Genomic DNA, 56,010 nt, shown 5'->3' with positions numbered 1-56,010 from the left:
CGGGCAGGGGGCAGGTGGTCGATGCCGCGATGGTGGACGGGACCGCACTCCTGAGCCAGATGGCCATGGCGCTTCGCGGCATGGGAGTGTGGCGTGACCGGCGGGAGAGCAATCTGCTCGACGGCGGTGCCCCGTTCTACGACACCTACGAGTGCGCGGACCGGCGGTACGTGGTGGTGGGAGCTCTGGAACCCCAGTTCTTCTCGGCGCTGCTGGACGGGCTGGGCATCGACGCGAACGACCTCATACGTCGAGGTGGACGGGATGGTTCAGGCGGCGCCCGCGCCGAGGTTCTCCAGAACTCCCAACGCGCGACCCGAACCGGTCGACGGCCGGGCGCTGACCGCGGCGGAGGCTCTCGCGCGGTGGGCGTAGCCGGTGCGCCGAACCCCCCGCCGGGTGTCAGCCGGGTGGCGTGGCGGCGTCCTCGATCCGCTCGGTCAGCAGTTCGGCGAGCACGGCGACCCGTTCGACGGCTTCGACCGCGTTGGCCGCCGGAACCGAGATGCTCAGCCGGGTCGCGCCGGCCGCGACGTACTCCGCCAGCCAGGCGGCGATCCGGTGGTCCTCCCCCACGCCGCACAGGTGGAGCAGGCGAGGGGCCGCGGGGCCGAACCAACGGCCGAGGCTCGACTCCAGCTCCTGCCCGGACTGGCCGGCGGACGCGCACCAGGCATTGAGCCCGAACCAGTCCGGAGCAGGACGGCCCAGGGCCGCCGTACGCCGGACGATCTCCTGACGGGTCTCGCGATACCGGCGAGGCGTGCACAACAGTCCCAGCCAGCCGGATCCATAGGTGGCCGCGCGCTCGACAGCCGCCTCCCCCGCCCCGGCGATCACCAGGGGCGGAGCGGGCCCCGTCGTCGCGATCGACGCCTGCTCCAGGTCGAAATGCACGCCATGGTGATCGACCACCTCGCCGCGCATGAGCCGGCTCAGCACGTCGAGACTCTCGTTGAGACGCTTTCCGCGGCTTCGGGGGTCGACACCGCAGTTGGCGGCCTCCCTGGGGTCGTCACCGCCTGCCCCCACGGCAAGGACGAGACGTCCAGGTGCGAACGAGGTCACGGTGGCGAGCTGACGGGCGGCGATCAGCGGGTGCCGGAGCGCCAGCTGGAAGGCGCCGACGACCACGCGGAGTTCGGGCCCGGCCGCCAGGAGCGCCGCCGCCGCGAGGAGGCCGTCGATGCCCTGACCTCCCCGGTAGCTGACGTGGTCACCTACCGACACATGGTCGAGGCCGGCGTCGCGGACCGCCCGGGCGAACCGGGCGAGATCGGTGGCGGGCGCGGTGAGCAGGTCCGGCTGGATCGCGATCCCCACCGCGCAGGTCCTGCGCGGCGCGGTCGTCCCCACGGCCGTCACCGGTCGGCCTGAAGCGGATCGAGGCCATAGAGCTCGTTGTGCTCGCCCAGCGCCGGGACATCGGGGCACGCCGTGATGGCCTGTCCGTCGAAGAGCAGCGGTTGCCGTACGGACCGGTGGCCTGACGGGAGGTCGAGCAGCAGCCGGCGCGCCTTGACCTGCGGATCGTCGAACACCTCCGGGACACGGCGAACGTGGCCGCAGCTGACACCCCGTCGTTCCAACCGGCCGATGACATCATCGGACCGCCGCGCGGCGAGCGCGCGGGACAGGAGTGTTCGCAACTGGTCGGCGCGACTCTCCCGTTCGCCGGTGGAGAGGCCGCCCAGGTCGCCCAGCCCCAGCTCGTCGCAGAGCGCGGCCCACTGCCGGTCCTCCCCGGCGATCGCGAGCGTCACCGCACCACCGTCCCCGCACCGGAACATCCCGTACGCCGGTTCCCGTGGCGGATAACCCGTGGTCTCCTCGCTCGCCAGGTGTCCCCCCATCCGTACCGCCTGCCAGGCCACCAGGCAGTCGAGCATGGAGACATCGACGTGCGCCCCACCGCGAGCCTGACGTGCGAGCAGGCCGCTCAGTACCCCGATGACGGCGAAGGCTCCCGCCACGAGGTCGGCGGCCGGAACCACGCCGACGCCGTCCCGCGCCCCGTCCAGCAACCCGGCCCGCCCCTGCACGGTGAGGTCGTGGCTGCCGAGTTCACGATCCGGCCCGCTCTGGCCGTAGCTCGACACCGACACGACCACCAGGTCAGGGAAATCCAGCCGAAGCCGCTCCGGGGAGAGACCCAGTCGTTCCAGAACGCCGGGCCGGAAGCCCTCGATCAGGACGTCGGCGTCGGCCAGCATGGACCGGAGGGCCGCCTGCCCCGGCGCCGTCTTGAGATCGAGCGCGACGGACCGCTTGTTGCGGTTCAACGCGCGGAAGAGGGCCGGATGACGCCGGGTGGGGTCCCCGGTCGGCCGCTCGACCATGGTCACCCGCGCGCCGAGGTCGGCCAGCACCATGGTGGCGAAGGGCCCGGGGTACTGCTCGGCAAGGCTGACGACGACGATCCCCGCCAGAGGTCCGGAGCTCATCCGACAGTCCACCGGGGCTCACGGCGCTCGGCGAACGCGCGGGGGCCCTCGACGAAGTCCGGATGCGACCAGTGGGACCGCACCAGCGACCAGCCGTACTCGGCGGACTGCGAATAGGGCATCTCGGTCGACGCCCACACGGCCTGCTGGGAGAGGGACACGGCCTGCGGCGAGTTGGCGGCGATGTCCCTGGCGATCTGCAGCGCCGTCTCCATGAGCTGGTCGGGCGCGGTCAGCTCTTCGACCAGGCCGAGCTGGTACGCCCGTGCCGCGGGCAGCCGGAAGTTGCGGCCCTGGAGTGTCATGCGGAGGGCGGTGCCGAGCGGAAGCCGCCTGGCCAGGCCGGTGTTCTCGATGCCGCCCACCTGCCCCACGTTCACGTGGCTGTCGAGGAACTGCGCGTGCTCGACGGCGACCACGATGTCGCTGTCCACGACGAAGTGGAGGCCGGCGCCGGCCACCAGCCCGTTGACCGCGCAGATGACGGGCTTCCACACACGGTTCTGACGGGAGGTGAAGTGCAGTTCGTCGGTGATGTTGCCGCTGCCCATGGCGACCTGCCCGCTCTCCGCGACGGAGTCGACGTCGACCCCGGTGCAAAAGTGCCTGCCGCCCGCGCCCGTGATGATCACGCAACGGATGTCGTTGTTCATCCGCACCTCCTCCCAGACGGCGCGGAAGCTCGGGAACATCGACACGGTGATCGAGTTGCCCCGGGCGGGACGGTTCAGGATGATGCGCGCGATGCCGTCGGCGACATCGAACAGCAGATCGGCGTCGACCCCCTCGGGCAGGTCACCGAACGGCACAGGCATGGGGAACTCCTGGGACTCTCTGGGGTGATTCTGGGTGGCACGGACCGGTCACCGGCCACCGGCCGCCCTGGAGTGCGTCAGGGGCGTGACCGGAAAGTCCCGCCCCTCCTCCAGGACGTGGTGGTGCAACGCAAGGGAGTGGGCGCGCATCAGCGTCGTCGCCTGGTGCCGGTCGCCCGCCGCGATGGCCGCGATGATCATGCGGTGCGTCTGGAGCACGCGACGCTGCTGCTCCAGCGCGGGATAACCGGAGGTGATGGCGACGACGTCGGCCCACTCCAGTTCCTGGGTCGACCAGAGGCCCGCCAGGGCTCCGGCCGTCAACGTGAGCGTCGCGTTGCCGCACAGCTGGACGAGCGTCTCGTGGAACTCCCGGCCCACGAGGGTGAACTGGTGGGCGACGCCGAGCGCGCGTTCCTGCTTGTCCACCAGGTCGTTGAGCTGCGGGACGACCTCGTGATGCCGGTCGGGGCGGGACGCCGCGACCCCGGCACAGAGTGGCTCGATCTCACTGATGGCGTCGGCCAGGTCGCCGACGGTGACCTGGTTGAAGCGGAGCAGGAGTCCCAGGCTGTAGGTGGTGCCGATCTGGGAGGGCGCGTGGACCACCGCCCCGCCCTGGTTCCCGCGGCGCACCGACACGAGCCCTTCGGCCTCCAGGATGCGCAGCGCCTCCCGATAGGACGGCCGGCTCACGTTGAGCTCGCGCATCATCTCCTCCTGCCTCGGCAGGAGCGAGCCCTCCGGCAGTTCCCCGCTGATGATCCTGTTCCGGATCGCGTCCGCCACCATCTCCGCGATGGCGGGCTGTGCCATCTGCGGAAGGGTTCCGGCAGTCTGCCGGACTAGATCGGAGTCGCTGCTCACGCAGCCTCCTTCGGCTTTCCTCAGTCTTCCACCGTCACGGAAACTTACTGTACAAAGATAACACAGATTGCTGTTCGGGGCTGATCGGTTAGGAGACGATGATGACGACTGAAGGTTGCACTCCGATGACCTTCGCGCACGCGTTCTGGCAACGCTCCCGCGAGCGCCCCGACCAGCCGGCACTCGCCACCTCCGAGATAGAGCTCTCCTACCGAGAGCTCTACCACCGCGCCGAGGTGGTGGGCCGGGCGTTTCGCGAACTCGGGGTCGAACGCGGCGATCGGGTGGCGGTGCTCGCGCCGAACCGGCTCGAGGTGGCGCTGCTCATGGTGGCCGCCGGCACGGCCGGCGTCGCCGTCGCGCCGGTGAACTGGCGGCTCTCCGCCGAGGCGGCCACGGCGGTGGTGGCGGATCTCGCACCGAAGGCGGTCTTCGCGACCGGCGCGTTCGCCGAGGTGGCGCGGGCCGCCACGGACGTGCCGGTGGTGGACCTGGACGACGGGGATCCCCGGTGGCTGGGGCTCGGGCCCACCGGAGGGATCGCCCCCCACGCGGTCCGCGGCGCCGATCTGATCGCCATCATGTCCACCAGCGGATCGACCGGGCGGCCCAAGGGCGTGGCGATCTCCCAGCACGCGATGGTGTCCCGCGCGCTGGTGCTCCACGCCGAACTGGGCGTCCAGCCCTCCGACGCCTTCATCGGCTGGGCACCGCTCTTCCACATCTCCTCGTCCGACTACCTGTACGCCACCCTCGTCCTGGGCGGCACTTTCGTACTCCTGGAACGCTTCGACGCGCAAGTCATCGCGAATGAGCTGGTCGACCGCGAGGTGGGCTGGCTCTTCCTGATTCCCGGCGTGATCGACGAGGTGCTCGGCGCGCTGGGGGACCGGCGTCCCCGCTCGCTCAGATGCGCGGGCGCGATGGCGGACCTGGTCCCCGCCGAACAGCTCCGCGAAGCCGAGCGCCGGTTGGGCGCGCCCTACCTGAACACCTTCGGAAGCACCGAGGCGGGCCTGGTCCCCGGCGCTTCGGCGGTCACCTGGGCCGGGGACCGGCCACTGCTCGACAAGCGCCCGACGCCGTTCTGCCAGCACCGGGTGGTGGACGCCGACGGCAGGGACGTCGACCCCGGCTCGGCCGGTGAGCTGTGGCTGCGCGGCCCGACGCTGTTCAGCGGTTACTGGTCGGCCGGCGGCCTGTCCAGGGCGGAGTTCACCGACAGCTGGTTCAGGACCGGCGACCTGGTCCGGAGCGGGGACGGCGGCACGCTCGCCTTCGTGGAACGGCGCGGGCGCATGTTCAAGTGCGGCGGCGAGAACGTGTACCCCGCCACGATCGAGCGGGCCCTGCTGGGCCATGCCGCCGTTGTCGAGGCGACCGTGGTGCCGGCCTCCCACCCGCGGTTCGGGCAGGTGCCCGCGGCTTACCTGGCATTGGCGTATCCGGCCGACGCACGCGAGGTGGTGGAGGCCGCGACGGCGACGCTGGCCCGTTTCGAGCGCCCTCAGGCGGTGCACGTGCTGACGGCGGAGGAGTTCCCCAGAGGCGTGACCGGCAAGGTGGAGCGCGACCTGCTCGGTTCCGCGCACCCGGTCTGCGGGCCCGGGTGCTTCGCCGCCAGCCGTTGACTATCTTCTAAAAGATAGCTTAGATAACCGTCACCAACCTCACAAGCCAGAGGAGCCACATCGTGATATCCAGGCCCTCGTCGACCTTCGTCCACGTCGAGGTGGCGGATCGTGTCGCGTGGCTGACGCTCGACCGCCCGCGGGCGAAGAACGCCCTCAACCGCGAGATGTACGCGGCGGTGCGCGACGTGGCGCGTGCCGTACGCACCGACACCTCGATCGACGCCCTCGTCGTCCAGGGCTCCGCGGGGGCCTTCGCCGTGGGCGGCGACCTCAAGGAGATGCTGGCGCTGCTCTCGTCCGCGGACCCGGCGGCGATCCTGTCGTACGAGGACGATCTGCCGTTCGAGGCGCTGCGGCAGGTGCCCAAGCCGACCGTCGCGGTCATCGACGGCCTGTGCATGGGCGGCGGTCTCACCCTGGCCATGATGTGCGACCTGCGCCTGGCGACCGCGACGTCCACCTTCGCCATCCCGGAGGCCCGGGTGGGGATCGTGGACGGACACCTGCCGCGCCTGCTCCGGGGGCGGGTTCCGGACGCCGTGCTGCGGCGCTGGATGTACACGGGCGCGCCGTTCACGGCCGAGGAGGCCATGCGCGCCGGACTGCTCTCCGAGGTCGCCACGGACGCCGGCGACCTGGAGGGCAGGGTGCGCACCCTCCTCGGCCAGCTCAAGGAGTCCTCGGGGACGGCCGTCGCGAAGCTGAAGTCGATCTTCAACGAGGCGATGCCCCTGCCGTCCATGAGTGATGCCTACGACTCGCTCCTGAGCGAGGAAGCACGACTTCATCTCCAAAGGTTCGGGGCGAGAGTGAAGCCGGATGTCCCAGAAGTTCCACAAGGTGATGAAGGGATCGACCAGTGATTCACAAGAAGACGAGGACCGCCGCCGCGGTGGTGGGCGGCCTCGTGGCGACGATGGTTCTGGCGGGCTGCGGCGGCGGCGCGGCCGAATCCTCGTCCGGTGACTACCCCATCGGGATGTCCATGGACCTGTCCGGCGCGATCTCCTTCAACGGTAAGCCGGCGGCGGCCGGATTCCAGGCCTACGTCGCCGACCTCAACAGCCGGGGCGGGGTGAACGGTAAGAAGATCGACCTCAAGGTCCTCGACGACGGCTCCGACGTCGCCAAGGGCCGGGCCAACGTCCAGCAGTTCGTGTCCGAGAAGCGGCTGGCCACGTTCGGCTTCATCCTCTCCAACCTAAGCCTGGCCACCCTGCCCGTGGCCACCCAGGGCAAGATGCCGATCGTCGGGCTGGGCGGGCCGGCCAGCCTCTTCGACCCGGTCCAGTCCTACTACTTCTCCTACGAACTCAGGGCGGAGCGCCTGGAGTCGGCCATTCTGAACTACCTCGCCACGCGCGCGCAGGAGGACGGGATCGAGAAGCCGCGTATCGCCGTCTTCTCCGTCGACACACCTTCCAACCGCGACATGGTGAAGCTCGCCACCCAGGACGTCACCGACCGGGGCTGGACGGTCTCGACGGTCCAGTACATGCCCGTCGCCCCCACCGACGTGACCGCGCAGGCCTCCGAGATCAAGGGAAGCAAGCCCGACTACGTCCTGATGAGCCACAACGACGCCGGGTCGCTCGTGGCGGTGCGCGGCCTGCGCGCCCAGGGCGTGGACGTGCCCGTGGTGAACCAGTGGGCGGGCTCCTCCGACGCCACCCTCAAGCAGCTCGGCGACAGGTACGCGGCGTTCCGCACCTACGCGAGCCCGACCGAGACCGGCAACGCCGCCGTCGACGCGATGAAGGCGGCGGCGACCAAGGCCGGCGAGGCGAAGAACATGACCAACCCCTACTTCACCCAGGGCTGGGTCGCCGGTTCCCTGCTGGAGAAGACCCTCCAGGCCTGTGGCGCGGAGTGTTCGACCGGGCAGAGCTTCCGGGACGCCCTGGAGAAGCTCGGCGAGATCGACACGAACGGCCTTTCCGGGCCGCTCCAGGTGAGCGCCGAGAGCCACGAGCTGGTGAAGACCGTGCGCTTCTTCAGCTGGGACCAGAGCACCGACCAGGCCAAGCCGCTGACGGACTGGGTCAAGGCCGTCTCGTGATCGCTCTCCTCCCGCCGCGGAGGGTCCGCCGATGCTGACCCTCCTGCTCGGCGCGCTGACGCTCTCCGCCGTCTACGCCCTGGTGGGCTTCGCCTGGGTGCTGCTCCGGCGCACCAACGGGATTCTCAACCTGGCCACCGGCGCCCAGCTGGCGCTCGGCGCGTTCATCTTCAACCAGTACGCCACCAGCTGGGAGTTGCCGTGGCCGGTGGTGGTGCTCGGCACCCTGGCCACCGTCGCCGCCCTCGGCGCCGTGACGCACTGGGTGGTGTTCAGGAAGCTGTCCGGACAGCCCGAGTTCGCGCTGGTGGTGGCCACACTGGGCCTGGCGAGCGCGCTCAAGGGCGTCAGCTCGCTCATCTGGGGCACCGAGGCGCGCGTCATGCGGGAACCGGTGCCGAGCCAGGTCATCGCCTTCGGCGATGACATGTCGACCACGCTCTACGGCCTGTGCGGGCTCGGGGCCGCCGTCCTGGTGTTCGCCGCGGCGCACACCTTCTTCAAGTTCTCCTCCGTCGGGATCCGCATGCGGGCCGCGGCCGAGAACCCCGTGCTGTCCGCACAGGGCGGCATCGCCGTCGACTGGGTCTACGTCCTGGGCTGGGCGATGGCGCTCACCGCGGCGGCCGTCGCGGGGATCATGTACGCCTACCAGACCGCGCTGAGTTTCCACGGCGTGGAGGCGCTCGGCATGCGCGGTCTCGCCCCGGCGCTGATCGGCGGCCTCACCAGCATCAGGGGGGTGATTCCCGGCGCCCTGATCGTGGGCCTGGCCGAGACGTTCGGCACCAAGTTCTTCGGCGGACCGGTGCAGGACGTGGCCGCCTGGATCGTCATCCTCGTGGTGCTGCTGATCCGGCCCCAGGGACTGTTCGGAGACAAGCAGGTGCAGCGGGTATGACGACGGTACGGACCCTCTTCGACGCCGCCGCGACCACGAGCGAAGGACGGGGCCTCGCGCTGCGGCGCGTCGCGATCCTGGCCCTGGTCTGCGTCCTGCCGGTCGCCCTGCGCGACTACCAGCTCTCCCTGGTGACCACCGCCCTGATCGCGGCACTCGGCGCGCTCGCCCTGACGCTGGTCACCGGGTTCGTCGGCCTGGTGACCGCGGGCAACAGCGCGCTACTGGCGCTCGGCGCGTACGGGGCGGCGATCGGAGCGGTGCAACTGGAACTGCCCTTCCTGGTCGTGCTCGTCGGCTCGGTGCTGGTCGGCGCCGCGGTCGGGCTCCTCGCGGGCCTGCCGGCGCTCCGGGTGTCGGGGATCTACCTGGCCATCGCCACCCTCGCCCTGCACTTCATCCTCATCTTCGTGTTCAACGAGTACCAGACCCGGGCGGTGGGGTCGGCGGGATTCTTCCTCCCGGCGGCCTCGATCGGCGGGCTGACCATCGACACGGCCATCGAGTGGTACGTCGTGCTCGTCGTGGTGGTGCTCGCCACCTGGCGGCTGGTCGAGAACCTGAAGAAGAGCAGGTTCGGCCGGGCCTGGATGCTGATCAGGGACACGCCGCTGGCGGCGGCCAGCCAGGGGATCTCGCTGCCGGCCTACAAGCTGGCGGCCTTCGTGGTCTCCTCCGCGATCATCTCGATGTCGGGAACGTTCCTGGCCTACTTCCAGCAGGCGGTCTACATCGAGAACTTCACGCTGGAGCTGGCGATCCAGTACATCGCGATGATCATCATCGGCGGGATGGGATCGAGTGGCGGGGCCATCGCGGGCGCGTGCTTCGTCGTCCTGCTGCCGCCCATGTTGTCCCGGGCCATCGCGCTGCTGCCCTCCGACGCCGTGGTGGCGGGGTTCCTCCAGCAGAACCTGGGCGACTTCCAGCTGATCATCTACGGCACCCTGGTCGTCGTCTTCCTGATCTGGCGCCCGGACGGGCTGGCCGGTCTCGGCCAGAGGCTGGCGGCCCTGCGGGTGCGGTCTGGAAAGGGGGCGCGATGAGCAGCCCGTTGCTGGAGGTCCAGTCCCTCACCGTCTCCTACGGCGGCGACAGCGTCGCGGTGGACGGGGTCAACCTGGTCGTACGCGAGGGGGAGGTCTGTCTCGTGCTGGGCGCCAACGGAGCGGGCAAGACCTCGCTGCTCCGGGGCATCGGCGGATTCGCCTCCAGTGAGTCGGGACGGGTGCGCGGCGGACGGGTGAGGTTCGGCGGCGCCGACGTCACCGGCCTGTCGCCGCGCGCCATGGCCAAGCGCGGGCTGGTGCTCGTCCCTGAGGAGGCCAAGGTCTTCGCGAGCCTCACGGTGGACGAGAACCTCCGGGCCGTTCCCATGGCCGGTGGCAGGGCGGCGCGCAAGGCGCTGGTGCACGAGGTCACCTCGATGTTCCCGTTCATCGCCGAGCGCATGGGACTGATCGCCGGTCAGCTCAGCGGCGGGGAGCGACAGCTACTGGGCATCGCACGGTCGCTGCTGCTGAAGCCCCGGCTGCTGATGGTCGACGAGGCCTCGCTGGGCCTGTCGCCGATCGCCGTCGAGATGGTCTTCGACATGCTGCGCTCGGTGGTGGCGTCCTGGGGGACGACCCTGCTGGTGGTCGAGCAGAACGTCCGCGCCGCGCAGGGCATCTCGGACAACGCGTACGTGATGGAGACCGGGTCGGTGGTGCTCAGCGGTCCCGCTCACGAGGTGCTCGGCAGCGAGCGGGTACGGCAGACCTACCTCGGCCTGGAGATGTGAGAACGATGTCGGCGGAATCGAAGAACATGTCCGGCTCCTCGGCGGTGCGGACCGAGGCCCTGAACGTCTGGCTGGGCGGCACGCACGCCGTGCGCGACGTCACCGTGGCGTTCGCGGCAGGCGCGACCTCGGGCCTGGTCGGCCCCAACGGCGCGGGCAAGAGCACCCTGCTCAACTGCATCAGCGGCCTGGTCCCGGCCGGCTCGGGCGAGGTCTACCTGTACGGAGACAGGACGACCGGGATCAAACCACACCAGCTCGCGATCCTGCGGATCGGCCGGTCCTACCAGGGCGCCCAGCTCGTCGCCGAGCTCCCGGCGGTGGACAACGTGATGGTGGGCGACCATGTGGGCCTGCGCACCGGCCTGGTCTCGGCCGCTCTCGGCCTGCCCGGTGCCCGCAGAGCCGAACGCGCCGCCCGAGACCGCGCGTTGCACGCGCTCGAACGGGTCGGTCTGTCGCAGTACGCCCAGCGGCCGGTCAAGGAGCTTCCGTACGGCGTCCAGAAGCGGGTGGACCTGGCCAGGGCGCTGGTCAGCGACCCGCGGTGCATCCTGCTGGACGAGCCGATGGCCGGGCTCTCGCGCGCGGAGAAGGAGGAGGTGGTGGAGGTGCTCGCCGGTCTCCGGGTGGACGGCGGGCCGACCCTGGTCGTCGTGGAGCACGACATGCGGGTGATCAACCAGCTCTGTTCGGACGTGGTGGTGCTGGCCGCGGGGGCCGTGCTCGCGGCCGGGCCGCCGGAGACCGTCCTGAACTCGCCGGAGGTCGTCGCGGCCTATATCGGACGTGGCGACAGCCGCTCGGAAGAACAGGCGGGCAGCGAGTGAATCCCATTCCGCGGCTTCTGGACACCTGGCTGGGCGGTGGTGCCGCACTCCGGGTGGACGGCGCCGACGTGCCGGAGGCGTCGCTGCTGCACAGGGTGTGCGCGGTCGGCGAGCAGTTGCGTTCGCTCGGGATCGACAGCTCGTCCCGGGTCGCGACCCTCATGGACAACAGCGAGGAGGCGATCGCCGTCTGGTTCGCCTCGGCGTTGCTCGGGTGCCTGGAGATACCGCTCAACACCAACTACCGCGGCGAACTCCTCACCTACCTGCTGCGCGACTCGAAAGCGGAGGTCGTCTGCTGCGACGCCCAGCACCTGGCCACCGTGCTGGCGTGCGTGGCGGGCACCGATGTCCGCCACGTCCTGGTGTCCGGCGGCGCGGCCGAAGACGTCCCGGGGAGGGCGACGGTCCACGCGCTGGCTCCCCCGTCAGGTGCGATGGACTTCGGGAGGCTCGTTTCGGCCACGGCGTCGGGTGTGGTCCTCTACACCTCCGGCACCACCGGGCCGTCCAAGGGCGTACATCACTCGCAGGAGTCGTGCGTCGAGCTGGCCCGCGCCGTCGCGCGGCTCAACGGCTACGGTCCCGGCGACACCCTGCTCAACTTCTTCCCGCTGTACCACCAGAACGCCCGGTACACGGGCGTCGCCGCCGCGCTCGTCGCCGGGTGCGGCTTCCAGCTCGACCGCACGTTCAGCAGCTCGCGGTTCTGGGAGATCTGCCGCGCGGGCGAGATCACCGCGTTCAACTACCTGGGCTCGGTGCTGGGGATGATCCTCAAGTCGTCGCAGGAGCTCGGTGACGCGCAGGCGCGTGACCACCCGGTCCGGCTCGCCTGGGGCGCGGGCGCGCAGCGCGAGGTCTGGGCCCGGTTCGAGGCCCGCTTCGGCGTGGCCATCACCGAGGTGTACGGGCTGAGCGAAGCGCCGATGGCGACGATCAACCGCTCCTCCGACCCCTCCCCCGTCGGGTCCGTCGGCCGCGAGGGGGACCTCTTCGAGGTGCGGGTGATGCGGCCGGACGGCCGGCAGGCGGACCCGGGCGAGGTCGGCGAGATCTGCCTCCGCCCCAAGCGGCCCGACATCTTCATGCGGGGGTACCTGGGCAGGGACGGGGACACCGTGACGGCCACCCGGGACCTGTGGTTCTGGTCGGGCGACTCGGGCTGGCTCAATCCGGACGGGGATCTGTTCTTCAGCGACCGCATCAAGGACGCGATCCGGCGCAAGGGGGAGAACATCTCGGCCTGGGAGGTCGAGACCGTGCTGCTCGCGCAGCCCGGCGTCATGGACTGCACCGTGTACGCCACCCGCCCGGACGCCTCCGGCGAGTCCGGCGAAAACGACGTCGCCGAGGAGGAGGTCATGGTGGCCCTGGTGCTGGCGTCCGGTGCCGACCTGGACGAGGTGATCGCGCGTGCCGCCGAGGACATGCCCCGCTACGCGCTCCCCCGGTACTGGCGGGTGCTGCCCACGCTCCCCCGGACGCCGACCCACAAGGTGGAGAAGGCGCGCCTGCGGGCGGAGGGACTGACCTCCGGCGTGGTGGACCGCCTGACAAGCAACGATTCAACGGACAGGTGAGTGAACCAAGTGGACTTGGACATCAAGGGCCGGGTGGCGATCGTCACCGGCGGTAGCAAGGGCATCGGCCTGGCCGCCGCCGAGGAGCTCGGCCGGGCCGGCGTCAGGCTGCTTCTGTCGGCTCGGGGGGAATCCGAACTGACGGCCGCGGTGGACCGGCTGCGGAACGCCGGGATCGACGCCGTCGCGCACGTCGCCGACGCCGCCCGGCCCGGTGCCGTCGACGGCGTGTACGAGGCCGCGGTCGCCGCGTACGGCCAGGTGGACATCGCGGTGTGCGTGGCCGGCGGCGGGCACGGCCCGCTGCGCACCTTCAGCTGGGAGGAGTGGATCCGGCTGTACGAGCTCAACGTGCTCAGCGCGGTGGCTCTGGCGATGAAGTGCGTACCGGCCATGCGTGAACGGAAATGGGGCCGCGTCCTCTTCGTGGGGTCGACCGCCGCGCGGGAGGCCGACCCGCGCTGGGCGGCGTACGGCGCGGCGAAGGCCGCGCTCCTGCACACGGCGAAGTCGCTGGCCCTCGCCTACGCCAAGGACGGGGTCCTCACCAATTGCGTGCATCCAGGCCTGACCAGGACCGAGGGCATCGTGGCGGGCTACCAGGCACAGGCGGAACGCCTCGGCTCGACCCCCGAGGAGGTCGAGCGCCGCATGCTCGAACTCCAGCCCATCCCGGCGGGACGGGTCGGCGAGGCCCGCGAGATCGCGGACGCCATCGCCTTCCTCTGCTCGGAACGGGCGTCGTGGATCGCGGGCGCGTCGCTCCAGGTGGACGGGGGGACGATTCGTGTCACTCCCTGAGCAGGGTACGGATCTGGCCGGCGAGGTGCGGGACTGGTGCCGGTCCCAGGACGCCGCCGACTGGCGCGACCGCATGAGCGCGGCGGATCCGGCGGAGCGGGCCCGGTTGCAGCGGGCGTGGTTGCTCCTGCTGGCCGCACAGGGGTACGCCGTCCCGCACTGGCCCGCGGCCTGGGGTGGCGGCCGGTCGCGAGCCGATCAGCTCACCATCGCCCGCGAGCTCATCCGGGCCGGCGCCCCCCGGCTGGACATGCACTTCGTCGCGCTCCACCACGCCGCGGCCACCCTCGTCATCGCCGGCTCGGACGAGCAGCGGGAGGCGTACCTGCCGGCGATCCGCGACGGGCAGCGGTGGTGCCAGGGGTTCTCGGAGCCCGGCGCGGGCTCCGACCTGGCGAGCCTGCGCACCCGCGCCGAGCGGCGCGGCGACCACTACGTCGTCAACGGCCACAAGACGTGGTCCAGCAGCGCGGAGTTCGCGGAGATGTGCCTGCTGCTCGCCCGCACGGGCGGTCCGGGGCGGTCCGGAATCTCCTACTTCCTGCTCGACCTGTCCTCGCCCGGCGTGTCCGTCCGGCCGATCCGGAACGCGAGCGGGCAGGACGAGTTCTGCGACCTCTTCCTCACCGACGTCGAAGTTCCCGTGACGGCCCTGGTCGGCGCGGAGAACGAGGGCTGGCGGATCGCGAACGCCACCCTCGGCGAGGAGCGCGGGCTCACCATGCTGGAGCGTTCCGAGGAGATGGTCGCCGGCCTGCGGTACCTGACGCTGGCGGTGGCCGCGCTGCCACCCGGGGAGCGGGGTGCCGCCCTTGAGGCGCTTGGGGCCTATGCCGAGCGGGTGGAGTCCTTCCGGCTGCTGGTCGCCCGCGTCCTGGACGCCTCGGTCGACGGCACGGACACCGCCGCGGCCTCCATCCTCAAGCTCGTCTACAGCGAGCTGCTGCAGGACATGAGCAGGGAGGGACTGGCCGTGGCGGGACTCGCCGGGCACGAAGGACGGCACGGCTGGTCGGGCACGTGGCAGACCGGGGACTGGTTCGACGACTACCTGCGGTCCTGGGAGTGGACCATCGGCGGCGGCACCAACGACATCCTCCGCAACGTCGTCGGCGAGCGCATCCTGGGCCTGCCGCGAGGAGGCTCCCGATGACCGACGAGCGTTCGAGTTTCCGGCAGGTCGTGCAGCGGGTGCTGGCCGACTCGTGGCCCCCGCTGGCCGAGTACGCCTCCGGTGCGCTCCCGCCGAACGCGGAGCGGCTGCGTAAGGTGTCGGACGAGCTGGGCTGGTGGGAGCTGGAGGACGAGGACGGCGGGTTCGAGTTCGCCTCGATCGCCGTCCAGGCACTGGGCGGCGCCCTCGGCCCGGGCGAGCTGCTGCAGGGCCTGTGCGTCAATCCGGTGATCGCGGGGTTGGCGGATCCCCGGCGGGTGGCGTGCTCGTGGAGCAACTCCGGTCCGCTGCGAGGCGGTTTGGCGGGTGAGGTCTCCTGGTGCCTGGCCGCGGGGGACGACGTGGAGCACGTGCTCGTCTTCGCGGAACAGGCGGGCGAGCCCGTGGCCGCCCTGGTCAGGCCGCGCGGAGAAGGCGCCCGGCTGGAGCCGATGACCGGCTCCGACCCGACGCGCGGGTTCTGGCGCCTCGTCATGGACGGCGTTCGGCCCGGCGAGCCGGAGATCCTCGCCCGAGGCGACGAGGCGACCGTGCTGATGCGCGCGGTCGAGCGGCGTATCTCGGTGGGCCTCGCGCTCGACAGCCTCGGGATCGCCAGGAGCGCACTCGCGCTCACCGTGGCGTACGCGAAGCTCAGGGAGCAGTTCGGGGCGCCCATCGGTTCCTTCCAGGCGGTCAAGCACCGCTGCGTGGACATGTTCGTCCTGGTCGAGACCGCCGACGTCCTGGTGGAGGCGGCGGTGACGGCGGTGGCCTCCGGCGAGCCGCTCGGCCCGTCCGGCGCCGCGTCGGTCGCCATGGCCAAGGCGGCGAGCTGTGACGCGGCGGCCGAGGTCACGCGGCTGGCCCTGCAGACCCACGGCGGCATCGGTTACACCTGGGAGCACCCCTGCCACCTGCTCGTACGGCGGGCCAAGCTCAACCAGGCCCTCGGCGGAAGCACCCGGTCGCTGCGGCGCGCCGTGGCCGACGGTCTGCTCCTGAACATCCCATCGCATGGTGAGAGGAGATGACTGCCGTGCTCGACTTCACCACGGGAGAGTCCGCCGCCGGGCTTCGCGGCAGGTTGCGGCGGATGGTGGCCGAGTTCTTCCCGCCGGACTTCCTGGGGGCCTTCACCGACGATCCGGCCGACCTGGCGATGACACAGCGCTTCTCGCGTCTGCTCGCCGACGAGGGACTGCTGACGGTGGCCTGGCCCCGCGAGTTCGGCGGCTCCGACGGATCGGTCTGGGAACAGACGGTGGTCCGCGAGGAGATGTGGGCACACCACGAGCCGCGGGGGGCCCAGTACATGGGCCTGAACTGGGTCGGGCCCGCGATCATGGCGTACGGAACGGCGGAGCAGAAGGCCCGGCACCTGCCCCCCATCGCGACCGGTGAGACGATCTGGTGCCAGGGTTTCAGCGAACCCGAAGCCGGATCGGACCTCGCCTCCCTCCAGACGCGCGCGGTGCGGGTCGGCGACCACTGGGAGATCACCGGGCAGAAGATCTGGACCTCCTACGCCGGCATGGCCGGCTGGTGCGTGCTCGCCGCCCGTACGGGGGCCAAGGACAGCGGCCGGCGGGGCATCTCGCTCTTCCTGATCCCGATGGACCGCGAGGGCATCACGGTCCGGCCGCTGCGCGCCATGCTCGGCCCGCACCACCTCAACGAGTGCTTCTTCGACTCCGTCGTCGCGACCGACGGCGAGCTGCTGGGCGAGCCCGGCGCGGGCTGGAGCGTCATGAAGACGGCTCTCGCCCATGAGCGCGTCGGTATCGCCAGGTACGCGCGTTGCGAACGGCTGCTCTGGTCGTTGCGGGACGTACTCCGCCACGAGTGGGGAGAGCTCGACGAAGGGGTCAGGAACGACTGGGCCGGTGCCCTCGTCCAGGTCCGGGTGGCGCGCCTGCTGGCCTACCGCGTCGTCGAGCGCCAGGAAGGGAACAACGTGGTCGACCTGGAGGCCAGTCAGGCACGGATCGCGTCCACCGCCTGCGACCAGCTGGTGGCCGAGGTGATGTCACAGCTGCTCGGGCCGCGTTCGCTCCTCGGCCCGGCGGCCGGCGCACCGTCGTACGGGGCGTTCGAAGACCACTGGCGGTACGCCCAGGCCGCGACGGTCGCCTCGGGAACCACTGAGATCCAGCGCGAGATCGTGTCGCGTGAGCTGCTCGGCCGCCAGGCGGTGGGTTGATGCGGATCGAACTTCCGGAAGCCGCGCTGGACTTCGGCCGTGTCGCCGACGGCGCGCTGCGCGACCTGGGAGGCGTGGATCTGGCGCGGAGCGCGGAGTCGGACCGGGGCGCCGCGACCAGGGCGCGGGAGTGCCTGGCGAGCATCGGGCTGTACGACATCGACCCACGCGGCGGCCTCGACGACGCCGTGGCCGCCGCCGAGCTCTGCCGGGTGGGTGGGAGCCACGCCGTACCGTTCCCCCTGGCCGGGGTCCTGCTCCGGACGTCCGCCGAGACGCCTTTCTCGCTCGTCGACGCCCGCCATCCCATCATCGACCACGCCCGGGCCGCCGAGACCTGGACGGCCGCCACCATCGAGGGGGACCTGTTCGACGCGGAGCCCGTCGCCGCCGTGGAGTCGAAGGTCGCGCCGTTCGCGATGACGGTCCGGCTGCGGCCCGTGGCGGGCGGCGCGGCCTCCGTGCTCGACCGGCGACTCGGCCTGGTGCTCGGGGCCTACCATCTGCTCGGGATCGGGCAACGGGCGCTCAGGGTGGCGATCGAGCACACCAAGGTCCGCAAACAGTTCGGTCAGCCGCTCAGCGACTTCCAGGTGATCCGGCACAGCCTGGCCGATCTGTCCGTCGGGCTGGAGGGGCTGGACCTGCTGTGCCGCTTCAGCCTGTGGAGCACGTTCACGGACACCTCCCCGTCGCTGGTGGACGCCCTGAGCGTGCGCCTGGAGGCGCAGCGGGTCGTCAAGCACACGCTCCGCACGGCGCAGCAGTTTCACGGCGCGTCCGGTTTCGCCGACGAGTACGACATCTCGGTTCTGGTACGCCACGCCCAGCCCGGGCTGCGGCTCCCCACCGACCGCGGGGCGACGATCGCGCTGTTGCGTACCGCGATCGAGGAATTCGGATTCGCCGGGCCTTTCTCCCCGGCGGAAGAGCAGACCGCGCGCTGAGCCGGTCCGCACCCGGGTGGCGTGTCCTCGCAGGCTCCTGCGCGGGGTTCTCCTGCCGCCCGGGATCTCAGCTCAGTTCGTTGTGGTTCACTGAGGAAAGGTCGACAACGGTGAATTCGTTCCATGCGGAACTCGCTCGGGTGTGCGCCGAGCTGGGGACGCCGCTCTTCGGAGTGACGGGTGACAGCAACCTGTTCTTTGTCGACTCGTTCGTGCGTCGAGGGGGACGGTATGTCGCCGTGACCCACGAGGGCGCCGCGGTGCTGATGGCGGCGGGGTATGCCAGCGTCTCGGACCGGGTGGGCCTGGCCACCGTCACGCAGGGGGCCATCACCAACGCCGCCACGGCGCTCGCCGACGCGACGCGGTCCCGCCTGCCGCTCGTGCTGTTCGCCGGGGAGACGCCGTCCTGGGACGACGACAACGTGCAGCGCGTCCCCACGGACGCGATCGTGCGCTCGTCCGGGGCGGAGTATCTGCGGCTCGAACACCTGGCGGACGCCGACGACGTCCTCTCTCTCGCCTTCCGCCGCGCCCGCCGCTCCGCGCGGCCCGTCGTCGTGGGCATCCCCACGGACCACACGCACGAGCCCTGCTCCCTGTCCGGGGCACTCTCCGGGTCCCTGTCCGGGTCACTGTCCGGGCTCGCGCAGGAGGTGGTGCCCACCCGAGACGCGGTCCGGGCCGCGGTGGAGGTGCTCCTGCGGACGCGTCGCCCGCTCATCCTGGCCGGGCGCGGAGCGATCGCCGAGGCGGACCGTACCGCGACGCTCGCCCTCGCCCGCCGTCTGGGCGCCCGGGTGGCGACGACCCTCCGGGCGAAGGAGCTGTTCCGCGGCGAACCCGCCGACCTCGGAATCTTCGGGGGTCTCCGGTCCGGCCGGTCGGCCGTGTACTTCGACGCGGCCGACGTGATCGTGGCCGTCGGGGCAGGTCTGAACTCCTACACCACCCACCAGGGGACCGCGACGCACGGCAGGCATGTCGTCCACATCGACGTCGACGCGGCGAAGGCCCGCTCCACTCCCTTCGTTCACGGCAGTGCGGCGGCGACCGCGCGCGCCCTGCTGGAGGAGCTGGCGGCGCAAGGCGTCGATTCCGACCGGCCGCTCTGGGATGTCGCCGGCTCCGCCGAGCCGGAACCGGCACGCGCGGAGGTCTCCGCCGAACCGTCCGGTGATCGGCGTCCCGGCACAGTCGAGTACATCGAGAGCCTGGAGCTCCTGGAGTCGCTGTTGCCCCCGGATCGCCTGCTGACCGTCGACGGCGGCCGGATCTTCTTCGAATCGGTGCGGCGCATCTCGGTCGCGTCGCCGAGGGACTACGTGCACACGATGAGCATGGGATCCATCGGGCTCGGTCTCAGCCTGGCGATGGGGGCAGCCGTCGCCGCCCCGACCCGGCTCTCGGTCGCGGTCAGCGGTGACGGGGGCTTCATGCTCGGAGGTCTGTCGGAGTTCACGACGGCTGTCCGCCGGCGACTCAAGCTGCTCGTCGTCGTGTTGAACGACGGCTGTTACGGCGCCGAGCACCACCATTTCGTCAAGCGAGGTCACGACCCCGCCACGACCTACTTCGACTGGCCGGACTTCGCCCCGGTCGCGCGCAGCCTCGGCGGACACGGGGTGGAGGTCCGCCGGCCCGCCGACTTCCAGCATGTCGCGGACGCGATCGCCGCCGGATCCTGGCCGCTTCTGGTCGACGTCAAACTCGATCCGAACCGGATCCCGATGGATTTCCACCGGGTCCCTCCCGCCGCGCGCGCAGGAGGACACCCGTGAGAATCGGCATGCCCATCAACTACGCACGCGACTTCCACGAGACGGTCGAGGCCCTACGGGAGTACGAGGCGGCCGGCCTGGACGTCGTCTTCCTACCCGAGGCGTACACCTTCGACGCGGTGAGCCAACTGGGTTACATCGCTGCGAAAACCTCGACCCTGCAACTCTGCTCCTCGATCCTCAACATCTACTCCCGCACCCCCACGCTGCTGGCCATGACCGCCGCCGGAATCGACTACGTCTCAGGCGGGCGCTTCACGATGGGCGTCGGCGCGTCCGGCCCCCAAGTGATCGAGGGCTTCCACGGGCTACGACACGACGCCCCGCTGGCACGAACCCGCGAGGTCGTGGAGATCTGCCACCGGGTGTGGCGGCGCGAGCCGGTCGAATTCCACGGCAGGCACCACGACATCCCCCTCTCCCCCGAAAAGGGCGGCTCGGGTCTCGGAAAGCCGCTGAAGCTCATCAACCACCCGCTGCGTGACCGGATCCCCCTCGTGCTGGCCGCCCTCGGCCCGAAGAACGTCGAGTTGGCCGCCGAACTGTTCGACGGCTGGGAACCGCTCTTCTACCTCCCGGAGCGGGCGAAGGACACGTTCGCCGACGCGCTGCGAGCAGGGCGATCGAAGCGATCCACGAAATTGCCGCCGCTGGACGTCATCGTCGACACCAAGGTGCTCATCAGCGAGGACGAGGCCGAACTGGCCGCGGCCCGGCAGCAGGTGCGCGAGCACCTGGCCCTCTACATCGGCGGCATGGGCGCAAAGGGAAAGAACTTCTACAACGACCTCGCCGTACGCTTCGGCTTCCCCGAGACCGCCTCCAGAGTCCAGGATCTCTTCCTGTCCGGCCGCAGGAAGGAGGCAGCGGCCGCGATCCCCCGGCGACTCATCGACGGCGTCGCCCTCGTCGGCCCTCCCGGCTGGGTATCCGAACGCCTGGCCGCATTCGCCGAGTCCGGCGTGACCACCCTCAACGCCACCCCACTCGCCACCACCCACCGGCACCGCGTCAAGGACATCACCGCCCTGCGAAGATCCGCAGGATGAGGCGGGCCTCCCCATCGGACGGACCTCCTCAAGTGCCAGGTTGACCAAGTCCGCGGGGTCGTCACAACGATCAGCCTGAACGATTCTCACCCCGCGCGGGCCGCGGTGACGAAATCCCTGATGAGCCCGGAGTCCTTCTCCCCGGGCGCGACCTCCACGCCGCTCGACACGTCGACCCCCCAGGGCCGGGCCGCGGTGATCGCCTCGGCCACGTTCGACGGGGTCAGGCCCCCGGCCAGCATCCAGCGGCCCTCCGGGCGCCCGCGCACGGCCGCCCAGTCCCACGGCTCCCCCGAGCCCGGCCTGGGCGCGTCCACGATGAGCAGGTCCTCGTCGAGGGCGCCGCAGCGCAGATCGGTGCTCGCGGCCCCGGCGCGGACCAGCGTGACGCCGAGGTCCTTCAGCGCGGTGAAGTCCGCGTGCGGGTGCTCGCCGTGCAGTTGGACGGCGCGTACCCCTGACTCCAGGGTGGCCGCCCTGACCTCCTCGGTGGGCTCGCCGGCGAACACCGCCACGGTCAGCACGTGCGGGGGGACCGCCGAGGCCAGCTCGCGCGCCCGCGCCGGGGTGACCCGCCGTGAACTCCTGGTGAGGACGAATCCGATGGCGTCGGCGCCCGCCTCGACGGCGGTCGCCACATGTCCGGGCTCGCGCAGCCCGCAGATCTTCACATACACCCTCGTACGTTAGCCCGTTCTCCAGGCCGGTTGCCGCCTCCGCCGTCAGAGGGCGTTCAGGAATCTCGCGGCGATCGGCGCCGCGACCGTACCCCCGGCGCCGCCGTGCCGGACGAACACCGCGAAGGCCAGGGAGCCCCGGTAGCCGATGAACCAGGCGTGGTCCTCTCCGCCCTCGACCTCGGCGGTACCGGTCTTGCCGGCGGTGTCCGGCGGGAGGCCCGCCCCGGCGGCCGTACCCCGGCCGACCACGGCGCCCATCATCGTCCGCAGGCCCGAGGCCACCTCATCGCCCAGCGGCACCGGCGACGGCGAGTCCGCGGGAGGCTCGGCGGTCGTGATCGCGGGTCTCCACACGCCGCTCGCGACCGCGGCGGCGACCTCGGCCATGCAGAGCGGGCTGGCCTGTACCGAGTTCTGGCCGATGGCGTCGGAACCCAGCTGGTCCGGGCCCTCGTAGGACCGGATCCGGCAGTAGCTCAGCCCCTGCTTCTCCCGGAACCCGAACCGGTCCGCCGCCTCGGCACGCAGCCGGTCGTCGCGCAGCCGCTCGTACGCCTGCTGTGCGAAGGTGGTGTTGCAGGAGAGCGCGAAGGCCGTGGTGAGGCTCACGGTGCCGTGGTCGACACCGTCGGAGTCGGTGAAACTCCGGCCGTTCGGAATCGTGTAGCCCGCCGGGCAGGCCACCTGCGACTCCGGAGTCAGGCCGTTGTGCAGCAGCGCGGCCGCGGTCACCACCTTGAACGTCGAACCCGGCGGGTAGAGGCCGTTGAACGCCTCCCTGCCGCCCAGCCCGTCCGCCACCGCGCGCACCTGGCCCGTCCTGATGTCCATCGCCACGATCGCGGCGGGCTGCCCGACACCGTCCAGGGCACGGGCGGCGGCGGCCTGGACCGGCTGGGAGATCGTGGTCTTCCTCCCCGAGGGCGGTCGGGGCGAGGAGGCCATCAGCACCCGGCCAGAGCCCTCCTCCTCCAGCTTCACATCGAGGACCGTGTCGCCCAGCCCGGTGAAGTAGTCGCCCGCCCTGCTGTCGCGGGGGAACGGCAACCCCTCGCGGGTCAGCGTGGCCGGGCGCCGGACCTCGGTCTCCTTCAGCACCAGGCGCCCGCCGTCCTTGAGCGCCGGGTGCATCGTCTCCGGGCTCCAGAGCACCTTCCAGGTGTCCGCCCGCATCACCAGGCGCAGGACCGAGGTGAACGGCCAGCGGCCCAGACCCGCGACCTCCCTCACCCCGGTGAAGGACAGCTCGGCCGCCTCGCTCTCGCGGTGCAGCTCGCCGGGGGTGAGGGAGGACAACGAGGCCCGCAGATCGGCGTCGAACCTGCGGTGCCGGTCGGCGAAGTCGGCTGGGGGGTCGGCGACCAGGTCCGCCATGGCGGCGAGATCACCGGCCTGCCAGGCGGTGAGGTATCTCGCCCCGGCCTGCGCGGGACCGTCCTGCGGAGTCGGAGTCGGAGTCGGAGTCGGAGTCGGAGTCGGAGTCGGAGTCGGTGTCGGGGTGGCCGCTGCCGGATCGGACAGGGTCAGCTTCTGGCCGGGCCGCGGCTCCCCGGTGGGGGTGGACTGCGGCGAGGCCACCACGGCCCCAGGTGCCGCCATCACCCCGTACACGCCGAAGGCGACGATCGCGACCGCCAGGGCGGCCAGCACGAGGAGCCGTCGATCCCGCATAACCGTTTGCTCCCCTGGGTTTCCACGGTTGCCAACCAGCAAAAAGATCGTAAAGGTGATGGGCATCGGCGAACCAGGCTTTCCGGACTTCGGTACCGCAGTGTCATGTCGCGGCCGGGAGAGTGGACCCGACGAGGCGTGAGCCCGCCACCTGGTCCGTGACGTGCTCCAGGATCTGCAGGGCGACCTCGGCCTTGGTCACGGTGAGGGGCGGGAGGAGTTTGACCACCTCGCCACGCCTGCCGCAGGTCTCGACGAGCAGGCCCTGGGCGAAGGCGAGCGTCGAGACGAGATCGGCGACGTGGCGGTCGGCGCACGGCAGGCCCAGCATCAGGCCACGGCCGGTCGGCGGGGCGAGCCAGTCGTGGCGGGCGGCGCTGGCGGCCCCGCGACGCTCGTCCTCGACCAGGTGCGGGAGCGCCGGCTCGGCGGCTCCTGGCTGCAGGCGGGCACGGAGCCGTACGGCGTCTCCGGAGAGATCGACGCCGACGATCCGCTCCCGGTCAGGCTTGACATCGACGTGCCGAAAGGCCCCGCGAGGTTCACCGGCTCGATCTTCTCCCGCCCGAAGAACGCGCTCGCGGGCTGGATCGACACCACGCTCGCCTGGTGGAACACCCTGAGCTGGGCGAACTCGTGGCCGGGGAGGCGCGGCGGATCCTCGACGAACCCGGCTGAACCTCATGGCACGCGGTATTTCTCGCAGAAGTACGGGCACTCCTTCTCCGCGCAGCGGGAGGTGCCCTGCCGGCGCTCGAACCACCCTTCCGCGACGTTGCCGATGAGCTCGGCGGGACCGCAGCGGTAGATCGCGCCGTCGGGCATGATCCGGACGAAACGGTTACCCGCCTCGCACAGGTCGCCCCGATAGGCAGGGCGGTCGCGCAGGAAGAGCGGGCCGTCCATGAACGGGTTGATCGACGGTGGCTCACCTCTTCGGGAGAACCACCCCGCGTAGGATTCCGCGGCGCGCCGGGAGTAGGTGAGAAACAGCTCGCGTTCCTCGTCGGAGTAGTCGCGGCCCGCCTAGGGACCGCGCAGCGCCTTCGGAATCGGAAGCACGCCTCGGTCGGCGTATTCGTTCCACATCTCGCCGAATTCCGGGAACAGCAGGACGAACGTGACCCGCTCGGTGGTGGAGGAACTCCCAGGTGAACTCCTCCTCGGCGTCATCGGCGAAGGTGGCGACGTGCGCCCCGGCGACGGAAGCCCACGGCCGTAGACCGCCCCGACGGGCAGCGGCGCTCCGAGCACGACCACGCGCCCGCCCTCCTTTGTGGCGGCGACCGCGACGGCGAGCCCCTCCGGCGTACCGGTCACGTCGAGAACCAGGGGGTAGGCCATGGCCGGTACCGAGGTCCCGGTCGTTAAGCGGGTGTGCTCCTCGGCTCGCGCCGCCCAGGACCTGACCGCCGACTCGCCGACGGCCAGGCAGTCGCTGCTCACCCTGGCGGCCGCGATCCCGCCGTCAAGACGCGCCCCCGGGCCGGGCGGCCCGGCGAACATCCCGCCATCCGGCTGGAGGAAGAGGCACACCACCTCGCCCGGGTATCCCGCAGATCACTGTGACCCGGTCCGCGGGCCGGACCGGGTCACCCCGCTCATGACCGGCCGGAAGTCCCCTGGCGGAGACCGTCGAAGAGGTCGTCCTCGCGATCGGCGGCGGCCGGGACCCGGTTGAGGTGGCGGATGAAGGACTCCTGCGCGAACGCCCGGTGCTGGGCCTCGGCGGGCATCCGCAGCAGGAAGATGTTCTCGCCCTGGCTCGCGTGCGCCTCCAGCGCCTTGCGTTTGCGCTCCACCTGGTCGGCCACGTCGATCACGGCGGTGATCTGCTCCTCGGGGACGCCGAAGTCCTCGGGGAGCTCCAGGTCCTCGGGGGCGGCGCCGGTCGAGCGGAGATAGGCGAACATCTCGGCGATCCGCTCGCGGGGCACCGCCGTGTAGTAGAGCTTGCCGGGAATCCCGCTGGCCTCGGTCGCGGCGACCGCGATCCGGTGTGCCTGGATGTGGTCGGGGTGACCGTAGCCGCCGTTCTCGTCGTAGGTGACGACGACCTGCGGGCGGTAGCGCTCCATCAGCGCGACCAGCCGGCCCACGGCCTGCTCGAACGGCACGTTGGCGAAGGCGTCCTCGGCCTCGTTTCCGGCCCAGCCGACCATGCCCGAGTCCCGGTAGCCGAGCAACTCCAGGTGGGAGATGCCAAGGTGGGCCGCCGAGGCGCGGAGCTCCTCCAGCCGCAGCGCGCTCACCGCCGCCTCGTCGTGACCGGGCTCCCCCGGCTTCGCCCCGCCGGGCGCGTCACCCTGCTCGCCGTTCGTACAGGTGACCAGGACGGTGCGGATGCCCTCGTCCGCGTATCTGGCCAGGATCCCGCCGGTCCCGATCACCTCGTCATCGGGATGAGCATGAACCGCCATCAACGTCAGCCCGTCACTCACCGACACCGCTCCCTCCGTAGGAAAACCCAGCGAACCGCCTCACCTTACGACGCCCCGCCGACACTCCCAACCGGCGGTCGTCCCGCCGCGGGCCGGAGACACCGCGTCGCTCTCCGCGGGACCGTCCACACGTGCGCGGGGATGGTCCCGGCATGGGCATCGTCAAGAGTCGGTCCGGGACGGCGGTGGTACCGGTGTCAGGCGGGACGGCGCGGGTAGCGGAGTGGTAAGGCAGAAGTGAACGATGCGAAGAGGTGATCGCCATGCCGCGTGGTTCCAATTCCAAGCGCGAGCGGCAGTACAGGCACATCAAGGAGAGCGCGCGACGGCGCGGGGAGAAGGAGAGCCGGGCCGAGGAGATCGCGGCCCGTACCGTCAACAAGGAACGTGCCCGCGCCGGGGAGTCCCGCACCGCAAGCCGCACCTCGACCCAGGACATCTCCTCGTCTCGGCGCGGCGGGCTGCGCTCGCACTCCGGAGCCGGTGGCCGTACCAAGGAGCAGCTCTACGCGGAGGCCAAGCGCCGCAACATCAAGGGCCGCTCGACCATGAGCAAGGCACAGTTGGAGAAGGCCCTCCGCTGAGGATCCGGCGGGCGCGCCCCGCACTCGGAGCCTCATGGCGACCGGGGGCGGCGGGGTCGCGTCCGGCCGGGTCCGTCTCCGGCCACTGATCGGCCCTACCGCCCGCGTTACCTACCTCCGGCGCCGCCGTCCCGATCTGGCGGCCCTGCCGGGCGTCGGTACCGATGGTCCGGCCCCTGGGCGGCCCGTAGTTCGGCGCGGGTGGGCGGGTTCGCTCCCGCGCGCCGGCAGGTGAGGCCCGCCACCGTGGCCGCCTGGTCGAGGATGCCGGTCAGTTCCGCCTCGGACAACTCGCCGATCAGGGCCGGGGTGGCGTGACCGCCTCGCAGCAGCCCGTCGAGCAGGCCGGCGGTGAAGGCGTCTCCGGCACCGACGGTGTCCACCACCTGGACCGGGATCGCCGGTCTCCGGAGCGCGTGGCCGCCTCGGGTCAGCCCCAGGCAGCCCTCGCCTCCGTAGGTGACCACCACCAGGTCGGGGCCCAACCCCAGCCATTCCCGGGCCACCTCGCCGGCCGGCCGGTTCGGGTAGAGCCAGCTCAGGTCCTCCTCGCTCACCTTGACCACGTGGGCGAGGGTCACGTACCGCTCGATGAGCGGGCGTGCGGACGCCGGGTCATCGAGCAGGGCGGGCCGGATGTTCGGGTCGTAGCTGATCAGTACCCGGCCTTCGGCCCTCGCCCGCGCGACGGCGCCGGCGATCCGGTCACCGCCTGGCGGCCGCCAGGCGGCCACGGACCCGGTGTGGACCACCCGGGTCTCCGCCGGCAGGTGCGGCTCGCCGTCCCCCCACTGCCAGTCGGCGGTGCCCTCGACGTAGAAGTCGTAGGCGGCCTGACCCGCCTCGTCGACGGAGACGATGGCGAGGGTGGCCGGCTCGCTCGCCGGGACCGCCCAGCGCAGGTCCACCCCGTTCGCCGCGGCGTGCGCGCGCAGCGTCCGGCCCAGCACCCCGGTGGAGAGGCGGGCGACGAACGCGGTGGGATCGCCCAGGCGGGCCAGGCCGACCGCGACGTTGAGCGGGCTGCCGCCCGGATGCCCGGTGTAGGCCCGGCCGCCGCCCTCCGCGACCATGTCGACGACCGACTCGCCGATGACGGTGATCATTGCCGGCCCGTCCCCGCGGGAGGGGCCACAGGAGTCCTCGAACATGTCACCCACCGATGGATCGTCTCATCGGGAACCGCGCCGTGCATCCGGTGGTGCCGGATGACCGGTCCTCGTGCGCCGACCTCGATCGAACCCACTCGCCGGCGGGCCCGGTCACGCGCGGCGCGCGTACCGCCCGCTGGGCTCGCCCACGACCGCACCGTCACGGAAGCGCACCTGACCTCCGACGACCGTGGTGACCGGCCAGCCGGTCAGGCCGACTCCCTCGAACGGGGAGTGGTCCTGGCCCGACAGGCACAGCTCGGGGGTCACCGTCTGCGCCAGTTCGGGGTCGACGACGGTCAGATCGGCGTCGAAGCCGACGGCGAGGCTGCCCTTGCGGCCCCACAGGTTGTAGGCCTTGGCGGGGTTGGCCGAGGCCAGCTCGGCGATACGGGCGAGGGAGAGCCCGCGCTTGAGATGCCCTTCGGAGAACAGGACCGGATAGAGCAGAGCGGTTCCGCCGAATCCCGGGCGCGCCGGCCAGAGCCGCTCGCCCTTCTCCGCCTCCATGCAGCAGGCATGGTCGGAGGCCACCCAGTCGATCGTGCCGTCGGCGGCGCGCTGCCACAGTGCCTCGCCGTCGGCCCTGGTGCGAATCGGGGGGTTGACCTTCCCGCCGAGGCCGCCCACCGCGTCGAGGCCGTCGTGGTCGAGGCAGAGATGGTGCAGCGTGGTCTCGGCCCGCATGTCGGCCGCGCCGTTCACCTCGCGAGCGAGCACGACGGCCTCGATCGCCTCCCTGCTGGACAGGTGCAGCAGGTTGACGCTGGTGCCGGTGTGGTTCGCCAGCGTGGTCGCCTCGCCGATGGCGACCCGCTCGGTCAGCGGCGGACGTCCCTCGTGATAGGCGCGGAGCGTCTGCGGGTCGCCCTGCGAGCGGACCCGGTCGATGAACACCCTCATCAGCTCGGACTGCTCGCAGTGCAGCGACAGCGACAGCCGCAGGCCGGGATGCGCGTCCTGGACCCGGGCCACCTGCTCCAGAATGAGGTAGAGATGACCGAGGTCGTACTCGTCCCCCATGGTGAAGGCGCGGGCGTCCCGGCTGTTCGCGGCCAGGTCGAAGCCCTTGTAGAACATGTAGTACTTGAACGACGTGACGCCGTGCTCCGCCACCAGGTAGGGAATCTCGGCGATCTGGTCCACGGTCATCGGCGCGAGGTGGAAGCCGTAGTCGGTCCAGGACCGCCCGGAGACCGCTGCGAGGACCTCCGGGAAGATCTCCTCGTAGGAGCCCGTGCGGTCCAGGTAGTGGGAACCGGTACGGAAGTACGACAGCACGGTCGTGGCGCCGCCGACGAGAGACGATCGGGTCTCCTCGAAGGCGTCGGTGGCCAGGTCGCGGTAGATGCCAAGGTGGAAGTGGGCGTCCACGGCCCCGGGAAGGACCACCTTCCCCCGGGCGTCGACCACCTCGCCGGCCTCCGCGGCGGCGATGTCGTGGGCGATGGCCGCTACCTTCCCCTCGGAGACCGCCAGATCGGCGCGGATCTCTCCGTGGTAGGGAAGGACGACGGTGCCCCCCTTGATCAACAGGTCATATCGGGACATACGCGCGACAGCCGGCCCGTGGGGCGGCCGTCACCCCCTTTCCGGTGTGGTCCACCCCATCTGGGCGGACAGTCGTGCGGTGGATTCCAGAAGCGCCTCGACGCACGTGTCGACCTCGGTGCGGAACCGCTCCAGCGGCCCGCTCGACCGCGGCGACGGCCTGCCTGCCGCTCTCCTGGACCGGCGGGTCGGCGACCACGGGGCTCCGGTCTTCCTTCGGCATGTGTTCCTCCAGGGAAAAGGGGCGCTCCCCCTTCGGAGCTCGAAGTCTTCACCAGAACTTGTTCCGCAGACGGTAACGCTGTTTCAATAGATTGTGAAGCCCCCGGGGATGCGCTTCGGACGGGCCGTAAACGCAACACACTTCGAGGAGGCCGATCTCGTGGAGGCGGAGCAGATGCCCGGGCCCTCCGGGAGCCCTGCGGGGCCACTGGCCGGCATCGTGGTCGTCGGCGCGGCCACCCTGTTCGCCGGGCCGCCGGCGGCGACGACCCCCGGTGACCACGGCGCCGACGTCGTCAAGGTGGCAGACCCCGAACAGCACGTGCTCTTCGGGCTCTCGGACACACCGGGCCCGATCCGGTGGACAGGCCGCGTGCGCGGCACCGACAACGCGGGCGTCCGGGGTGACCTCGGCGTGAGCGCCGACGAGCTCGACGCCCCGCGAGAGAGGAAGGTGGCGTGATGTCGTTGTGGCGGCACCTCGACGGCTCCAGGATCGTCGATCTCGCTCAGCCGATGCGCACGGGCATGCCCCAGTCGCCGAACCACCCGCGTTTCAGGATGGTCATCGAGCGGCGGCACGGCGACATGGTCCGCGAGGACGGCGGCTCGGCCGCGAACGAGGTCATCCTCACCGGCGGGCACGTGGGCACCCATGTCGACGCCCTCGGACACGTCTCACAGGACGGGTACGTCCACGGCGAGGTCGAGGCGGCGGGCATCCAGTCACACCAGGGCCTGTCCCGGCTCGGGATCGAGACCTTCACCCCGTACGTCGGGCGTGGCGTGCTGCTCGACGTGACCGCCGTGCACGGGGTCGACGTTCTGCCGCCCGGATACGAGGTGACCCCGGAGGATCTCGAAGCCGCGGCGCACAGGGCGGGCGTGCGGCCGCGCGCCGGTGACGCCGTGCTGATCGGCACCGGCTGGTCACGCGAGTGGGACCGGCCGGCCCGTTTCACCGGTGAGGAGGGCGGTGTGCCCGGTCCAGGGCCGGACGCGGCTCGCTGGCTGGTCGAGCAGGGCGTCGCGGTGGCCGGGGGCGAGACGATCGCCTTCGAGCACATCGCGGCGGGCCGCGGACACTCCACGCTCCCTGTACACCGGATCCTGCTCGTGGAGGCGGGCGTGCACATCGTCGAGACGATGCGCCTGACCGAACTGCTCGGCCTCGGGACGCCCGAGTTCCTGCTGGTCCTCAATCCTCTCCCCATCGTGGGCGCCACCGGCGCGCCCGTGCGGCCGCTCGCGGTGCTCACCGCATGAGCATCGTCTCGGCTCTGGCCGAATTCGCCGCCGCCGGCCGTACGGGCCTGCCTCCCGCGGTCGTCGCGGACGTGACCGGCCGGGTGCTCGACACCTTCGGCAACTGCCTCGCCGCCCAGGAGCTCACCGATCCGGCCGAGCCGCACGAGGCGACCCTGCGGATGGCGAGCCGGTGGGGCGGCGTCGGAGAGTCCTCCGTGCTCGGCCACCGGCTGTCGCTTCCCGCGCCCTCCGCGGCGCTGGTCAACGGCACCCTCGCGCACGCGCTCGACTTCGACGACACCCACCTGCCCTCGGTGCTTCACCCGTCCGCCTCCGTCGTGCCCGCGACCCTGGCCGTCGCGGAGTCCGTCGGGGCCTCGGGCACCGAGCTCTGCCAGGCGGTGGCGGTCGGCGACGAGATCACCAACCGGCTGGGCATGGCGTCCTACATCCCCGAGTTGCGCAACTCCCTCTTCTTCGAGAAGGGCTGGCACGCCACGTCGATCTGCGGGACCGTCGGCGCCGCCGCAGGGGCGGCCCTGCTGATGGGCCTTTCCGCCGACGGCATCGCCCATGCCATGGGAATCGCCGCCAGTATGGGAGCGGGGGTCATCGAGGCCAACCGCACCGGCGGCACCGTGAAACGGGTGCACTGCGGCTGGGCCGCCCACTCGGGCGTGGTCGCCGCCACCATGGCCGCCGAGGGGGTGACCGGGCCGCCGACCGTTTTCGAGGGACGTTTCGGCTTCTTCCAGGCGTTCCTCGATGGGCGCTACGACGAGGCCGCGATCACCGACGGGCTGGGCGAGCGCTGGGAGCTGCTGCGTACGGTGTACAAGCCCTACCCCTCCAACCACTTCACCCATCCGGGCATCGACGCCGCCCTCGCCCTGCGCGCCGGAGGTCTGCGGCCCGAGGACGTGGCGGAGATCGAGCTCGGCGTGGCGGCCGCCCCGCTGCGGACGATCGGGGAGCCGCACGAGGAGAAGGTCCGGCCCCGGACGCCGTACCACGCCAAGTTCTCCGGCCCGTACACCGTGGCCAGCGCCCTGATCGGAGGGGGCGGCCTCGGACTGCACCTCGACGACTTCGCCGAGTCCGCCTTCCGTGACGAGCGGCGGCTGTCACTGGCCGCCAAGGTGCGCGTCGTGGCCGACCCGGAGTGCACCGAGGAGTTCCCTCGGGCCTTCTCCGCCGTGTTGCGGGTCCGCACCAGGGATGGACGCCGTCTGGAGCACCGGGTTCACTCCTCGCGCGGCGGGCCCGAACATCCGCTGACGATGGACGAGCTGCAGACGAAGTACACCCTCAACGCCTCTCGTGTGCTGCCGGCCGAGGCGGCCGAGGCACTGGCCCTGGAGGTGCGCGGCCTCGCGACGCGCCGCAGCGTCGCGGGCCTGCTCGACGCGGCGCTGATCACGCACGCCTAGGCGTGGACGCCTCAGCCGCCACCGATCGCGGAAGGCGGCGGCCGAGGCGGTGTCATCCGGCCCCGGTGCGCCGCGACTAAAGGTCAGACTGTTCGAGGAACAAGCATTATCATTCCATCCGCAACCGCATCTCTCCGGGAGTGCGGCCCGGGTACCGGCCCATGCTCCCTGGCCAGGTGCGTGATCGCGTGCTCCGATCGGCTCTGATCCAGGTATAGTCGATGTCTGATGTATTCCTGACCAGAGGCGTGATCACGGGCAGGACCTGCTGTCCCGGCTCGTTCGCCGACGGCTCCCTCCGCAGGACGGCACGGACCGCCAAACGATCGGTTGAGAAGGCGAAACCATGGGGCAGGGCAGCACGCCGTCCACGGCGGGACAGAACGACGCCACGCGCACGGCCCCTCCGGCGGTACCGCCCCCGTTGCCGGTCAGCCGGCTGCGCCCGGCGTACCAGCAGGTCGCCGACCAGCTGCGCGAGCTGATCCTCAACGGCTCGCTCGTCTCGGGACATCGCCTGCCTCCCGAGGCCGATCTCGGCGGCAACTTCGGGGTGAGCCGGAGCACCGTCCGCGAGGCGCTGCGCGTTCTCGCCTCGCAGGGGCTCGTCAGGACGGTTCGAGGCACCACCGGCGGAACCTTCATCGCCCATGTCGAGCCGGACCAGGTCAGCGACTACCTCGAGACCAGCATCGGCCTGATGTCGGGCTCGGACACCCTGACCCTGGCGGACATCCTTGAGGCGCGCGAGATGCTGGAGGTCCGCGCCGCCGGGCTCGCGGCGAGGCGCCGCGAGCCACGACACGTCGACGCGCTGCGGGCCGCCATGGAGCGCGAGAAGCACAGTCGCGGCCGGAGCGTGAGGTTCAACGAGCACCGGCACTTCCACGGGATCATCATCGAGGCGACCGGCAACGGCCTGCTGACCGTGATGACCGAGCCGGTCTTCCGGGTCCTGCAGTCACGGTTCCTCAGCCCGGACGTGCCGCGCGAGTTCTGGGCGCAGGTCGACCGGGAGCACGAAACGATCGTGGATCGCATCGACGCCGGCGACGCCGAGGGCGCCGGCGAGGCCATGCAGGTCCACCTGAGCAGAATCCGTGACGCCTACCACGACTGAGCGAAGGTCCCGGGGACGGACTCCACCGCGCCGAGGACCTGCGAGACCGGACGCCTCCGAGAGTTCGGGCCCGAGTTCCCTCCGGTTTCCACATGCCCGGAGAGGAAGGCTCGCTTGAAATATCTGATGTATTCGCCACAGGCGCTTTTCCCGGCACTTCTGCCGTCGGGCAGCACGGCGGCCTGACTCGATGAGCGCCCCTGTTCTGCCTGTTGAACGATGTGAACGGCACCTCACACCGGCGGCACCGGGGCATCGGACACCTTGGACAGGGCCACCTCATTGCCCTACGCTTCATACGTCTGACATTATCTACCGACGCGAGCATCCGGGGAAGGCAATGGCGATCAAAGAGGGCTGGAAGGGCCGCTTCTTCGAGGACTTCGAGGTGGGTGACGTCTACCAGCATCCCCTGGGCCGGACGGTCACCGAGTCCGACAACACGTGGTTCACCTTGCTGACGATGAACACCAACCAGACGCACTTCAACACCGAGTACGCCGCGCGGTCCGAGTTCACCAGGCCGCTCGTCGTCTCCACCCTGACCGTGGCGATCGCGGTCGGGCAGAGCGTCACCGACATCACCCAGAACGCGTTCGCCAACCTGGGCTGGGACGAGATCAGGATGACCCACCCGGTCTTCGCGGGTGACACGTTGTACAGCGAGTCGCTCGTGCTGGAGAAGCGGGAGTCCGGCAGCCGCCCCCACGCGGGCATCGTCACCGTGCGCACCCGGACGCTCAACCAGGACGGGGACGAGGTCTGCTCGTTCAAGCGCACCTTCTACGTCTACAGAAGGGGCGCGCCCCAGCTGGAGGGCCTCTTCCCGACCGGCAAGAAGCCGCTCACCGGCGACCAGGGGCCGTCCCACCCATGAGGATCACTTTCGCCCCCTGGGGTGAGTCCCTCGGGGAGCTGACGGAGGTGGCCCGCAGGGCGGAGGCCGCGGGCGCCGAGGTCATCTGGGTTCCCGAGCTGCATCGCAGCGCCACCGTCACCGCGGCGGCTCTCGCGACGGCCACCAGGCGGGCCAGGATCGGCACCGCCATCGCGCTCGCCTTCACCCGCAGCCCGATGATCACCGCCCTGGAGGCGCTCGACATCGACGAGCTGTCGGACGGGCGCTTCGTCCTGGGGCTGGGAACCGGTGTGCGGCGGCTCAACGAGGACTGGCACAACGCCCGCTTCGGCAAGCCCGCCGGGCACATGAGGGAGACCGTCCGGAACATCCGCCACTTCTGGGAGACCTGCACCACCGGCGCCGAGATCGCCCTCACCGGCGAGTACGAGCCGATGCGGATGCGGGGCTACGAGCGGCCCTTCGGGGTGCGGCGGACGGACATCCCGATCTACCTGGCGGCGATGGGACCGGTGATGACCCGGCTGGCCGGGACGATCGGCGACGGCTGGATCAGCCACGAGCTCTGCTCCCCGCGCTACCTGGACGAGCTGGTCCTGCCGGAGCTGGAGGCGGGGATCGCCCGGGTCGAGGGTAAGAGGCGCGCGGACTTCGACGTCGTGGTGTCCGCCTGCTGCTCCGTCGCCGGCGACCGGCGGACAGCCGTCCGTCGCGTGTCGGGGGTCGTCGGCTTCTACGCCAGCGTCCGCACCTACGCCGACTTCTTCGGTTTCCACGGCCTGGCCGACCAGCAGCGGGCGGTCGTCGACGCGTTCCGGCAGGGCCGGGGCGCGGACTACCTCGCCGGCTCCGTCTCCCCGGAGATGGTCGACGTGCTCACCATGACCGGCACCCGCGACCAGGTGGCCGAACGCATCGCCGGTTACGCGGGGAAGGCCGATTCGGTGAAGCTCAGCCCGCCGACCCACGGGCTCACCGCCGCCGAGATCCGCGCGGCTCAGAACGAGATCCTGTCGCTCATGGCAGACATCGCAGGGAGCACCTCTTGAAGCCTCTGGAAGACATCCGGATCATCGCCGTCGAGCAATACGGGGCCGGTCCGTTCGGCAGCGTGCACCTCGCCGACCTCGGCGCCCAAGTGATCAAGATCGAGGACCCGAGGGTGGGCGGTGACGTCGGCCGCTACGTGCCGCCGTACGGCGAGGGTGAGGACTCGCTGTTCTTCGAGACCTTCAACCGCAACAAGCGCAGCCTGTCCCTGGACCTGTCCTCGGCGGCCGGGCGCAGGGTCTTCGAGGACCTGGTGAAGGTCTCCGACGTGGTCTACTCCAACCTCCGCGGCGACGTCCCGGCGAAGATCGGTATCGTCTACGACGACCTCAGGCATCTGAACCCGGCCATCGTCTGCTGCTCGCTCACCGGTTTCGGGATGACCGGCCCGCGCCGGAAGGAGCCTGGCTACGACTACGTGCTCCAGGGTCTGGCCGGTTGGATGGATCTCACCGGCGAGCCCGACGGGCCGCCCACCAAGTCCGGGCTCTCCCTGGTCGACTACTCGGGCGGGCTGGTCGCCGCCCTCTCGCTGCTGGCCGGCGTGCACGCGGCACGGCGCGACGGGACGGGCATGGACTGCGACGTCAGCCTGTACGACACCGCGATCGGGATGCTGACCTATCCGGCCGCCTGGCACCTGAACGCGGGCTTCACCCCGGCCCGTACCCGCCACTCGGCCCACCCCTCGCTGGTGCCGTTCCAGGCGTTCGAGGCCAGTGACGGCTGGCTGGTCGTCGGCTGCGCCAAGGAGAAGTTCTGGGCCCGCCTCGCCGACGTCGTCGGCCATCCCGAATGGGCCGAGCCGGACTCCCCCTACGGCTCGTTCGCGGGCCGGCAGCGAAACAGTGTGGAACTGCTCGGACTCCTGGAAGAGATCTTCCGGAAGCGCACCGTGGCCGAGTGGCTGAAGGTCCTGTATCCGGCCTCGATCCCCTGTGCGCCCATCAACGACGTCGCGGCCGCGCTGGCGGAGGAGCACACCAGGGCGCGCGGGTTGCGCGTCACCACCGAGCACCCCCGGTTCGGCACGGTCGAACAGGTCGCCTCACCGGTGCGGGTCGGCAGCGAGCCGCCGACCTACCGCCGTGCCCCGCTCCGCAACGAGGACTTCGACCTGGTGGTCCGTGACATCGTGGGATACGACGACGCGACGATCGACGAGCTGAAGGCCCAGGGCGCGTTCGGCGAGGTGACCGGGGCGGCCGCCCGATGATCGCTCGGGAACTGGCCGCCTGGGCGCTCGGTCTGACCGACGTTCCCGCATCGGTCCGCCAGGCCGCCACCCGGCACCTGCTCGACGGGATCGGCACCGCGCTCGGCGCGTACCGGACCGGAGCCGCGGCCCCCGCGCTGACCGTGGCGCGAGATCTCGGCGGCCCCGCCGAGGCGACGGTCCTCGGCACCGGCCACCGGCTCTCGGCGCCCGCCGCGGCCCTCGCCAACGGCACGCTCGTGCACGCCCTCGACTTCGACGACACCCACGCCGGCGGCCTCGTGCACGCCACCGCCGTCGTCCTGCCCGCGGCGTTCGCCGTCGGCGAGCAGGTCGGCGCGTCAGGCCGGGAGGTGCTCACCGCCGCCGTGGCGGGGTACGAGACCGCCTGCCGGGTGGCCGCCGCCGCCCCGCACGGATTCCACGCGCGCGGCCTGCACGCGACGATGGTCGCGGGCGTCTTCTCCTCGGCTCTGGTCGCCGCGCGGCTGCTCGGCCTGGACGTCGCCCGGACCACCGACGCGCTGGGCATCGCGGGCAGCCAGGCGGGGGGCCTGCTGGCCTTCCTCGGCACCGGGGCCTCCACCAAACAGCTCCATCCCGGGTTCGCCTCGCAGTCGGGCGTCATCGCCGCCCGCCTGGCGGCGGCGGGTGCCACCGGGCCGGAGACGGTCTTCGAAGGGCCGCACGGCGTCTTCGACGCGCTCGCTCAGGGTGGCGTGGACCCGCGGTCGATCACCGCCGACCTCGGCGACCGGTGGGAGACCACCCGGATCGGCATAAAGCCATACGCGGCCTGCCAGCTCTCGCACGCCACCATGGGGGCGACCCTCGACGCGATGGCGCGCGAGCCGTTCGGCCCCGAGGACGTCTGCGAGATACATGCCCAGGTCCACCCCGACTCCGCCTCGGTGGTCTGCGACACCTCCCGCGACCTGCTGCGACCGGCGAGCGCCTACGCCGCGAAGTTCTCGCTCCCCTGGACCGTCGCGGCACTGGTCGTCGACCGGGGGGTGAGCCTGGACACCTTCGAGCCGCGCTCGATCGCCCGTGCCGAGGTGAGCGAGCTCGCCGCCCGGGTCCGCTGGGAGGTCGCCGAGCCCTCGGGGCTCGTCGCCGCCGACGCGCCGGGACGCGTCTCCGTCAGGCTCCGCGACGGCCGGGTCGTCGACGGTTCCGTGCGGCGCAGCGAGGGGGGCGGGGCCAACCCGCTCAGCCGGGACGCGCTGATAGCCAAGTTCGAGGGCAACGTGGGAGGCCGGGCGACCGGGCTCGTCGACGTCGTCGAGGCGCTCGACCGGCAACCGGACCTCACCGCCGTACTGAGCGCCGCGGCCGCCGCCGCAGCCGAGTTCGCCCAGCGCAGTCAGGAGCAGAGATGACGTTGCGAGCTGTCAGACCCGCCGAGTTCCCCTGGTTCCCCTACGAGGGCTTCACCTTCTGCCTCGCCCTGTCCGAAGGCGACAGCGCCTGGTCGTCCGGGCACACCGCGGCCGCACGGGACGAGGCGCTCGGCAAGATGGTCGTCTCCGGCACCATGGAGGAGCAGGCGCGGATCGCCTACCGGAAGGTGCTGACGATCATCGAGGCCGCCGGCCTCGGCCCGGACGACGTGGTGCACGTGACGGAGAACGTCACCCTCGCGGGCCTGCCCGACTACGAGGCCGCGGCCGCCGTGCGCGAGGAGGTCTTCGGGGCGCACCGGCCCACGCTCTCCACGGTGGTGGTGGAGCGACTGGTCCGCTCGGCCGCGTTGCTGGAGATCGAGATGCACGCCGTCAGGGGCGGCGGCACCGAGCTGCCGGCCGCCGGCGGGTGGGCCGCCTCCCCGGTGCGCGAGGGGCATGACGGCGCGGTGTACCTGCCGACCGTCGTGCCCGTCGACGAGTCCGGCGACATCGTCTGCCCCGGCGACTTCGTGGGCCAGTACGCGTACTGCCTCGACCGGGCGGACGCGCTGCTGCGCCAGGCGGGACTGTCCCTGGACAACGCCGTCACCACCTACGACTACTCGACTCCCGCGTCCCGCGGCGTCTACCGCAAGAGCCACCGGGTGCGCAAGGAACGACTCGGCGGAGCGGGGGTGTACCCGGGGGCCGGGGGCATCCTGATGAGCCGCCTGCACCACCCGGAGTCCATGGTCGCGATCGACGTCACCGCCTCCAGGCATCCGCTGGAACCGGTGAACCCGGGCTGGTCCCGGTACGACACCCTGACCTACTCGCCGGGCGTCCGGGCGGGCCGCACGCTGTTCATGTCCGGTTTCGCGGCGCTGGACATGGAGACCCAGGAGGCGCTCCACCCCGGCGATCTCAGGGCGCAGGCCGAGGAGACCTACGGGGCGATCCGGCAGCTGCTCTCCCACGCCGGTCTCGGTCCCGAGAACCTGCTCTCGACCGTCGAGTTCTGCGTCGAGTCGGCCCTGCCGGACTACCGCGTGGTCGCGCCGGTCCGTGAGCGCCTGCTCTCCCCCCCGTGGCCGGCCTCGACCGGAGCGATCTGCAAGGAGTTGCTCCGTCCCGAGTTCCTGCTCGAGGTGTTCCCGACCGCCCTCTATCCGAAGGACCCGTCGTGACGCTGCTCACCGAGGAGATCCGCGCGCTCGTCGGGCGCAGGCGGGTCTACACCGCGCCGGAGGAGCTCGGCGCCGCCGCGTGCAGGTACTTCGGCCTGGCCGTCGGGGACGACAACCCGCTGTACTCCGATCCCGAGTACGCGCGCGCCCAGGGGCTGGCCGGGGTGACCGCTCCGCCCACCCTGATCTGCGAGACGAACCAGTACGCCGGCCTGCCGATAGGCCCCGACGGCGACGCCGGGCACAACTGGGGGATCGAGATCCCGGGCACCCGCAAGGTCCGCGGCGGCAACTCCTACGTCTTCCACCGCAGGATCCGCCCCGACGATGTCGTCACCGCCACCTGGGAGATCAAGGACGCGACGGAGAAGACCACCAGGTCCGGCGCGGAGATGCTGATCGTCACCTCGCGGGCGGCCTACACCGACCAGCGGGGCGAGCTGCTCGCGGAGAACGAGGAGACCATCATTTTCGTATCGCTGGAGGCCGGGGCATGACCCACGAACCCGGGGAGGTCGTCCCCCCGCTCGAACGCAGGATCGGGCTCGCGGACATGGTCGCCTACGCGGGAGCCACCTGGGACTGGTACCGGCTGCACTACGACTCCGAGTTCGTCGCCAGGCAGCGGGTTCCCGCGCCGGTCGTCGACGGCCAGGTGTTCGGGGCCCTGCTGGTCGAACAGATCCAGGACTGGCTCGGTCCGCGGTGTTTCGTGCGTGAACTGGACTTCGCTTTCAGGTCACTGGTCTTCGCCGAGGAGACGGTCCGCTGCGAGGGCACGGTCTCGGAGGTCGGTGACGACTTCCTGGTGCTCAGCCAGCGGGTGGTCGTGATCGGTGCCGACGGCGGGGTCGACCGGGTCGCCGCGGGTCCCGCGCGCGCCCGGGTCCTGCTCGGCGTCGCCGACGGACCGGGGGCGAGACCCGGCGTCGCCGGCGGACCGGAGGTGAGATGAGGACCGGTGTCGCGATCGTCGGGGCCGCCGAGTCGGATCTCGGGGTCACCAACCGGTCGGTTCTCGGCCTGCAGGCCCAGGCGATCGGCCGGGCGCTCGCCGACGCGGGGCTGACCCTGCGTGACGTCGACGGGCTGGCGACGACCGGGGTCTCCCGGTTCTCCGCGACCCAGCTCGCCGACCACTTCGGGCTCCAGCCGCGCTGGACCGACTCGACGTACGCGGGCGGCTCCGCCTTCGAGATGTTCGTCGCGCGGGCGACCCAGGCCATCCAGGCGGGTCAGGCCGAGACCGTCGTGATCAGCTTCGCCTCCAACCAGCGGTCGGCCCGTTCCCGCTCTCTCGGGGGCGTGGTGGAGGACCACACACCGGAGGCCCAGTTCGAGACGCCGTACGGCCCGCTCTTTCCGCTCTCGTACTACGCGATGGCCGCGCGACGCTACCTTCACATGTGCGGCGGGACGCGGGAGCAGCTCGCCGAGGTCGCCGTGGCGGCGCGGGAGTGGGCGCTGCTGAACCCCGCCGCGTTCCGCCACGGCACCCGGTCGCTGACCGCCGAGGAGGTGGTCGGCTCCACGATGATCTCCAGCCCGCTGACCGCTCTGGACTGCTGCCTGGTCACCGACGGCGGCGGCGCCATCGTGCTGACCTCCTCCGAGCGCGCGAGGGACCTGCGCAGGAAGCCGGTGGAGGTGCTCGGGTACGGCGAGCGCACCACCAACACCTCGATGACCGCCGTCGCCGACCTGACCGTGACCGGCGCGGTCGGCTCCGGCGCCGACGCGTTCGCGCGGGCCGGCGTCACCCCGGCCGACATCGACGTGGCGCAGGTCTACGACTCGTTCACGATCACCGTGGCGCTCACCCTGGAGGCGCTGGGCTTCTGCGGCCGGGGCGAGGCGCTGGATTGGATCGCGGACGGCAGGATCCGCCCGGGTGGCGACTTCCCGCTCAACACCTCGGGCGGTGGCCTGTCCTACTGCCATCCCGGCCAGTTCGGGGTCATGTTGCTGATCGAGGCGGTGGCGCAGCTGCGCGGCGAGGCCGGTGACCGGCAGGTTCCCGGCGCGCGTCTCGCGCTGGCCCACGGTACGGGAGGAATCCTGTCGACGCACGCCACCGTGGTGCTGGGGGTGGACACGTGATCGCCCCCGAGGTTCCGCCGCCCGACGAGATCACCCTGCCCTGGTGGGAGGCGACCAGGGACCGCCGGCTGCTGGTTCAGACCTGCGCCGGCTGCGCGGGAAGGCAGCACCCGCCGCGCGCGCTGTGCGTGCACTGCGGCTCTGACCGTCTGGACTGGGGCACGTCGGCCGGGACCGGCGTGGTGGACTCGTTCACCGTCGTACACCGGGCGCCGCGCCCGGAACTCGACGTTCCCTATGTCATCGCCCGCGTCCGGCTGGCCGAGGGAGTCATCCTGCTCACCCGGCTGGAGGGCCGGCCGGAGGAGGAGTGGCGCATCGACGACCCGGTCCGGCTCACCTGGGTGGGCCTCGGTGACGGGCGTGCCCTTCCCGTCTTCGTTCCCGCCGACGTCTCCTGAACAGCTTCCGAACACCGGAGTCTACGGAGGCTCCGGTCAAGAAAGGCAGTCGCAGTGGATTTCCAGCTTGACGAGGACCAGCGCGAGTTCCGCGCCGTCCTGCGCGACTTCGTCGATCGGGAGATCATCCCGGTCGCCCGTGAGTGGGAGCAGTCCGGCCGCTATCCGACGGAGATCGTCGACGGGATGCGGGAGATGGGCCTGTTCGGGATGACGATTCCCGAGGAGTACGGCGGCCTCGATCTCGACCCCGTCTCGTTCGCGCTGGTCTTCGAGGAGATAGCCCGTGGCTGGATGGGCATCGCCGGCATCCTGGGCAGCCACTCCCTGGCCTGCCGGATGATCGCGATGCGCGGCACGGAGGAGCAGAAGCGGAAGTACCTTCCCGACCTCGCCGCCGGCGTCCGCCGTACCGGCATCGGCCTCACCGAGCCCGACGCCGGCACCGACCTGCAGGGCATCCGCACCACCGCGACGCTCGACGGTGACCACTACGTCGTCAACGGCACCAAGATGTGGATCACCAACGCGCGGTACGCGGATCCGCTCCCGGTCCTGGTCAAGACCGACCCGAGCACCTCCCCCGCGCACAAGGGCATGAGCGTGCTCCTGGTGGACTCCTCCCTGGAGGGCTACCGGGTCACCAAGGACATCCCCAAGCTCGGCTACAAGGGCACCGAGTCCTGCGAGGTGGTGCTCGACAATGTGCGCGTCCCCAGGGAGAACCTGCTCGGCGGCGTCGAGGGCAAGGGGATGCAGCACGCGCTCTCCGCTCTGGAGTGGGGCCGGGTGAACATCGCCGCGCGTTCGGTCGGCATCGCCCAGCGCGCCCATGACGAGGCGTTCGCCTACGCCAGGCAGCGCAGGGCGTTCAATCAGGCCATCGCCGACTTCCAGGCGATCCAGTTGCAGCTGGGGAACCTGTCCACCCAGGTCCAGGCCGCTCGTCTGATGGCCTACTGGGCCGCGGACGCGGTCCGCAAGGGGCGCGCCGACGGGGAGACGGGCATGGCGAAGATCTTCTGCTCCGAGGTCGCCCTGGCGGCGTCGATCGACGCGATGAAGATCCATGGTGGCTACGGCTACTCCACCGAGTACGAGGTGGAGCGCCTCTACCGCGACTCGATCCTGATGAGCATCGGCGAGGGCACGAACGACGTCCTGCGCACGCTGGTGGCCAAGTCCGTCCTCCGCGGCGAGACGGCCCTCTGAAACCGCCGTCGACCGGCTGGTGATCACGCCTTGACGCCCCACCCGGTCGATGGAAACACTGTTCCTATTATGGAAACACACTTCGCGGCCGAGCGAGAGACACGCGTGGCGTCCGCCCCGGGAACGCGCCCCGCCCGGTCGCCCGCCACCGGCGTCGACGCCGAGGGCGCGCGACCAGCGATGATCATCGTGGGGGCCGGGCCCGGCGGCCTCGCCTGCGCCATCACCGCCGCGGACGCGGGGGCCAGGGTGCTGCTGCTGGAGAAGGCGCCCGACGTGGGAGGCGCGCTGCCCTACTCCGGCGGCCACCTGTCCGCCGGAGGGTTCTCCGCACAGCGTGAGCGCGGCATCGACGACGATCCGGAACGTCACTTCGAGGACATCCGGCGCATCAGCCGGGGCACCGCTCGCGAGGATCTGACCAGGCTGTCACTGCGCGAGCAGCCGGCCGTGCTGGAATGGCTGATCGCGTCCGGATTCGTCCCCGACCCGCAGACCCCCCGCATCGTCCACGGTCACGAGCCGTACCGCACGCCACGCACCGTCCACGCCACCGCCCTGCCCGGCGGCCCGGCGATCCTGGCCGCGCTGCGCCCGCTGCTGGACGCGCACCGCGCCGCCGGCCGGATCGACCTGCGCTGCGGGGTACGGGTCACCGAGCTGCTGGTCGAGGACGGCGCGGCGACCGGGGTGATCACCGAGGACGGCACCCGGTGGCGGGCACCCGCGGTGGTACTCGCCACCGGTGGATTCGGGTACGAGCCGGAGCTGTTCGCCGAGCTGGAGGGCGCGCCGCTGACCACCTCGGCGGCCCCCACCTCCACCGGCGACGGGCTGCTGATGGGCCGGCGGGCCGGGGCGGGCCTGCAGGGTTCCGGCATGTACATCCCGACCTTCGGCGGGCTGCCCCCGAACGACGGGGACCTGCGGGTGGACTGGTCGCACCGGCCCCAGCTGGTGGCCGTCGAGCGGCCCCCCTGGGAGATCTACGTCGACCGGCGTGGCCGCCGCTGGATCGCCGAGGACGAGCCGAGCATCGACCGCAAGGAACGGGTGCTCACCACCGTCGAGCAGATGACCTTCTGGATGGTGTTCGACGCGCGGGCGCTCCGCGAGTCACAGCCGATGGTCCACGGGTGGAGTCCAGCCGAGCTGGTCGCGCAGTGCGGGCAGCGCCGCGGCGTGCACCAGGCCTCCGACCTGGCCGGACTCGCCAAGCAGGCGGGCATCGACGCGGCCGGGCTCATCGACGAGGTGACCCGGTACAACCTCTTCGTGGCGGCTGGGCGGGACCCCGACTTCGCCCGCGCCCACCTGCCCGCGCCGATCGCCGAGCCGCCGTACTACGCGATCGAGAACCACCCGGTCACCCTGATCACCTTCGTGGGACTCGACGTGGACGCGCGGCTGCGGGTGCGTCGCGGCGACGGGCAGGTCATTCCCGGCCTGTACGCGGTCGGTGAGGTGATCGGCTCCGCCGCCGTCAACGGCAACGCGTTCTGTTCCGGCATGTGCCTCACCCCGGCCATGGCATTCGGCCGGCTGGTGGGCCGCCGGCTCGCCATGGCCGGGAGGTGACCGGCCGTACGGCCAGGGGCGACCGAGCAGTACCGGAAAAGAGCGACCCGGCTCGGGTGAGTCAGTGCGCGAAGCGGAAACCCGCCGCCCGCAGCCTGGCGGAGCTCACCGGTACCGACGGGGTCTTGATCTCGGCGCGGTAGCTCAGCTCCGGCCAGCCCTGCTCGGCGCAGATCCGGCCGAACACCTCCTCGTTGGCCGGCGGCACGACTCCGTCCGGGACCGCGTTGAAGACCCCGACGAGGTCATGGCTCACCACGAAGTCGAGCGCGGCGGCCGCGTCACGGTAGTCGACGCGGTACAGCAGGGCGTCCGCCGCGAACGGCACGCTGCCGCCGAGCATCTCGTGGGCGAGCTTCACCCGGGTCACGTAGTCGATGTCGCGCGGGTGCCCGTACACATCGGGGATGCGCACCACCGCCCCGCGCGGCGTGGCCAGGACGGCGTCCTCGGCGGCGACGAAGTTGCGCGGCGACGCGTCCGGATCGTCGGTCGTCGGGCTCGACTCGTCCAGCGGTCGTCCGTCACCGGAACCGTAGACGGACGTCGAACTGGTGAAGACGACTCGCGGGTGCACGGCGGCGGCGGTCCGCGCGGTGGCGGTGAGGGTGTCCGCGTACTCGGCGATCCGGCCGTTCGCGTCAAAGGAGCGGGCGATCCGCGGGCTCACCGTCAGCACGACGGCGTCGGCGTCGCGCGTCGCGTCCCGCACCGCCGTGCTGTCACTGCCCCGCAGGACCGCCACGTCGGCACAGACGGCCTTGAGCTCGTCGACACGCTCGGCCGAGGTGGTGGTGCCGGTCACCTGATGACCCGCGGAGGTCCAGCGGCGGGCGAGTTCCATGCCCACGTTGCCACAACCGATGATGACGTAACGCACAGCGCGACCTCCAAAAGGGAAACAGAGTTTCACTCTGCCGCATCGATGGTCCGCCGCCAAGCGTTCCGGGCCCCGTGCCGAATGATTCCTCCCGGATCGCCCGGCCAGGCGACTCCGGCGCGGCCTTCCGGTCACCTTTCCCCGTCACCGTTCGTCATTGACATGACACTCACAGTGACAGAGAGGGGGCCTTATGATCACCACCCCGGCCGTCGAGGAACCGGCCACATCCTTGCTGCACCTGGATTCCAGTGCCGCCCGTTTCCATGACTCGGTCAGCAAACAGCTGACCGCGTTGTTCGCCGACACCTGGCGAGGGCTGCACGACGGCGCCGGATACCGCTACCGGGACCTGGCCGCCGACCCGGTGCCACTGGTGACCTCCGCCTTCGTCACCCTCGGCCAGCGGGTGCAGCGGCACGGCGGCGTCCCGCCGGCCGAGGTGTCCGTACTGGTCGAGGGCCCGGCCGAGGAACGGGAGTGGACACTGACCCGGCCGCTGATCACAGAACTGCTGGCCACGGACACGGTGCTGATCGGTGTTCCGATGTACAACTTCTCGGTCCCCGCCGCGCTGAAGGCATGGATCGACCGGGTGACATTCCCGGGGGCGTTCACCGACCCGGGTACCGGGGACAGCCTGCTGCGCGGCACGACGGTGGTGGTGGTCACCGCGCGAGGCGGCTGCTACCGACCGGGCACGCCCCGGGACGGCTTCGACTTCCAGACGCCCTACCTGCGGGCGTACTTCGGTGACCTCGGGGTGGCCGAAGAGGACCTGCACTTCGTCCACGCCGAGATGACCCGAGCCGGGGACGTGCCGGGGCTGGCCCGTTTCCGGGCGCTGGCGGCGAGCTCGCTGACGGCGGCCCGGGCCGCGGTGACCGAGCTGGCCGCCCGGCCTCCGGCCGGCCGGTCGGTCACCTCTGGCCGTCGCGGTTCGTCATAGGAGTGAAGAGATGGACCGTACGAGAGATTGACAAGGAGATACGCCTCATGAGTGAAACCGTCATCCGTGTCGGCGGTGCGCCGGTGACCCTCATCAACGTCTTTGATGTCGACGCGTCGAAGCAGCAGGAGCTCATCGACCTCCTGAACGAGGGAACCGAGAAGGTGATAAAGAACCGGCCGGGCTTCGTCTCGGTGAACATACTCGCCAGCGTCGACGGCACCCGGGTCGTCAACTTCGCCCAGTGGCGCAGCCAGGACGACGTCAAGGCCACCATGGCCGACCCGGAGGTGCAGTCCCTCGGGAAGAGGACGGCCGAGCTGGCGAAGCCGGCACCGCACGTGTACTCGGTGGTCTCCATCCACCATGCCTGATCTCTGAGGACTCTCCGACCGGGAGTCCCGAGACGACCGCGGATCGCCCCGCCGACCGGTCCGGCCGGCGGGGCCGATCGCCGGATTCCATGGCCCGAGCCCGCCGCAGATCATCGACGCGCGAGGAGCACAACAGTCACCATGACCACCGCCAATACCGCTGACATCGTGATCACCGGCGCGGGGATCGGGGGGCTGAGCACAGCCCTGGCCCTGCACGCCCGGGGGATCGACGCGATCGTGCTGGAGGCCGCCGGCGAGATCCATCCGCTCGGGGTCGGGATCAACATCCAGCCCGCCGCCATCGCCGAGCTGGTCGGCCTCGGACTCGGCGACGAGCTGGCGGCGACCGGCATTCCCACCCGCGAGCACCGCTACCTCGACCACACGGGCACCACGCTGTGGGCCGAACCCCGGGGTGTCGCGGCCGGGCACCGGTTCCCGCAGTACTCGATCCATCGCGGGGAACTGCAGATGATGTTGCTGGCCGCGGTCCGCGACCGGCTCGGCCCCGGCGCGGTCCGCACCGGAACCCGCCTGCACACCTTCGAACACACCCGTGACGGCGTCCGTGCCCACACCCACGACCGGGCCACCGGCGGCACGACCGTATTCGAGGGCGCCGCACTGGTCGGCGCCGACGGGCTGCACTCCGCGGTCCGCTCCCAGCTCCATCCCGACCAGGCCCCGCTGTCCCCGGGCGGGGTGCACATGTGGCGTGGCCTGACCGAGCTGGACGACTTCCTCGACGGACGCACCATGATCGTGGCCGGCGACGAGCAGGCCACCCGGCTGGTCGCCTACCCGATCTCGGCACGCCACCGCGAACGCGGCAAGGCCCTGGTCAACTGGGTGTGCCTGGTCACCGCCCCCGGAGCGGAGGTGTCCGGCGACCCCGACTGGGACCGTCCCGGACGACTCGAGGACGTGCTGCCCCACTACCTGCACTGGGACTTCGACTGGCTCGACGTCCCGGACATGCTCGCCCGGAGCGGTCGGATCCTGCACTACCCCATGGTCGACCGCGATCCGCTGGCCGATTGGGGGAACGGCCGGGTCACCCTGCTCGGCGATGCCGCCCACCTGATGTACCCGATCGGCGCCAACGGTGCCTCGCAGGCCATCCTCGACGCGGCCTGCCTCGCCGCCGAACTCGCCCACCACGGCGATGCGGCCACCGCGCTGCGGCGCTACGAAACCGCCCGGCGTCCCGCCACCACCGCGATCACCCACGCCAACCGGAACATGGACCGCACCGAACGTGCCATGGCCCCCCGCACCGACCAGGACAAGAGCACCGCCCTGGCAGCGCTCACCAGCGCCTACCGCAGCACCGTCGAACGCCACTACTCCGCCGACGGCGATGTGAACTCGCTGCTGGAATCAGGTAAGTAGTCCCGTTCCCCCGCCGGATTCACCGACGCCGGCATCCGCCCCAGGCGGATGCCGGCGTCGGTGCTCGCCGCGCGAGCTCTGTCGCCTCGATACGGCCGTGGGCCCCGGTGGCCGGGGCCCACGCCGGTGCTACGGCACCGTTCTCAGGACCGGGTCGGTGACGAGTCGTCGTGCAGGACGAAGCCCTCGTAGCCGGCTCCGGCCACCTCGCGCAGCTTCTGGCGGTACGCCGCCAGCCCCGCGAAGTAGAACATGACCCCTCTCCTCTTACCCGGGATGTTGCCGCCGTTGATGAAGGAGTCGACCTTCGGGAAGAGGGTGTGGCCGGCGAGCTCCTCGCAGACCGCGGTCCAGGCGTCCTCCGCGCTCTTGGTGGCCTCGACCGAGGGCCGGTCGTACTTCCGCGACGCCGCGATCAGGTCGGTGATCCACTCGACCTGGGTCTCGATCGCCGGCGGCAGGTTGCTGAAGACGGTGTTCGGACCGTAGATCATGAACAGGTTCGGGAATCCGGGGGTGGCGATGCCCAGGTAACTGCTGACCCCGTCCTGCCAGTGCTGCCGGATGGTCTCGCCGCCGCGGCCGCGGATGTCCATCCGCCGGTAGCTGCCGTCGACCGCGTCGAACCCGGTCGCGAAGACCAGGACGTCGAGCTCGTGCTCGACACCGTCCTCGGTGAGCAGGCCGTTCGGGGTGATCTCCCTGACCGGATTCTCCTTGAGGCTGACCAGGGAGACGTTGTCGCGGTTGAAGGTCTCGTAGTAGTCCTCGTTGCTGATCGGGCGCCTGGCGTAGTAGTCGTTCGGGGTGAGCTTGCGCGCGGTCTCCTGGTCCTTCACGATCTCTCTGATCTTCGACCTGATGAACTCGGCGGCGGCCTCGTTGGCGGCCGGGTCGCTGGCGATGTCGGAGAACGTGCCCAACATGAAACGGAAGGCGTTCCCCCTGTCCCAGGCATCCTGGAACACCCGCCGGCGTTCCTCCTCGGAGACGCTCATCGCGGGAACGTCGCTCTCCTGGAACCCGCATCCTACGTAGGAGTTCCAGACCTGCTCCCAGACCTCCTCGTAGTTGGCCCGGTACTTCGCCTTGAACTCGTCGCTGAGCGGGCCGTTGCCGGACGGGACGACGTACTGCGCCGACCTCTGGAACACCGTCAGGTGCCCGGCCGTCTTCGAGGCCGCGCAGATGAACTGGGTGCCGGTCGAGCCGGTGCCGATGACGCCGACCCGCTTGCCCTCGACCGAGAGATCCTCGGGCCAGGCGCCGGTGTGGACCAGGCGGCCCCGGAAGCTGTCACGTCCCTTGATGTCGGGAAGGTTGGCCGCCGACAGGACGCCCAGCGCGGTGACGAGATAGCGTGCGGTGAGGCTCTCACCGCTGTCCGTGGTCACGGTCCAGACGCTGCGCGAATCGTCGAACACCGCGGATTCGATGCTCGTGTTGAGCTGGATGTCCCTGCCCAGGTCGTACTTCTCGACCACCGACTCGAGGTAGGCCCGCATGTCGGCCTGATCGATGTAGCGGTTGTTCCCGATCGGCTCCTGGAGCGCCTCCTTGTCGAACGCGTACCGGTAGACCAGGCCCTCGCTGTCCGACTTGGCGCCCGGGTAACGATTCCAGTACCAGGTGCCGCCGACACCACCTGCCCGGTCGAAGGCCCGGGCGGCGAGGCCGAGCTCGTTGCGAAGCTTGTGCAGCATGTAGATGCCGCCGAACCCGGCCCCGATGACGATCGCGTCGAGGTCGGTCTTCCTGTCGATCACGGGTGAACTCCTTCGTGTCTGTGTCCCGGGTTCATGTGGGCGACCGGATCGGCCGCGATGCCGGTCGCACGAATCTCGGTGTCTAGCCGTGGCGAGCCCTCACGGCTGGAGCCTGACGGCGCTCCAGCCCGCCGGCGTCCGGTCGTAGCGCAGTCTCCGATGCAGCCTGCTGGCGGCGGCGGACCAGAATTCGACGGTGACCGGCGCCAGGCGGTAGCCGGCGAACCTCGCCGGTCTGGGCAGGGGTGAGCCGCACGCCGACAGGCGGTCCGCCTCCAGCCGCAGCCGGGAGACGTCGTCGATGGGTTCGCTCTGCCTGGAGGCCGTCGACATGGCGTGCAGCGGCACCGGGCGGGCGGCCCACAGCCGATCCGCCTCAGGCTCGCTCAGCAGGACCGCGGTGCCCGAGACGATCACCTGTTGCGCGGTCTCCCGCCAGTACAGCAACCCCGAGGCCCAGCCGGTCTCGGCGAGTTCCCGCCCCTTCTGGCTGGTGCTGTGGCTGGTGAAGACCACCCCCTGCTCGGAGACGTCGACGATGCTGACCGTCCGGTTGGAGGCGCGGCCTCGACCGTCCGCGGTGGCGAGCGCGAGGGCCAACGGCTCGCGCACGCCCGCCTCGACCGCCGACGAGATCCACCGCTGCACCAGCCCCATCGGTTCGGCCGGGGGCCTGTCGTACTCGGGGAACGCCCTGTCCATCACGCCGGTCAGGCTCTCGAACCTGCTGCTCATCTCTGCCTCCGGGACTCTGTCACTGACGGGTGGCCGCCGGCTCCCCGTACGCCCTCTCATCAGACGTAGATCACTCCGCGGGCGATGGTGACGCCCGATCCTCCGACCCGCACCGAGGTGACGCGGTCCGCGGCGCGGTCCGCCCAGGCCCGCATCAGGGAGGGCCGGCCCATCTCGACCCCTTGGTGGATGTCGATCCACTGGCCGAACCCGATACGCCCGTGGCGGGCGAGATGGACGGCGAGCGGACCCGCCGCCGAGCCCGTCGCCGCGTCCTCGGTCACCCCGTAGGCGGGGGAGAACATGCGGCTCCGCCAGCTCGTCTCGGAACCGGCGTAACAGTTGGTCGCCATGTCCGGGAACACGGCCAGTGCGCGGTGGTCGGGATTGACGCGGGACAGTGCCGCCACGCTCTCCAGCTCCACGAAAACGTGCCGGGGACCGTTGGAGTAGATCTCCACGGGAAGCTCCGGGGTGGGCACGCCGAGCGCGGCCAGCAGTTCGTCGGCGCGGTCGAACTCCTCCCAGGTCGGGATCGGCTGCTCCATCTGAGCGGCGACGGTCCTCCCGCCGACGCGCTCCAGGTCGAATGTGATGACTCCCATCGCCGTCTCCAGCAGGAGCCTGTCCTCCGTGAACGACTCGCCGAGCGCGATGGCCGTTCCGAGGAGCGGATGACCGGCGAAGGGGAGTTCGTTGACCGGAGTGAAGATGCGGATGTGCGCGTCGCCGCCCTGTTTCGGCGGGAGGACGAACGTGACCTCCGAGAGGTTCATCTCCCTGGCGATGCTCTGCATGCGGTCGGCGTGGAGGTCTTCTGCGTCGAAGAAGACGGCGACGGGATTACCCCGGAGCGGCGTGTCGGTGAACGAGTCGATGACCACGTACGAGTGCGTCTCGTCTGGTGCTACCTGGTGTGCCGTCATCCGCTCAGCACCCTTCCGATGAAGGAGCCGAGGATGCGCGGGCCGTTCTGGGTGAGCACGGACTCGGCGTGGAACTGGAGCGAGGAGAAACGCGGGCCGCGCAGCGCGTGCACCTCGCCCGTCTCCGGATCCCGGCAGACGTCCACCGCGCCGACGCCGTCGATCTCACTCCTGTCCCGGTCCGACCGGGCCGCGAAGGTGTTGTAGAACCCCACCCGCTGCCGATCGCCGAAGAGGTCGATCTCCCGCTGTACGCCCTGGTTGGGAGCGTTCCGGCGGCGTAGGTCGAACCCGAGCCGGGTGCTGAGGATCTGGTGGCTCAGGCAGACGGCCAGGAACGGGCGGCGTTCGGCCAGCAGGGCGTCCACGGCCGACCGCAGGTAGGCGATCTTGGGATGCTGGGACTGGCGGGGGTCGCCGGGGCCCGGTCCCAGCACGACGAGGTCGTACCCGTCGAAGGGAGGGATCTCGTCGTGGCGGCGTACCGTCACCGACATGTCCATGGCGCGTAGCTGGTGATCGAGCATCGAGGTGAAGGTGTCCTCGGCGTCGACGATCAGTGTCCGGCACCCTGCCAGCTCCGGGAACGACGCCGCCCGTTCGGCGCCGGTGCCCAGCCAGAAGCCGGCGATGGTCGCGTTGCGCCGTTCCAGCGCGTCACGCACGTCGGGGTGCGTCCCGAGCCTGGCGGGGTCGGGGGTCTCCAGCGCCGCGAGCAGCCCGGCCGCCTTGGCTCGGGTCTCCGCGACCTCCGACACCGGATCGGAGTGGCGGACGAGCGTGGCGCCGACACCGATGTGCACCCTGCCCGCGCCGTCGATGTCGGCGGTGCGGATGAGAATGGAGGAGTCGAGGGTCCGGCCGCCGGACGCGTCACGTCCGATGAGGGCGACGATCCCGCTGTAGTAGCCGCGGCCCTGCGGCTCGTGCCTGTCGATGACCCGGCAGGCGTTCTCCAGCGGGCTTCCGGTGACGGTCGGGGCGAACATCGTCTCGCGGAGGATGTCGCGGACGTCCCAGTCGCTGTCGCCCTCGATGAAGTACTCGGTGTGCGCGAGCCGCGCCATCTCCTTGAGCCGTGGGCCCACCACCCGTACACCGGGCCGGCAGATCCGCGTCATCATCTTGAGCTCCTCGTCCACGACCATGTAGAGCTCGTCGGACTCCTTCCGGTCGGCGAGGAAGTTCATGACCTCGGGCAGCGTGGGGCCGGACCTCGGGTAGCAGTAGGTGCCGCTGATGGGGTTCATCGTGGCGACACCGCCGTACAGGGTGACGTGCCGTTCCGGGGTGGCGCCCACGAACGTCCGCTCCCCGGTGTGGACGATGAAGGTCCAGTACGCGCCCGACTCGACTTCGAGCAGTCTCCGGAAGAAGGCCAGGGCACTGTGCGGCGTGTAGTCGCCGATGTCGGCGACAAAGGACCGCTTGATGACGAAGTTCGCGCCCTCGCCCTCGCCGATCGCCTCCTTGACCACCCTGCGGACGGTCTCGGCGTAGTCGTCGTCGGCCACGTCGAAGTGCCCGCCGGAAACGGTGACGGGGACGTCGGGGATCTGGGCCAGCGCCTTGGCGACGGGCACCGTCCGCTGCCCGGTCACGGTCATCGTGAACAACGGGGCGTCGTCGTCGACGCACACGAAGCCGCGTTCGCGGATCTGCCGGTACGGGATGATCGCCAGCACATCGTGGCCGGCGGCGCCTCCGGCCTGCCCCGCGCCGGGCAGGAGGATGTCGGCCAGCTTGGCGACCTGGGCGACCTCTCCGACCAGGACGTCCAGCAGTGCCGGACCGTGCGCCTCGGGGCGGTGGAGCAGCGCGAAGGCCGGCGGCCGGGGCGCCAGCACCAGGTCGAGCAGGTCGTCGCCGATCACGCCCGGTCCGGTCACGAGAACACCTCCTTCGCGGTGATGACGACCGCGCAGCGTTCGGCCGCGTACTCGAGGGTCATCCGGTGGTGGTCGGCGGTGAAATCGGCGACGGCATCGGCGACCAGGAAGGTCTGGAGATCGTTGGTGAACGCGTCGATCGCCGTCATCAGCACTCCGACGTGCGCGTACACCCCGCAAACGATCAACTGGTCGCGACCGCCCTCCCGGATGCGGTCCAGTAGGTCGGACCGGAAGAACGCGCTGTATCGCAGCTTGTTGAACATCCAGTCGCCGGGTGAGGGGGCCAGTTCGTCGACCACCAGCTGGTCGGCGGGGGCTCTGCGCATGCCCGGCCCCCAGAAGTCCTTGAGCAGCCCTCGTTGCTCCTCGCTCATGTCACCGGGCTGGGCCGTGTAGCCCACCGGAACGCCGAGCGCGACGCTGCGATCGCGCAGCAGCGCGATGTTGCGAATGAGTCCGTCCCGCACCGAGCCGGGGAAGGGTTTGACGAAGTAGCGCTGCATGTCGTGGATGAGAAGGACCGCGCGGGCGGGGTCGGGAACCCACTGGGCGGTGCTGGGAGGCAGATCGCCTGCCGTGGGAATCAGATAGGGCTCAATAGGGGGTATACCAGGCATGATCGTCCTTTCTCATCGGATCGTTCACGTCAGTCGCCCCAGGCCGAGATCACCGAGACCGCCTGCCAGAGGGTGAGCCTTGGATCGCAGAAGCTCGTGTACCGCTCCCCCACCCGGCCGAAGTCGGCCTCGTCGGTGACGCACTCGGTGACGTCGTCGGGGGTGGTCTCCAGGTGCAGGCCGCCTGCGACGGCGCCGGCGGCCTCGACCGCGCCCACGAAGTCGCGGACCTCCCGCATGAGCGTCCCCACCACGCGGGTCTTGCGCCCGTCCGGGGTGACGACCGTGTTGGCGTGCATGGGGTCGCACAGCCAGATGACCGGATGCCCCGCGGCGCGAACGGCCTCGACGAGCGATGGCAGCCGGTGGGCGACCAGCTCCGCGCCCATCCTGGCGATCAGGGTCAACCGGCCGGGCTCGCGTTCTGGATCGAGCCGCTCGCACAGGGCGAGCAGCTCGTCCTGCGTCATCTTCGGGCCCACCTTGCAGGACACCGGGTTGGCCACCTCCGCGAGCATGGCGACGTGCGAGCCGTCCACCTGCCGGGTCCGCTCCCCGATCCACGGCCAGTGCGTGGAACCGAGGATCAGCGTCCCCGCCGCGTCCCGGCGGAGCATCGGGACCTCATAGTCCAGGAGCAGCACCTCGTGGCTGGTCCACACGGGCGGGTCGATCTCGGGACGGCGATACGAACCACGCCAGCCCAGGTGTTCCATGATGTCGCTCGCCGCCATGTACCCCGTGAGGATGCGGAGCGGATCGGGGCGTCTGCTCTCGGGCGTCGGCTCCGGGCCGTTCACCAGGTGCCCCCGGAACACCGGGAGGGTGACATCGCCGACCTGTTCCGTGGGGTTGGACCGCGGCTTGGCGAACTGGCCGCCGATACGCCCGACCCGGAGCACCGGCTTGTGCGTGACCATCTTGAGCGCGCCGGCCAGCACGTCCAGCGTGGCGCACTTGCGGGTGACGTGCTCTCGCGTGCACTCCTCCGGATCCTCGGCGCAGTCCCCCGCCTGCAGGACCAGGGCCCCGCCCGCCGCGACATCGGCGAGAAGAGCGCGCAGGCCACGCACGTCCTCCGCCCTGACGAGCGAGGGGCGGGACGCCAGCGCCTCACCGACGCGCTGTACCTGCGAGACATCGCTCCACTCGGGCTGTTGTAACGCCGTGCTCAGCCTGATATCGGGCATGACGAGGTCACCAATCTCCATCGGTTGAAGGCGCCCTGCGCGCCGGGATCGTCCTTGACTCGGTGGGGGATGTCCAGAGATGGTCGCCTGGCTGGTGGGCTGACCATGGATCCTGATCGGCTTTCCGGCCGCCGCCCTGACACGGCAACCGCCGACGACCGTGAGTCATCGAAGCCGGTGAAGGGAGCGGTCGCCGCTAGGTGGGGATTCCCTCACGCTTGACCTCGGGGACGGGGATGCCCAGCGCGCGCAACTGCTCGAACGGGTTCATGAACTCCCGCTGCTGCCTGATCTTTCCGTTCTCCAGCAGAAACGAGTGCAGGAAGTGGTTCTCGTATCGGCCCTCGGGATAACCGGGGAAACGAATTGCCCCGGCACCGTCGCACTCGACCCAGAAGAAGTTCGGGTCCTGAGTTTCGAAGATCTCGACGTTGAACCAGACCCAGTCGGGAAAACACTTCAGTGACCATACCGCGTGCTCCCCGAGCCGGTCGCGGCCGTGAATGGCGATCGGCTGTCCGGTGTCATTGGTCCACAGGCCGCCGACGCCGTCCTCGGTAAAAAGCAGGTGCCGCCGAAGACGGTCCTGACCCCTGGTGTTCATATAAATTTCAACCGTTGCTCGGTTGATCTTCCGAAGCTCTGCTTCCGCGCTGTTTCCCGGGAAATGAGAACTGTCCGACATGACAAACCCTCCGATGATTGCCGTCTTCGCAGACGGTATTCCAGCCCTCCGGCAAACGGAAGGGGTGTACTGTCATCGCCTGAACAATTAGCGGTCAGCCGGCTTTCTCGGACTTCCGCGACACCACGCTGGCCAGCTTTTTCCAATCCTCACAGCGCTTGAGCACCACGGCGTGGATGAGCGGCACGCAATGGATGGGGACCGCCTCGGCGATCTCCTCCCACTGGGATTGCTCCATCTCGGTGAGCAGGAGCATCCGCAGCAGCGTCCGCCCGGACTCCGTCGACCGCAGGGACGGGTCCCGGACGAGCTTCTGCACCACCGACACGGTCTCGACCGCGGTGGCTTTCATCTCCCCCCTCGGCGACCTCGTCCCGTTCCGGGGTGGGGCGACGGCGGCCGCGCCCTCCTCCGGACCGCGCAGCCGCTCCGGGATCGGGTTCTGGCCGTGGTGGAGGCGTTGGCGAACGTCCCGAACCGTTCCCACCGAAAGGCCGGTCTTCCTCGACAGCTCGCGCAGCGAGATCTCGGGATTGGTCGCCATCAGGGCCGCGGCGTTGTAGCGTCCCTCGACGCTGCTGACCGGCCGGGCCCTTCCGTCCTGCCCGAGGCGGCTGTCCAGATGCGAAGCCGCCTCACCCGCCCGGCTGCGGACCTTGCCC

General features: G+C 70.8%; 55 protein-coding genes and 1 pseudogene (2 of these 56 only partly in view). 36 read left to right on the top strand and 20 right to left on the bottom strand.

Annotation, left to right across the window (positions count from 1 at the left end; genetic code table 11):
- Nucleotides 1–176 (top strand): annotated as a pseudogene (locus ACFQVD_RS06395) (CoA transferase) (its annotated part extends 448 nt beyond the left edge of the window); the annotation flags it as partial.
- Between the two features lie 226 nt (nt 177–402).
- On the opposite strand, the gene ACFQVD_RS06390 reads toward ACFQVD_RS06395, so the two are convergent.
- The 4 genes from ACFQVD_RS06390 to ACFQVD_RS06375 are packed head-to-tail and all read right to left on the bottom strand — an operon-like array spanning nt 403 to nt 4,126.
- On the bottom strand, nt 403–1,356 hold the full coding sequence (locus ACFQVD_RS06390) for an LLM class flavin-dependent oxidoreductase (protein WP_343963570.1): 954 nt from the start codon (nt 1,354–1,356) through the stop codon (nt 403–405).
- 5 nt (nt 1,357–1,361) lie between these two features.
- The gene (locus ACFQVD_RS06385; protein ID WP_343963572.1) at nt 1,362–2,444 is read right to left on the bottom strand and encodes a CaiB/BaiF CoA transferase family protein; all 1,083 of its coding nucleotides are present in this window, start codon (nt 2,442–2,444) and stop codon (nt 1,362–1,364) included.
- Nucleotides 2,441–3,259 (bottom strand): enoyl-CoA hydratase/isomerase family protein, encoded by an 819-nt coding sequence (locus ACFQVD_RS06380; protein ID WP_343963574.1) that lies wholly within the window; start codon nt 3,257–3,259, stop codon nt 2,441–2,443. Before ACFQVD_RS06380 ends, ACFQVD_RS06385 begins: the two co-directional genes overlap by 4 nt.
- A gap of 48 nt (nt 3,260–3,307) precedes the next feature.
- The gene (locus ACFQVD_RS06375; RefSeq protein WP_343963576.1) at nt 3,308–4,126 is read right to left on the bottom strand and encodes a FadR/GntR family transcriptional regulator; all 819 of its coding nucleotides are present in this window, start codon (nt 4,124–4,126) and stop codon (nt 3,308–3,310) included.
- Nucleotides 4,127–4,251: 125 nt separating this feature from the next.
- On the opposite strand from ACFQVD_RS06375, the gene ACFQVD_RS06370 reads away from it, so the two are divergent.
- From ACFQVD_RS06370 to ACFQVD_RS06300, 15 genes are all read left to right on the top strand, one after another.
- Complete coding sequence (locus ACFQVD_RS06370) at nt 4,252–5,757, top strand: class I adenylate-forming enzyme family protein (protein WP_386270592.1); 1,506 nt, start codon at nt 4,252–4,254, stop codon at nt 5,755–5,757.
- A gap of 62 nt (nt 5,758–5,819) precedes the next feature.
- Entirely contained in the window at nt 5,820–6,623 is an 804-nt protein-coding gene (locus ACFQVD_RS06365; RefSeq protein WP_343963580.1) for an enoyl-CoA hydratase/isomerase family protein, read from the top strand.
- The gene (locus ACFQVD_RS06360; protein ID WP_343963582.1) at nt 6,620–7,819 is read left to right on the top strand and encodes an ABC transporter substrate-binding protein; all 1,200 of its coding nucleotides are present in this window, start codon (nt 6,620–6,622) and stop codon (nt 7,817–7,819) included. Before ACFQVD_RS06365 ends, ACFQVD_RS06360 begins: the two co-directional genes overlap by 4 nt.
- A gap of 31 nt (nt 7,820–7,850) precedes the next feature.
- A complete protein-coding gene (locus ACFQVD_RS06355; protein ID WP_343963584.1) occupies nt 7,851–8,720 on the top strand; it encodes a branched-chain amino acid ABC transporter permease in 870 nt (289 codons plus the stop codon).
- The gene (locus ACFQVD_RS06350) at nt 8,717–9,766 is read left to right on the top strand and encodes a branched-chain amino acid ABC transporter permease (RefSeq protein ID WP_343963586.1); all 1,050 of its coding nucleotides are present in this window, start codon (nt 8,717–8,719) and stop codon (nt 9,764–9,766) included. The genes ACFQVD_RS06355 and ACFQVD_RS06350 overlap by 4 nt, the downstream gene beginning before the upstream one ends.
- A complete protein-coding gene (locus tag ACFQVD_RS06345) occupies nt 9,763–10,503 on the top strand; it encodes an ABC transporter ATP-binding protein (RefSeq protein ID WP_343963588.1) in 741 nt (246 codons plus the stop codon). The genes ACFQVD_RS06350 and ACFQVD_RS06345 overlap by 4 nt, the downstream gene beginning before the upstream one ends.
- A 5-nt stretch (nt 10,504–10,508) precedes the next feature.
- Nucleotides 10,509–11,333, top strand: coding sequence for an ABC transporter ATP-binding protein (locus ACFQVD_RS06340; protein WP_343963590.1), 825 nt, complete (start codon nt 10,509–10,511; stop codon nt 11,331–11,333).
- Nucleotides 11,330–12,916 (top strand): AMP-binding protein, encoded by a 1,587-nt coding sequence (locus tag ACFQVD_RS06335; protein WP_343963592.1) that lies wholly within the window; start codon nt 11,330–11,332, stop codon nt 12,914–12,916. The genes ACFQVD_RS06340 and ACFQVD_RS06335 overlap by 4 nt, the downstream gene beginning before the upstream one ends.
- Nucleotides 12,917–13,717, top strand: coding sequence for an SDR family oxidoreductase (locus ACFQVD_RS06330; protein ID WP_343963594.1), 801 nt, complete (start codon nt 12,917–12,919; stop codon nt 13,715–13,717).
- Entirely contained in the window at nt 13,704–14,870 is a 1,167-nt protein-coding gene (locus ACFQVD_RS06325) for an acyl-CoA dehydrogenase family protein (protein ID WP_343963597.1), read from the top strand. Before ACFQVD_RS06330 ends, ACFQVD_RS06325 begins: the two co-directional genes overlap by 14 nt.
- A complete protein-coding gene (locus tag ACFQVD_RS06320; protein WP_343963599.1) occupies nt 14,867–15,904 on the top strand; it encodes an acyl-CoA dehydrogenase family protein in 1,038 nt (345 codons plus the stop codon). Before ACFQVD_RS06325 ends, ACFQVD_RS06320 begins: the two co-directional genes overlap by 4 nt.
- On the top strand, nt 15,901–17,073 hold the full coding sequence (locus ACFQVD_RS06315) for an acyl-CoA dehydrogenase family protein (RefSeq protein WP_343963601.1): 1,173 nt from the start codon (nt 15,901–15,903) through the stop codon (nt 17,071–17,073). The genes ACFQVD_RS06320 and ACFQVD_RS06315 overlap by 4 nt, the downstream gene beginning before the upstream one ends.
- On the top strand, nt 17,073–18,020 hold the full coding sequence (locus ACFQVD_RS06310) for an acyl-CoA dehydrogenase family protein (protein WP_364154464.1): 948 nt from the start codon (nt 17,073–17,075) through the stop codon (nt 18,018–18,020). The genes ACFQVD_RS06315 and ACFQVD_RS06310 overlap by 1 nt, the downstream gene beginning before the upstream one ends.
- 110 nt (nt 18,021–18,130) lie before the next feature.
- Complete coding sequence (locus ACFQVD_RS06305; RefSeq protein ID WP_343963605.1) at nt 18,131–19,801, top strand: thiamine pyrophosphate-binding protein; 1,671 nt, start codon at nt 18,131–18,133, stop codon at nt 19,799–19,801.
- Nucleotides 19,798–20,850, top strand: coding sequence for an LLM class F420-dependent oxidoreductase (locus tag ACFQVD_RS06300; RefSeq protein ID WP_343963607.1), 1,053 nt, complete (start codon nt 19,798–19,800; stop codon nt 20,848–20,850). Before ACFQVD_RS06305 ends, ACFQVD_RS06300 begins: the two co-directional genes overlap by 4 nt.
- An 86-nt stretch (nt 20,851–20,936) precedes the next feature.
- Here the strand turns inward: ACFQVD_RS06300 and ACFQVD_RS06295 are convergent, their stop codons facing one another.
- The 3 genes from ACFQVD_RS06295 to ACFQVD_RS06285 form a co-directional block, all read right to left on the bottom strand.
- Nucleotides 20,937–21,527 carry a phosphoribosylanthranilate isomerase gene (locus ACFQVD_RS06295; protein ID WP_343963609.1) on the bottom strand — a complete coding sequence of 197 codons (591 nt, stop codon included), beginning with the start codon at nt 21,525–21,527 and terminating at the stop codon, nt 20,937–20,939.
- A 45-nt stretch (nt 21,528–21,572) separates the two neighbouring features.
- Entirely contained in the window at nt 21,573–23,201 is a 1,629-nt protein-coding gene (locus ACFQVD_RS06290; RefSeq protein WP_343963611.1) for a penicillin-binding transpeptidase domain-containing protein, read from the bottom strand.
- 103 nt (nt 23,202–23,304) lie between these two features.
- Nucleotides 23,305–23,532 (bottom strand): hypothetical protein, encoded by a 228-nt coding sequence (locus tag ACFQVD_RS06285; RefSeq protein WP_343963613.1) that lies wholly within the window; start codon nt 23,530–23,532, stop codon nt 23,305–23,307.
- A gap of 33 nt (nt 23,533–23,565) precedes the next feature.
- Between ACFQVD_RS06285 and ACFQVD_RS06280 the strand changes: the two genes are divergently transcribed.
- Nucleotides 23,566–24,009, top strand: coding sequence for a hypothetical protein (locus ACFQVD_RS06280; RefSeq protein WP_343963615.1), 444 nt, complete (start codon nt 23,566–23,568; stop codon nt 24,007–24,009).
- Between the two features lie 218 nt (nt 24,010–24,227).
- On the opposite strand, the gene ACFQVD_RS06275 is transcribed toward ACFQVD_RS06280, so the two are convergent.
- On the bottom strand, nt 24,228–24,740 hold the full coding sequence (locus tag ACFQVD_RS06275; RefSeq protein ID WP_343963618.1) for a hypothetical protein: 513 nt from the start codon (nt 24,738–24,740) through the stop codon (nt 24,228–24,230).
- Nucleotides 24,741–24,802: 62 nt separating this feature from the next.
- Entirely contained in the window at nt 24,803–25,642 is an 840-nt protein-coding gene (locus tag ACFQVD_RS06270; protein ID WP_343963620.1) for a PIG-L family deacetylase, read from the bottom strand.
- A 263-nt stretch (nt 25,643–25,905) separates the two neighbouring features.
- Here ACFQVD_RS06270 and ACFQVD_RS06265 point away from each other — a divergent pair, with 263 nt between their 5' ends.
- Complete coding sequence (locus ACFQVD_RS06265) at nt 25,906–26,226, top strand: plasmid stabilization protein (protein ID WP_343963622.1); 321 nt, start codon at nt 25,906–25,908, stop codon at nt 26,224–26,226.
- Nucleotides 26,227–26,333: 107 nt separating this feature from the next.
- Here ACFQVD_RS06265 and ACFQVD_RS06260 read toward each other — a convergent pair whose 3' ends face one another.
- Nucleotides 26,334–27,377 (bottom strand): carbohydrate kinase family protein, encoded by a 1,044-nt coding sequence (locus ACFQVD_RS06260; protein WP_386274271.1) that lies wholly within the window; start codon nt 27,375–27,377, stop codon nt 26,334–26,336.
- 111 nt (nt 27,378–27,488) lie between these two features.
- Nucleotides 27,489–28,928, bottom strand: coding sequence for a dihydroorotase (locus ACFQVD_RS06255; protein ID WP_343963628.1), 1,440 nt, complete (start codon nt 28,926–28,928; stop codon nt 27,489–27,491).
- A 382-nt stretch (nt 28,929–29,310) separates the two neighbouring features.
- On the opposite strand from ACFQVD_RS06255, the gene ACFQVD_RS06250 reads away from it, so the two are divergent.
- The 15 genes from ACFQVD_RS06250 to ACFQVD_RS06180 all read left to right on the top strand — a co-directional run bounded on the left by ACFQVD_RS06250 (nt 29,311) and on the right by ACFQVD_RS06180 (nt 43,939).
- Complete coding sequence (locus ACFQVD_RS06250; protein WP_343963630.1) at nt 29,311–29,613, top strand: CoA transferase; 303 nt, start codon at nt 29,311–29,313, stop codon at nt 29,611–29,613.
- The gene (locus ACFQVD_RS06245) at nt 29,613–30,416 is read left to right on the top strand and encodes a cyclase family protein (RefSeq protein ID WP_343963632.1); all 804 of its coding nucleotides are present in this window, start codon (nt 29,613–29,615) and stop codon (nt 30,414–30,416) included. Before ACFQVD_RS06250 ends, ACFQVD_RS06245 begins: the two co-directional genes overlap by 1 nt.
- The gene (locus ACFQVD_RS06240) at nt 30,413–31,828 is read left to right on the top strand and encodes an MmgE/PrpD family protein (RefSeq protein WP_343963634.1); all 1,416 of its coding nucleotides are present in this window, start codon (nt 30,413–30,415) and stop codon (nt 31,826–31,828) included. Before ACFQVD_RS06245 ends, ACFQVD_RS06240 begins: the two co-directional genes overlap by 4 nt.
- Nucleotides 31,829–32,174: 346 nt before the next feature.
- Complete coding sequence (locus tag ACFQVD_RS06235) at nt 32,175–32,948, top strand: FadR/GntR family transcriptional regulator (protein ID WP_343963636.1); 774 nt, start codon at nt 32,175–32,177, stop codon at nt 32,946–32,948.
- 340 nt (nt 32,949–33,288) lie between these two features.
- The gene (locus ACFQVD_RS06230) at nt 33,289–33,825 is read left to right on the top strand and encodes a MaoC family dehydratase (RefSeq protein WP_343963638.1); all 537 of its coding nucleotides are present in this window, start codon (nt 33,289–33,291) and stop codon (nt 33,823–33,825) included.
- On the top strand, nt 33,822–34,856 hold the full coding sequence (locus tag ACFQVD_RS06225) for an LLM class flavin-dependent oxidoreductase (protein WP_343963640.1): 1,035 nt from the start codon (nt 33,822–33,824) through the stop codon (nt 34,854–34,856). The genes ACFQVD_RS06230 and ACFQVD_RS06225 overlap by 4 nt, the downstream gene beginning before the upstream one ends.
- Entirely contained in the window at nt 34,853–36,073 is a 1,221-nt protein-coding gene (locus ACFQVD_RS06220) for a CaiB/BaiF CoA transferase family protein (RefSeq protein ID WP_343963642.1), read from the top strand. Before ACFQVD_RS06225 ends, ACFQVD_RS06220 begins: the two co-directional genes overlap by 4 nt.
- Nucleotides 36,070–37,455: an MmgE/PrpD family protein gene (locus ACFQVD_RS06215; RefSeq protein WP_386270576.1), complete on the top strand. Its 1,386-nt coding sequence runs from the start codon at nt 36,070–36,072 to the stop codon at nt 37,453–37,455. The genes ACFQVD_RS06220 and ACFQVD_RS06215 overlap by 4 nt, the downstream gene beginning before the upstream one ends.
- A complete protein-coding gene (locus ACFQVD_RS06210) occupies nt 37,452–38,648 on the top strand; it encodes a RidA family protein (RefSeq protein ID WP_343963649.1) in 1,197 nt (398 codons plus the stop codon). The genes ACFQVD_RS06215 and ACFQVD_RS06210 overlap by 4 nt, the downstream gene beginning before the upstream one ends.
- Nucleotides 38,645–39,145 (top strand): FAS1-like dehydratase domain-containing protein, encoded by a 501-nt coding sequence (locus ACFQVD_RS06205; RefSeq protein WP_343963652.1) that lies wholly within the window; start codon nt 38,645–38,647, stop codon nt 39,143–39,145. The genes ACFQVD_RS06210 and ACFQVD_RS06205 overlap by 4 nt, the downstream gene beginning before the upstream one ends.
- Nucleotides 39,142–39,603: a MaoC/PaaZ C-terminal domain-containing protein gene (locus ACFQVD_RS06200; RefSeq protein WP_343963655.1), complete on the top strand. Its 462-nt coding sequence runs from the start codon at nt 39,142–39,144 to the stop codon at nt 39,601–39,603. The genes ACFQVD_RS06205 and ACFQVD_RS06200 overlap by 4 nt, the downstream gene beginning before the upstream one ends.
- A complete protein-coding gene (locus ACFQVD_RS06195) occupies nt 39,600–40,748 on the top strand; it encodes an acetyl-CoA acetyltransferase (protein WP_343963658.1) in 1,149 nt (382 codons plus the stop codon). The genes ACFQVD_RS06200 and ACFQVD_RS06195 overlap by 4 nt, the downstream gene beginning before the upstream one ends.
- Nucleotides 40,745–41,149: a Zn-ribbon domain-containing OB-fold protein gene (locus tag ACFQVD_RS06190; RefSeq protein WP_343963661.1), complete on the top strand. Its 405-nt coding sequence runs from the start codon at nt 40,745–40,747 to the stop codon at nt 41,147–41,149. The genes ACFQVD_RS06195 and ACFQVD_RS06190 overlap by 4 nt, the downstream gene beginning before the upstream one ends.
- 54 nt (nt 41,150–41,203) lie before the next feature.
- Complete coding sequence (locus tag ACFQVD_RS06185) at nt 41,204–42,361, top strand: acyl-CoA dehydrogenase family protein (RefSeq protein ID WP_343963664.1); 1,158 nt, start codon at nt 41,204–41,206, stop codon at nt 42,359–42,361.
- 69 nt (nt 42,362–42,430) lie between these two features.
- Complete coding sequence (locus tag ACFQVD_RS06180) at nt 42,431–43,939, top strand: FAD-dependent oxidoreductase (protein ID WP_364154422.1); 1,509 nt, start codon at nt 42,431–42,433, stop codon at nt 43,937–43,939.
- A gap of 61 nt (nt 43,940–44,000) precedes the next feature.
- Here ACFQVD_RS06180 and ACFQVD_RS06175 read toward each other — a convergent pair whose 3' ends face one another.
- Nucleotides 44,001–44,819: an NAD(P)-binding domain-containing protein gene (locus tag ACFQVD_RS06175; protein WP_343963668.1), complete on the bottom strand. Its 819-nt coding sequence runs from the start codon at nt 44,817–44,819 to the stop codon at nt 44,001–44,003.
- Nucleotides 44,820–45,012: 193 nt separating this feature from the next.
- Here ACFQVD_RS06175 and ACFQVD_RS06170 point away from each other — a divergent pair, with 193 nt between their 5' ends.
- The 3 genes from ACFQVD_RS06170 to ACFQVD_RS06160 all read left to right on the top strand — a co-directional run bounded on the left by ACFQVD_RS06170 (nt 45,013) and on the right by ACFQVD_RS06160 (nt 47,537).
- On the top strand, nt 45,013–45,768 hold the full coding sequence (locus ACFQVD_RS06170) for an FMN-dependent NADH-azoreductase (RefSeq protein ID WP_343963670.1): 756 nt from the start codon (nt 45,013–45,015) through the stop codon (nt 45,766–45,768).
- Between the two features lie 47 nt (nt 45,769–45,815).
- On the top strand, nt 45,816–46,142 hold the full coding sequence (locus ACFQVD_RS06165) for an antibiotic biosynthesis monooxygenase family protein (RefSeq protein ID WP_343963672.1): 327 nt from the start codon (nt 45,816–45,818) through the stop codon (nt 46,140–46,142).
- Nucleotides 46,143–46,283: 141 nt separating this feature from the next.
- Nucleotides 46,284–47,537, top strand: coding sequence for a flavin-dependent oxidoreductase (locus tag ACFQVD_RS06160; protein WP_343963674.1), 1,254 nt, complete (start codon nt 46,284–46,286; stop codon nt 47,535–47,537).
- Between the two features lie 143 nt (nt 47,538–47,680).
- Here ACFQVD_RS06160 and ACFQVD_RS06155 read toward each other — a convergent pair whose 3' ends face one another.
- The 8 genes from ACFQVD_RS06155 to ACFQVD_RS06120 form a co-directional block, all read right to left on the bottom strand.
- Entirely contained in the window at nt 47,681–49,303 is a 1,623-nt protein-coding gene (locus ACFQVD_RS06155; RefSeq protein ID WP_343963676.1) for a flavin-containing monooxygenase, read from the bottom strand.
- A 99-nt stretch (nt 49,304–49,402) separates the two neighbouring features.
- Nucleotides 49,403–50,038 (bottom strand): phenazine biosynthesis FMN-dependent oxidase PhzG, encoded by a 636-nt coding sequence (phzG, locus tag ACFQVD_RS06150; protein ID WP_343963678.1) that lies wholly within the window; start codon nt 50,036–50,038, stop codon nt 49,403–49,405.
- A 59-nt stretch (nt 50,039–50,097) separates the two neighbouring features.
- Nucleotides 50,098–50,964: a PhzF family phenazine biosynthesis protein gene (locus ACFQVD_RS06145; protein WP_343963680.1), complete on the bottom strand. Its 867-nt coding sequence runs from the start codon at nt 50,962–50,964 to the stop codon at nt 50,098–50,100.
- Nucleotides 50,961–52,853: an anthranilate synthase family protein gene (locus tag ACFQVD_RS06140; protein WP_343963682.1), complete on the bottom strand. Its 1,893-nt coding sequence runs from the start codon at nt 52,851–52,853 to the stop codon at nt 50,961–50,963. Before ACFQVD_RS06140 ends, ACFQVD_RS06145 begins: the two co-directional genes overlap by 4 nt.
- Nucleotides 52,850–53,473 carry an isochorismatase family protein gene (locus ACFQVD_RS06135; RefSeq protein ID WP_343963684.1) on the bottom strand — a complete coding sequence of 208 codons (624 nt, stop codon included), beginning with the start codon at nt 53,471–53,473 and terminating at the stop codon, nt 52,850–52,852. The genes ACFQVD_RS06140 and ACFQVD_RS06135 overlap by 4 nt, the downstream gene beginning before the upstream one ends.
- 29 nt (nt 53,474–53,502) lie before the next feature.
- On the bottom strand, nt 53,503–54,684 hold the full coding sequence (locus ACFQVD_RS06130; RefSeq protein ID WP_343963686.1) for a 3-deoxy-7-phosphoheptulonate synthase: 1,182 nt from the start codon (nt 54,682–54,684) through the stop codon (nt 53,503–53,505).
- 175 nt (nt 54,685–54,859) lie between these two features.
- Entirely contained in the window at nt 54,860–55,348 is a 489-nt protein-coding gene (locus tag ACFQVD_RS06125) for a PhzA/PhzB family protein (RefSeq protein ID WP_343963688.1), read from the bottom strand.
- A 94-nt stretch (nt 55,349–55,442) separates the two neighbouring features.
- On the bottom strand, nt 55,443–56,010 hold the 3' portion of the coding sequence (locus ACFQVD_RS06120) for a chromosome partitioning protein ParB (protein ID WP_343963690.1). It continues 521 nt past the right edge of the window; 568 of the gene's 1,089 nt are visible here — the last part of the coding sequence; its start codon lies beyond the right edge, outside the window; the stop codon is at nt 55,443–55,445.

This window comes from Streptosporangium amethystogenes subsp. fukuiense, assembly GCF_042665875.1.
Taxonomy (GTDB): Bacteria; Actinomycetota; Actinomycetes; order Streptosporangiales; family Streptosporangiaceae; genus Streptosporangium; species Streptosporangium fukuiense.
The sequence above is the reverse complement of the archived record's forward strand: the minus strand, read 5'-3'. Positions and strand labels throughout refer to the sequence as shown.

Excerpts from the sequence above, each read along its gene's own strand:
- ACFQVD_RS06385 (WP_343963572.1), bottom strand. The coding sequence starts at position 2,444 with ATGAGCTCCGGACCTCTGGCGGGGATCGTCGTCGTCAGCCTTGCCGAG.
- ACFQVD_RS06380 (WP_343963574.1), bottom strand. The coding sequence starts at position 3,259 with ATGCCTGTGCCGTTCGGTGACCTGCCCGAGGGGGTCGACGCCGATCTG.
- ACFQVD_RS06370 (WP_386270592.1), top strand. The coding sequence starts at position 4,252 with ATGACCTTCGCGCACGCGTTCTGGCAACGCTCCCGCGAGCGCCCCGAC.
- ACFQVD_RS06355 (WP_343963584.1), top strand. The coding sequence starts at position 7,851 with ATGCTGACCCTCCTGCTCGGCGCGCTGACGCTCTCCGCCGTCTACGCC.
- ACFQVD_RS06350 (WP_343963586.1), top strand. The coding sequence starts at position 8,717 with ATGACGACGGTACGGACCCTCTTCGACGCCGCCGCGACCACGAGCGAA.
- ACFQVD_RS06345 (WP_343963588.1), top strand. The coding sequence starts at position 9,763 with ATGAGCAGCCCGTTGCTGGAGGTCCAGTCCCTCACCGTCTCCTACGGC.
- ACFQVD_RS06340 (WP_343963590.1), top strand. The coding sequence starts at position 10,509 with ATGTCGGCGGAATCGAAGAACATGTCCGGCTCCTCGGCGGTGCGGACC.
- ACFQVD_RS06320 (WP_343963599.1), top strand. The coding sequence starts at position 14,867 with ATGACCGACGAGCGTTCGAGTTTCCGGCAGGTCGTGCAGCGGGTGCTG.
- ACFQVD_RS06315 (WP_343963601.1), top strand. The coding sequence starts at position 15,901 with ATGACTGCCGTGCTCGACTTCACCACGGGAGAGTCCGCCGCCGGGCTT.
- ACFQVD_RS06310 (WP_364154464.1), top strand. The coding sequence starts at position 17,073 with ATGCGGATCGAACTTCCGGAAGCCGCGCTGGACTTCGGCCGTGTCGCC.
- ACFQVD_RS06290 (WP_343963611.1), bottom strand. The coding sequence starts at position 23,201 with ATGCGGGATCGACGGCTCCTCGTGCTGGCCGCCCTGGCGGTCGCGATC.
- ACFQVD_RS06285 (WP_343963613.1), bottom strand. The coding sequence starts at position 23,532 with ATGCTGGGCCTGCCGTGCGCCGACCGCCACGTCGCCGATCTCGTCTCG.
- ACFQVD_RS06265 (WP_343963622.1), top strand. The coding sequence starts at position 25,906 with ATGCCGCGTGGTTCCAATTCCAAGCGCGAGCGGCAGTACAGGCACATC.
- ACFQVD_RS06260 (WP_386274271.1), bottom strand. The coding sequence starts at position 27,377 with ATGTTCGAGGACTCCTGTGGCCCCTCCCGCGGGGACGGGCCGGCAATG.
- ACFQVD_RS06255 (WP_343963628.1), bottom strand. The coding sequence starts at position 28,928 with ATGTCCCGATATGACCTGTTGATCAAGGGGGGCACCGTCGTCCTTCCC.
- ACFQVD_RS06245 (WP_343963632.1), top strand. The coding sequence starts at position 29,613 with ATGTCGTTGTGGCGGCACCTCGACGGCTCCAGGATCGTCGATCTCGCT.
- ACFQVD_RS06240 (WP_343963634.1), top strand. The coding sequence starts at position 30,413 with ATGAGCATCGTCTCGGCTCTGGCCGAATTCGCCGCCGCCGGCCGTACG.
- ACFQVD_RS06235 (WP_343963636.1), top strand. The coding sequence starts at position 32,175 with ATGGGGCAGGGCAGCACGCCGTCCACGGCGGGACAGAACGACGCCACG.
- ACFQVD_RS06230 (WP_343963638.1), top strand. The coding sequence starts at position 33,289 with ATGGCGATCAAAGAGGGCTGGAAGGGCCGCTTCTTCGAGGACTTCGAG.
- ACFQVD_RS06225 (WP_343963640.1), top strand. The coding sequence starts at position 33,822 with ATGAGGATCACTTTCGCCCCCTGGGGTGAGTCCCTCGGGGAGCTGACG.
- ACFQVD_RS06215 (WP_386270576.1), top strand. The coding sequence starts at position 36,070 with ATGATCGCTCGGGAACTGGCCGCCTGGGCGCTCGGTCTGACCGACGTT.
- ACFQVD_RS06210 (WP_343963649.1), top strand. The coding sequence starts at position 37,452 with ATGACGTTGCGAGCTGTCAGACCCGCCGAGTTCCCCTGGTTCCCCTAC.
- ACFQVD_RS06200 (WP_343963655.1), top strand. The coding sequence starts at position 39,142 with ATGACCCACGAACCCGGGGAGGTCGTCCCCCCGCTCGAACGCAGGATC.
- ACFQVD_RS06195 (WP_343963658.1), top strand. The coding sequence starts at position 39,600 with ATGAGGACCGGTGTCGCGATCGTCGGGGCCGCCGAGTCGGATCTCGGG.
- ACFQVD_RS06180 (WP_364154422.1), top strand. The coding sequence starts at position 42,431 with ATGGAAACACACTTCGCGGCCGAGCGAGAGACACGCGTGGCGTCCGCC.
- ACFQVD_RS06170 (WP_343963670.1), top strand. The coding sequence starts at position 45,013 with ATGATCACCACCCCGGCCGTCGAGGAACCGGCCACATCCTTGCTGCAC.
- ACFQVD_RS06165 (WP_343963672.1), top strand. The coding sequence starts at position 45,816 with ATGAGTGAAACCGTCATCCGTGTCGGCGGTGCGCCGGTGACCCTCATC.
- ACFQVD_RS06160 (WP_343963674.1), top strand. The coding sequence starts at position 46,284 with ATGACCACCGCCAATACCGCTGACATCGTGATCACCGGCGCGGGGATC.
- phzG (WP_343963678.1), bottom strand. The coding sequence starts at position 50,038 with ATGAGCAGCAGGTTCGAGAGCCTGACCGGCGTGATGGACAGGGCGTTC.
- ACFQVD_RS06145 (WP_343963680.1), bottom strand. The coding sequence starts at position 50,964 with ATGACGGCACACCAGGTAGCACCAGACGAGACGCACTCGTACGTGGTC.
- ACFQVD_RS06135 (WP_343963684.1), bottom strand. The coding sequence starts at position 53,473 with ATGCCTGGTATACCCCCTATTGAGCCCTATCTGATTCCCACGGCAGGC.
- ACFQVD_RS06130 (WP_343963686.1), bottom strand. The coding sequence starts at position 54,684 with ATGGAGATTGGTGACCTCGTCATGCCCGATATCAGGCTGAGCACGGCG.
- ACFQVD_RS06125 (WP_343963688.1), bottom strand. The coding sequence starts at position 55,348 with ATGTCGGACAGTTCTCATTTCCCGGGAAACAGCGCGGAAGCAGAGCTT.